Annotated in this window: 45 protein-coding genes, 3 tRNA genes and 1 pseudogene (2 of these 49 cut by a window edge); 21 read left to right on the forward strand and 28 right to left on the reverse strand. The window is 73.1% G+C overall.

Annotation, left to right across the window (positions count from 1 at the left end):
* The 3 genes from IE308_RS22005 to IE308_RS22015 form a co-directional block, all read left to right on the forward strand.
* A protein-coding gene (locus tag IE308_RS22005) for an NAD(P)/FAD-dependent oxidoreductase (RefSeq protein ID WP_110628014.1) crosses the window boundary here: on the forward strand, positions 1 to 1,212 show its 3' portion. It extends 54 nt beyond the left edge of the window; the window shows 1,212 of its 1,266 coding nt (coding positions 55-1,266); its start codon lies beyond the left edge, outside the window; its stop codon occupies positions 1,210 to 1,212.
* A 54-nt stretch (positions 1,213 to 1,266) separates the two neighbouring features.
* Positions 1,267 to 3,177 (forward strand): DNA primase, encoded by a 1,911-nt coding sequence (gene dnaG, locus IE308_RS22010; RefSeq protein WP_190219244.1) that lies wholly within the window; start codon positions 1,267 to 1,269, stop codon positions 3,175 to 3,177.
* Positions 3,178 to 3,290: 113 nt separating this feature from the next.
* Complete coding sequence (locus tag IE308_RS22015; protein WP_190219245.1) at positions 3,291 to 4,580, forward strand: RNA polymerase sigma factor; 1,290 nt, start codon at positions 3,291 to 3,293, stop codon at positions 4,578 to 4,580.
* Positions 4,581 to 4,619: 39 nt separating this feature from the next.
* On the opposite strand, the gene IE308_RS22020 is transcribed toward IE308_RS22015, so the two are convergent.
* The 4 genes from IE308_RS22020 to IE308_RS22035 all read right to left on the reverse strand — a co-directional run bounded on the left by IE308_RS22020 (position 4,620) and on the right by IE308_RS22035 (position 10,248).
* The gene (locus IE308_RS22020; protein ID WP_190219246.1) at positions 4,620 to 6,548 is read right to left on the reverse strand and encodes an ABC transporter ATP-binding protein; all 1,929 of its coding nucleotides are present in this window, start codon (positions 6,546 to 6,548) and stop codon (positions 4,620 to 4,622) included.
* Positions 6,548 to 8,281: an ABC transporter ATP-binding protein gene (locus IE308_RS22025; RefSeq protein ID WP_190219247.1), complete on the reverse strand. Its 1,734-nt coding sequence runs from the start codon at positions 8,279 to 8,281 to the stop codon at positions 6,548 to 6,550. The genes IE308_RS22020 and IE308_RS22025 overlap by 1 nt, the downstream gene beginning before the upstream one ends.
* 155 nt (positions 8,282 to 8,436) lie before the next feature.
* The gene (locus tag IE308_RS22030) at positions 8,437 to 9,876 is read right to left on the reverse strand and encodes an FGGY family carbohydrate kinase (protein WP_110628009.1); all 1,440 of its coding nucleotides are present in this window, start codon (positions 9,874 to 9,876) and stop codon (positions 8,437 to 8,439) included.
* Positions 9,877 to 9,939: 63 nt separating this feature from the next.
* Entirely contained in the window at positions 9,940 to 10,248 is a 309-nt protein-coding gene (locus IE308_RS22035; protein WP_110628008.1) for a YtxH domain-containing protein, read from the reverse strand.
* Positions 10,249 to 10,406: 158 nt separating this feature from the next.
* Here IE308_RS22035 and IE308_RS22040 point away from each other — a divergent pair.
* The 3 genes from IE308_RS22040 to IE308_RS22050 all read left to right on the forward strand — a co-directional run bounded on the left by IE308_RS22040 (position 10,407) and on the right by IE308_RS22050 (position 10,809).
* Positions 10,407 to 10,479 (forward strand) — tRNA-Asn (locus IE308_RS22040).
* Between the two features lie 5 nt (positions 10,480 to 10,484).
* Positions 10,485 to 10,557, forward strand: a tRNA-Asn gene (locus IE308_RS22045).
* Positions 10,558 to 10,735: 178 nt separating this feature from the next.
* Positions 10,736 to 10,809: transfer RNA gene (locus tag IE308_RS22050), tRNA-Ile, on the forward strand.
* A gap of 87 nt (positions 10,810 to 10,896) precedes the next feature.
* Here the strand turns inward: IE308_RS22050 and IE308_RS22055 are convergent.
* Positions 10,897 to 11,532: an ANTAR domain-containing protein gene (locus IE308_RS22055; protein WP_229909010.1), complete on the reverse strand. Its 636-nt coding sequence runs from the start codon at positions 11,530 to 11,532 to the stop codon at positions 10,897 to 10,899.
* 277 nt (positions 11,533 to 11,809) lie between these two features.
* On the opposite strand from IE308_RS22055, the gene IE308_RS22060 reads away from it, so the two are divergent.
* Positions 11,810 to 12,154 carry an STAS domain-containing protein gene (locus tag IE308_RS22060; RefSeq protein ID WP_110628006.1) on the forward strand — a complete coding sequence of 115 codons (345 nt, stop codon included), beginning with the start codon at positions 11,810 to 11,812 and terminating at the stop codon, positions 12,152 to 12,154.
* Positions 12,151 to 13,083 carry an anti-sigma factor RsbA family regulatory protein gene (locus tag IE308_RS22065; RefSeq protein ID WP_190219249.1) on the forward strand — a complete coding sequence of 311 codons (933 nt, stop codon included), beginning with the start codon at positions 12,151 to 12,153 and terminating at the stop codon, positions 13,081 to 13,083. Before IE308_RS22060 ends, IE308_RS22065 begins: the two co-directional genes overlap by 4 nt.
* A 54-nt stretch (positions 13,084 to 13,137) precedes the next feature.
* Here IE308_RS22065 and IE308_RS22070 read toward each other — a convergent pair whose 3' ends face one another.
* The 5 genes from IE308_RS22070 to IE308_RS22090 form a co-directional block, all read right to left on the reverse strand.
* Entirely contained in the window at positions 13,138 to 14,175 is a 1,038-nt protein-coding gene (locus tag IE308_RS22070; RefSeq protein WP_110628004.1) for a rod shape-determining protein, read from the reverse strand.
* A gap of 215 nt (positions 14,176 to 14,390) precedes the next feature.
* Complete coding sequence (locus tag IE308_RS22075; RefSeq protein ID WP_190219250.1) at positions 14,391 to 18,710, reverse strand: SAV_2336 N-terminal domain-related protein; 4,320 nt, start codon at positions 18,708 to 18,710, stop codon at positions 14,391 to 14,393.
* On the reverse strand, positions 18,700 to 19,728 hold the full coding sequence (locus IE308_RS22080) for an AAA family ATPase (RefSeq protein ID WP_110628003.1): 1,029 nt from the start codon (positions 19,726 to 19,728) through the stop codon (positions 18,700 to 18,702). Before IE308_RS22080 ends, IE308_RS22075 begins: the two co-directional genes overlap by 11 nt.
* A gap of 33 nt (positions 19,729 to 19,761) precedes the next feature.
* Complete coding sequence (locus IE308_RS22085) at positions 19,762 to 21,525, reverse strand: VMAP-C domain-containing protein (RefSeq protein WP_190219251.1); 1,764 nt, start codon at positions 21,523 to 21,525, stop codon at positions 19,762 to 19,764.
* Positions 21,522 to 21,860 (reverse strand): CU044_2847 family protein, encoded by a 339-nt coding sequence (locus IE308_RS22090; RefSeq protein WP_110628001.1) that lies wholly within the window; start codon positions 21,858 to 21,860, stop codon positions 21,522 to 21,524. The genes IE308_RS22085 and IE308_RS22090 overlap by 4 nt, the downstream gene beginning before the upstream one ends.
* A 244-nt stretch (positions 21,861 to 22,104) precedes the next feature.
* Between IE308_RS22090 and IE308_RS22095 the strand changes: the two genes are divergently transcribed.
* On the forward strand, positions 22,105 to 25,719 hold the full coding sequence (locus IE308_RS22095) for a S8 family serine peptidase (protein ID WP_190219252.1): 3,615 nt from the start codon (positions 22,105 to 22,107) through the stop codon (positions 25,717 to 25,719).
* Positions 25,720 to 25,978: 259 nt separating this feature from the next.
* Here IE308_RS22095 and IE308_RS22100 read toward each other — a convergent pair whose 3' ends face one another.
* The 5 genes and pseudogenes from IE308_RS22100 to IE308_RS22115 form a co-directional block, all read right to left on the reverse strand.
* Positions 25,979 to 27,334, reverse strand: a complete 1,356-nt coding sequence (locus IE308_RS22100) for a carboxyl transferase domain-containing protein (protein WP_190219253.1) — start codon at positions 27,332 to 27,334, stop codon at positions 25,979 to 25,981.
* Positions 27,327 to 28,775: an acyl-CoA synthetase gene (locus tag IE308_RS22105; RefSeq protein ID WP_190219254.1), complete on the reverse strand. Its 1,449-nt coding sequence runs from the start codon at positions 28,773 to 28,775 to the stop codon at positions 27,327 to 27,329. Before IE308_RS22105 ends, IE308_RS22100 begins: the two co-directional genes overlap by 8 nt.
* Before the next feature lie 42 nt (positions 28,776 to 28,817).
* On the reverse strand, positions 28,818 to 29,300 hold the full coding sequence (locus tag IE308_RS37480; protein WP_373314566.1) for a S1 RNA-binding domain-containing protein: 483 nt from the start codon (positions 29,298 to 29,300) through the stop codon (positions 28,818 to 28,820).
* Between the two features lie 6 nt (positions 29,301 to 29,306).
* Positions 29,307 to 29,906: pseudogene (locus IE308_RS37485) on the reverse strand (O-methyltransferase); the annotation flags it as partial.
* A 28-nt stretch (positions 29,907 to 29,934) separates the two neighbouring features.
* The gene (locus IE308_RS22115) at positions 29,935 to 31,026 is read right to left on the reverse strand and encodes a MerR family transcriptional regulator (RefSeq protein WP_229908990.1); all 1,092 of its coding nucleotides are present in this window, start codon (positions 31,024 to 31,026) and stop codon (positions 29,935 to 29,937) included.
* A 137-nt stretch (positions 31,027 to 31,163) separates the two neighbouring features.
* Here IE308_RS22115 and IE308_RS22120 point away from each other — a divergent pair, with 137 nt between their 5' ends.
* The gene (locus IE308_RS22120) at positions 31,164 to 32,036 is read left to right on the forward strand and encodes an ATP-grasp domain-containing protein (RefSeq protein WP_190219256.1); all 873 of its coding nucleotides are present in this window, start codon (positions 31,164 to 31,166) and stop codon (positions 32,034 to 32,036) included.
* Between the two features lie 28 nt (positions 32,037 to 32,064).
* Here the strand turns inward: IE308_RS22120 and IE308_RS22125 are convergent, their stop codons facing one another.
* Entirely contained in the window at positions 32,065 to 32,484 is a 420-nt protein-coding gene (locus IE308_RS22125) for a hypothetical protein (RefSeq protein WP_110627995.1), read from the reverse strand.
* A gap of 124 nt (positions 32,485 to 32,608) precedes the next feature.
* Entirely contained in the window at positions 32,609 to 33,196 is a 588-nt protein-coding gene (locus tag IE308_RS22130; protein ID WP_190219257.1) for a hypothetical protein, read from the reverse strand.
* A 150-nt stretch (positions 33,197 to 33,346) separates the two neighbouring features.
* On the opposite strand from IE308_RS22130, the gene IE308_RS22135 reads away from it, so the two are divergent.
* Positions 33,347 to 34,120 carry an IclR family transcriptional regulator gene (locus tag IE308_RS22135; RefSeq protein WP_190219258.1) on the forward strand — a complete coding sequence of 258 codons (774 nt, stop codon included), beginning with the start codon at positions 33,347 to 33,349 and terminating at the stop codon, positions 34,118 to 34,120.
* Positions 34,117 to 34,968, forward strand: a complete 852-nt coding sequence (locus IE308_RS22140) for an SMP-30/gluconolactonase/LRE family protein (RefSeq protein ID WP_190219259.1) — start codon at positions 34,117 to 34,119, stop codon at positions 34,966 to 34,968. Before IE308_RS22135 ends, IE308_RS22140 begins: the two co-directional genes overlap by 4 nt.
* Here the strand turns inward: IE308_RS22140 and IE308_RS22145 are convergent.
* From IE308_RS22145 to IE308_RS22165, 5 genes are all read right to left on the reverse strand, one after another.
* The gene (locus IE308_RS22145) at positions 34,958 to 36,370 is read right to left on the reverse strand and encodes an FAD-dependent oxidoreductase (RefSeq protein ID WP_190219260.1); all 1,413 of its coding nucleotides are present in this window, start codon (positions 36,368 to 36,370) and stop codon (positions 34,958 to 34,960) included. The two genes, IE308_RS22140 and IE308_RS22145, sit on opposite strands and share 11 nt — an antisense overlap.
* A 62-nt stretch (positions 36,371 to 36,432) precedes the next feature.
* Positions 36,433 to 37,593 (reverse strand): MAB_1171c family putative transporter, encoded by a 1,161-nt coding sequence (locus IE308_RS22150; protein WP_190219261.1) that lies wholly within the window; start codon positions 37,591 to 37,593, stop codon positions 36,433 to 36,435.
* Entirely contained in the window at positions 37,590 to 38,966 is a 1,377-nt protein-coding gene (locus IE308_RS22155; RefSeq protein WP_229908991.1) for an MAB_1171c family putative transporter, read from the reverse strand. Before IE308_RS22155 ends, IE308_RS22150 begins: the two co-directional genes overlap by 4 nt.
* A complete protein-coding gene (locus tag IE308_RS22160; RefSeq protein WP_110627991.1) occupies positions 38,963 to 39,475 on the reverse strand; it encodes a toxin in 513 nt (170 codons plus the stop codon). Before IE308_RS22160 ends, IE308_RS22155 begins: the two co-directional genes overlap by 4 nt.
* 72 nt (positions 39,476 to 39,547) lie before the next feature.
* Positions 39,548 to 40,843: an MAB_1171c family putative transporter gene (locus IE308_RS22165; protein WP_229908992.1), complete on the reverse strand. Its 1,296-nt coding sequence runs from the start codon at positions 40,841 to 40,843 to the stop codon at positions 39,548 to 39,550.
* A gap of 247 nt (positions 40,844 to 41,090) precedes the next feature.
* On the opposite strand from IE308_RS22165, the gene IE308_RS22170 reads away from it, so the two are divergent.
* From IE308_RS22170 to IE308_RS22195, 6 genes are all read left to right on the forward strand, one after another.
* The gene (locus IE308_RS22170) at positions 41,091 to 42,440 is read left to right on the forward strand and encodes an extracellular solute-binding protein (protein ID WP_190219262.1); all 1,350 of its coding nucleotides are present in this window, start codon (positions 41,091 to 41,093) and stop codon (positions 42,438 to 42,440) included.
* Positions 42,437 to 43,375 carry a carbohydrate ABC transporter permease gene (locus tag IE308_RS22175; protein WP_190219263.1) on the forward strand — a complete coding sequence of 313 codons (939 nt, stop codon included), beginning with the start codon at positions 42,437 to 42,439 and terminating at the stop codon, positions 43,373 to 43,375. The genes IE308_RS22170 and IE308_RS22175 overlap by 4 nt, the downstream gene beginning before the upstream one ends.
* Complete coding sequence (locus IE308_RS22180; protein ID WP_190219264.1) at positions 43,372 to 44,235, forward strand: carbohydrate ABC transporter permease; 864 nt, start codon at positions 43,372 to 43,374, stop codon at positions 44,233 to 44,235. The genes IE308_RS22175 and IE308_RS22180 overlap by 4 nt, the downstream gene beginning before the upstream one ends.
* Positions 44,236 to 44,237: 2 nt before the next feature.
* Complete coding sequence (locus IE308_RS22185; RefSeq protein ID WP_190219265.1) at positions 44,238 to 45,200, forward strand: arabinan endo-1,5-alpha-L-arabinosidase; 963 nt, start codon at positions 44,238 to 44,240, stop codon at positions 45,198 to 45,200.
* Positions 45,201 to 45,307: 107 nt separating this feature from the next.
* The gene (gene arfA, locus IE308_RS22190; RefSeq protein WP_190219266.1) at positions 45,308 to 46,813 is read left to right on the forward strand and encodes an arabinosylfuranosidase ArfA; all 1,506 of its coding nucleotides are present in this window, start codon (positions 45,308 to 45,310) and stop codon (positions 46,811 to 46,813) included.
* A 25-nt stretch (positions 46,814 to 46,838) separates the two neighbouring features.
* Complete coding sequence (locus tag IE308_RS22195; protein ID WP_190219267.1) at positions 46,839 to 47,300, forward strand: RrF2 family transcriptional regulator; 462 nt, start codon at positions 46,839 to 46,841, stop codon at positions 47,298 to 47,300.
* Between the two features lie 13 nt (positions 47,301 to 47,313).
* On the opposite strand, the gene IE308_RS22200 is transcribed toward IE308_RS22195, so the two are convergent.
* Entirely contained in the window at positions 47,314 to 47,973 is a 660-nt protein-coding gene (locus tag IE308_RS22200; protein ID WP_190219268.1) for a hypothetical protein, read from the reverse strand.
* 199 nt (positions 47,974 to 48,172) lie between these two features.
* Here IE308_RS22200 and IE308_RS22205 point away from each other — a divergent pair, with 199 nt between their 5' ends.
* The 3 genes from IE308_RS22205 (at position 48,173) to IE308_RS22215 (ending at position 51,351) form a co-directional block, all read left to right on the forward strand.
* On the forward strand, positions 48,173 to 48,832 hold the full coding sequence (locus tag IE308_RS22205) for a DUF4360 domain-containing protein (protein WP_190219269.1): 660 nt from the start codon (positions 48,173 to 48,175) through the stop codon (positions 48,830 to 48,832).
* 952 nt (positions 48,833 to 49,784) lie between these two features.
* Complete coding sequence (locus tag IE308_RS22210; protein WP_190219270.1) at positions 49,785 to 50,753, forward strand: arabinan endo-1,5-alpha-L-arabinosidase; 969 nt, start codon at positions 49,785 to 49,787, stop codon at positions 50,751 to 50,753.
* A gap of 37 nt (positions 50,754 to 50,790) precedes the next feature.
* Positions 50,791 to 51,351, forward strand: a complete 561-nt coding sequence (locus IE308_RS22215; RefSeq protein WP_190219271.1) for a hypothetical protein — start codon at positions 50,791 to 50,793, stop codon at positions 51,349 to 51,351.
* Between the two features lie 33 nt (positions 51,352 to 51,384).
* On the opposite strand, the gene IE308_RS22220 is transcribed toward IE308_RS22215, so the two are convergent.
* The 5 genes from IE308_RS22220 to chvE all read right to left on the reverse strand — a co-directional run.
* Positions 51,385 to 52,947 carry a pyridoxal phosphate-dependent aminotransferase gene (locus IE308_RS22220; RefSeq protein WP_190219272.1) on the reverse strand — a complete coding sequence of 521 codons (1,563 nt, stop codon included), beginning with the start codon at positions 52,945 to 52,947 and terminating at the stop codon, positions 51,385 to 51,387.
* A 110-nt stretch (positions 52,948 to 53,057) separates the two neighbouring features.
* Positions 53,058 to 54,221 (reverse strand): aldose epimerase family protein, encoded by a 1,164-nt coding sequence (locus IE308_RS22225; protein ID WP_190219273.1) that lies wholly within the window; start codon positions 54,219 to 54,221, stop codon positions 53,058 to 53,060.
* 54 nt (positions 54,222 to 54,275) lie between these two features.
* Positions 54,276 to 55,523 carry a multiple monosaccharide ABC transporter permease gene (mmsB, locus tag IE308_RS22230; protein WP_110627978.1) on the reverse strand — a complete coding sequence of 416 codons (1,248 nt, stop codon included), beginning with the start codon at positions 55,521 to 55,523 and terminating at the stop codon, positions 54,276 to 54,278.
* Positions 55,520 to 57,070: a multiple monosaccharide ABC transporter ATP-binding protein gene (gene mmsA, locus IE308_RS22235; RefSeq protein WP_190219274.1), complete on the reverse strand. Its 1,551-nt coding sequence runs from the start codon at positions 57,068 to 57,070 to the stop codon at positions 55,520 to 55,522. Before mmsA ends, mmsB begins: the two co-directional genes overlap by 4 nt.
* A 32-nt stretch (positions 57,071 to 57,102) precedes the next feature.
* Positions 57,103 to 57,671, reverse strand: partial view of a multiple monosaccharide ABC transporter substrate-binding protein gene (gene chvE / locus IE308_RS22240; protein WP_110627976.1) — the 3' portion only. The gene runs 538 nt beyond the window's last position; only the last 569 of its 1,107 coding nucleotides appear in the window; its start codon lies off the right edge, out of view — the gene reads right to left on this strand; the stop codon is at positions 57,103 to 57,105.

Consider the following 57,671-nt stretch of genomic DNA (forward strand, 5'->3'; position numbering starts at 1 on the left):
AAGGCGGCCGAGACGCTCCGGAGCGAGGGCTTCACCGGCCGCGTGATACTGATCTGCGACGAACGCGACCACCCCTACGAGCGCCCGCCGCTGTCCAAGGGCTACCTGCTGGGCAAGGAGGAACGCGACAGCGTCTTCGTGCACGAGCCCGCCTGGTACGCGCAGAACGACATCGAGCTGCACCTCGGCCAGACCGTCGACGCCATCGACCGCGCGGCGAAGACGGTCCGCTTCGGCGAGGACGGCACCGTCGTGCGCTACGACAAGCTGCTGCTCGCGACCGGCGCCGAACCGCGCCGGCTGGACATCCCGGGCACCGACCTGGCAGGCGTGCACCATCTGCGCCGCCTCTCCCACGCCGAACGCCTCAAGCACGTGCTCGCCGCGCTCGGCCGGGACAACGGCCACATCGTGATCGCGGGCGGCGGCTGGATCGGCCTGGAGGTCGCGGCGGCGGCCCGCGAGTACGGCGCCGAGGTCACCGTCGTCGAGCCGTCCCCGACCCCGCTGCACGGCGTCCTCGGCCCCGAGCTGGGCGCGCTCTTCGCCGAGCTGCACCGCGAGCACGGCGTGCGCTTCCACTTCGGCGCACGGCTCACCGAGATCGTCGGCCAGGACGGCATGGTGCTCGCCGCCCGCACCGACGACGGCGAGGAACACCCCGCGCACGACGTCCTCGCCGCGATCGGCGCGGCTCCGCGCACCGCGCTCGCGGAGGCAGCGGGGCTGGAGATCGCCGACCGGGCGTACGGCGGGGGCGTCCGCGTCGACGAACGGCTGCGCACCTCCGACCCCGACATCTTCGCCGCGGGTGACGTGGCGTCCTTCCCGCACGCCCTGTTCGACACCCGGGTGCGGGTGGAGCACTGGGCGAACGCGCTGAACGGCGGCCCGGCGGCGGCCCGCGCGATGCTCGGCCAGGACGTCACCTACGACCGGGTGCCCTACTTCTTCTCCGACCAGTACGACCTGGGCATGGAGTACAGCGGCTGGGCGCCGCCGGGGACGTACGACCAGGTGGTGATCCGCGGGGACGCGGGCAAGCGGGAGTTCATCGCGTTCTGGATGAAGGGCAACCGCGTCCTGGCCGGGATGAACGTGAACGTGTGGGACGTCACAGACCCGATCCAGCGGCTGATCCGCACCAAGGCGGAGGTGGACACCGAGGCCCTCGCCGACCCGCACGTGCCGCTGGACACCCTGGGCGGGTAGCCGCCGGCCTCCGCCGGGCCGGGGAGTGTCGGTGCGTCCCCGTAGAATCTCCACGTGGCAGGACGGATCAACGACGAGGACGTGAAGGCGGTACGGGACGCGGTCCCGATCGACGCCGTGGTGTCCGAGTACCTCCAGCTGCGCAACGCCGGCGGAGGCAACCTCAAGGGTCTCTGCCCGTTCCACGACGAGAAGTCGCCGTCCTTCCAGGTCAGCCCGAGCAAGGGACTCTTCCACTGCTTCGGCTGCCAGGAGGGCGGCGACACCATCACGTTCGTGATGAAGATCGACCACCTCTCCTTCTCCGAGGCGGTCGAACGCCTGGCCGCCCAGGCCGGCATCACCCTGCGCTACGAGGAGGGCGGCTACAACCCCGCCCACCAGCGCGGCGAGCGGATCCGCCTGGTAGAGGCCCACAAGATCGCCGCCGAGTGGTACGCGGAACAGCTCGCCACCAGCGCCGAGGCCGAGACCGGCCGCGTCTTCCTCGCCGAGCGCGGCTTCGACCAGTCCGCCGCCGTCCACTTCGGCGTCGGCTACAGCCCCCAGGGTTGGGACCACCTCGTGCGCCACCTGCGCGGCAAGGGCTTCAGCGACAAGGAGCTGATCCTCTCCGGTCTCGCCCAGGAGGGCCGCCGCGGCCCCATCGACCGCTTCCGCGGCCGCCTCATGTGGCCCATCCGCGACATCGGCGGCGACGTCGTCGGCTTCGGCGCCCGCAAGCTGTACGAGGCGGACAACGGCCCGAAGTACCTCAACACCCCCGACACGGCGATCTACAAGAAGTCGCAGGTCCTGTACGGCATCGACCTCGCCAAGCAGCACATCGCCAAGTCCAGCCGGGCCGTCGTCGTCGAGGGCTACACCGACGTCATGGCCTGCCACCTGGCCGGCGTCACCACCGCCATCGCCACCTGCGGCACCGCCTTCGGCGGCGACCACATCAAGATCCTGCGCCGGCTGCTGATGGACAACGGCTCCGCGCGCGTGATCTTCACCTTCGACGGCGACGCCGCCGGCCAGAAGGCCGCCCTGCGCGCCTTCGAGGACGACCAGAAGTTCGCCGCCGAGACGTACATCGCGATCGCACCCGACGGCATGGACCCGTGCGAGCTGCGCCTCGCCAAGGGCGACGAGGCCGTCGCCGACCTGGTCGAGCCGCGCACCCCGCTCTTCGAGTTCGCCCTGCGCCAGATCGTCTCCCGCTACGACCTCGACACGCCCGCCGGCCGGGCCGCCGCGCTCGACGAGGCAGCGCCGATCGTCGCGCGCATCAAGAACAGCGGCGCCCAGCACGAGGTCGCCGTCGAGCTGGCCGGCATGCTCGGCATCCTCGACACCCAGTTCGTCGTCAAGCGGGTGGCCCAGCTGGCCCGTTGGGCCCGCGAACGCGGCAACGGCGGCCGCGGACCGCAGGCCGACCGCCGGCCCCCGGAGCAGCAGTGGGCGCAGCCGGCGGCCCCCGCCGGGCCCCGCGGCCCCGCGCTGACCCTGCGCAACCCGGTCTACGCCACCGAGCGCGAGCTGCTCAAGCTCGCCCTCCAGCGCCCCGAGCTGGTCTCCCCGGCCTTCGACGCGTACGGCGTCGACGAGTTCACCGCCCCGCCCTACGCGGCCGTCCGCCAGGCCATCCTGGCCGCGGGCGGCGCCGAGTGGGGCGCGCGGGACCCGCAGGAGTACCTGGTCCGCGTCCGCGAGGCCGCCCCCGACGACACCGTCCGCGCGATGGTGACGGAGCTGGCGGTCGAGGCGATCCTGCGCAAGACGGTCGACGAGCAGTACGCGGGCGTGCAGCTGGTGACGGTCCGGCGGCGCGCGGTCGCCCGCCGCCTCGCCGACCTGCAGAGCCTGCTGACCCGGATCGGCAGCAGCGATCCCGCCCAGTCCGCGGCGGTGCAGAACGAGATGATGGTCCTCACCAGGTACGACCGCGCGCTGCAGGACGAGGGCCCGTCCGCGCTGTAGACGCGTCCTCGGGCGTCTCGCCGATCAGTCCTAGCTCCCCGTCACGTCCCGATCGCAAAAAGTCATCGCACGCCCCTCGTGGCGACGATGTGTCTTCCCCCACACTGGGTGCGGTGCCTGAGTCCCCGGAGCGCGGCCGATCCGTCCCCCACGGGTCGCACACCCCCGCGGTTCCGACCGACGCGTACGGGACGGACAGCGGCCTGGCCGCCGACTCCGCCCCCGAAGTACCGCTGCCGTACGCCTCAGCAGCGATCATCCTGGAGGTCGCCCCCGTGCAGACCCAGACCCTCACCCAGACCGACAGCAGCACCGCCGGCACGGAAGCGGACGCCGAGACCGACGTCCTCGTCGCGGTCCCGCCGCAGAACCATGTCGTGCACCACCCCGGGACGACGCCCGAGCCGGAGCCCGCCGAACCGCCCGCGGAGGAGCTGGTGGTCGTGGAGGAGGACCCCGAGCCGCCTCCCGCGCGCGTCGCCGAGACCGCCGGGCCGTCCTCGGACCTGTTCCGCCAGTACCTGCGGGAGATCGGCCGCATCCCGCTGCTCACCGCCGCAGAGGAGGTCGAACTCGCCCGCCGCGTCGAGGCCGGCCTGTTCGCCGAGGAGAAGCTGCGGATCGCCCCCGACCTGGACAGCCGGCTCGCCCTCGACCTGGACCGGCTCGTCGTCATGGGCCGCATGGCCAAGCGCCGCCTCATCGAGGCCAACCTGCGCCTGGTCGTCTCCGTCGCCAAGCGGTACGTCGGACGCGGCCTGACCATGCTGGACCTCGTCCAGGAGGGCAACCTCGGGCTGATCCGGGCCGTGGAGAAGTTCGACTACGCCCGCGGCTACAAGTTCTCCACCTACGCCACTTGGTGGATCCGCCAGGCCATGTCCCGGGCCCTCGCCGACCAGGCCCGCACCATCCGCGTGCCCGTGCACGTCGTCGAACTCATCAACCGGGTCGTCCGCGTCCAGCGCCGCATGCTCCAGGAACGCGGCTACGAGCCCACCCCCGAAGAGGTCGCCGCCCAGCTCGACCTGCCGCCCGAGCGGGTCGGCGAGGTGCTGCGCCTTGCCCAGGAACCGGTCTCGCTGCACGCGCCGGTGGGGGAGGAGGACGACGTCGCCCTCGGCGACCTCATCGAGGACGGCGACGCCGCCTCCCCGGTCGAGTCGGCGGCGTTCCTGCTGCTCAAGGAGCACCTGGAGGCCGTGCTCTCCACGCTCGGCGAGCGTGAGCGCAAGGTGGTCCAGCTGCGGTACGGGCTGGTCGACGGCCGCCCGCGCACCCTGGAGGAGATAGGGCGCATCTTCGGTGTCACCCGGGAGCGGATACGGCAGATCGAGTCCAAGACCCTGAACAAGCTCCGCGACCACGCGTACGCCGACCAGCTGCGGGGCTACCTGGACTGACGACAGGGCCGCTCACCGGCGGCGAGCGGCCCCACCGGGTCAGTCGACCTCGGCCACCGCCTGCGCGAACTGCGCCTTGTACAGCCGCGCGTACGCCCCGTCCGCCGCCAGCAGGTCCGCGTGCGCGCCCTGTTCGACGATCGAGCCGTTCTCCATGACGAGGATGGTGTCCGCGTCGCGGATGGTGGACAGCCGGTGCGCGATGACGAACGACGTGCGCCCGTGGGCGAGTTTCGCCATCGCCTTCTGGATCAGCACCTCGGTACGGGTGTCGACGGAGCTGGTCGCCTCGTCGAGCACCAGGATCACCGGGTCGGACAGGAACGCCCGCGCGATGGTGATGAGCTGCTTCTCACCGGCCGACACGCCCGAGCCCTCGTCGTCGATGACGGTGTCGTAGCCGTCGGGCAGGGTGCGGATGAACCGGTCGGCGTGGGCCGCCCGCGCCGCCTCCTCGATCTCCCCGCGGGTGACCTCGCGCGAGGCGCCGTAGGCGATGTTCTCCGCGATGGTGCCGCCGAACAGCCAGGTGTCCTGGAGCACCATGCCGATCCCGGCGCGCAAGTCGTCCCGGCTCATCCTCGCGACGTCGACGCCGTCGAGGGTGATGCGGCCGCCGGACACCTCGTAGAACCGCATCAGCAGGTTGACCAGCGTGGTCTTGCCGGCGCCGGTCGGGCCGACGATCGCGACCGTGTGGCCCGGCTCCACCTTCAGCGACAGGTCCTCGATGAGCGGCTTGTCGGGGTCGTAGCGGAACTGCACGTGCTCCAGCTCCACCCGCCCGCGCAGCTCCTTCGGCTTCTCCACGGGCACCGGGTCCGCCTCCTGCTCCTCCGCGTCCAGGAGTTCGAAGACCCGCTCGGCCGAGGCGACGCCCGACTGCACCAGGTTCGCCATCGAGGCGACCTGCGTCAGCGGCATCGAGAACTGCCGCGAGTACTGGATGAAGGCCTGCACGTCACCGATGGACAGCGCACCGGAGGCGACCCGCAGGCCGCCGACCACCGCGACCAGCACGTAGTTGATGTTCGACACGAACATCATCAGCGGCTGCATGATGCCGCTGTTGAACTGCGCCTTGAACCCGGCCTCGTACAGCGCCTCGTTCTGCTCGGCGAACTGCTGCGCCGACTCCTCCTGCCGGCCGAACACCTTCACCAGGGTGTGCCCGGTGTACATCTCCTCGATGTGCGCGTTCAGCGTGCCCGTGGAGCGCCACTGCTGCACGAAGTGCGGCTGCGACCGCTTGCCGACGCGCGTGGCGACCACGAACGACAGCGGCACGGTCACCAGCGCCACCAGCGCGAGGATCCAGGAGACGTAGAACATCATCGCGAGCACGCCGATGATGGTCAGCACCGAGTTGATGAGCTGGCCCATCGACTGCTGGAGGGTCTGCCCGATGTTGTCGATGTCGTTCGTCGCCCGCGACAGCACCTCACCGCGCTGCCGCTGGTCGAAGTACGACAGCGGAAGCCGCGACAGCTTCGTCTGCACGTCCTCGCGCATCCGGAACATCGTGCGGTTGACGGCCCGGTTGACCAGCCGCGTCGCCACCGCCATCAGCAGACCGGCGATCAGGAAGGTGCCGAGCGCCAGCAGCAGCACGTTCCCCACGGCCGTGAAGTCGATGCCCTTGCCCGGGGTGAAGTCGGTGCCGCGCAGCATGTCGGCGATGTCGCCGTCGCCGCGCTCCCGCATCGAGGCAAGCACCTCGTCCTTGGTGGCGCCGTCGGGCATCTGCCGCCCGATGATGCCCGCGAAGACCAGGTCGGTGGCCTTGCCGAGGATCTTCGGGCCGACCACGTTCAGTCCGACGCTGACGACCACACAGGCCAGCAGCGTGTAGAGGGTCACCCGCTCGGGTTTGAACCGGGCGACGAGCCGTTTGCCCGAGTTCTTGAAGTCCATCGAGCGGTTGTCGGGGCCGCCCCCGGCCATCATCCGCCCCATCGGCCCCGCCATCAGGCAGCCTCCGCTTCCGTGAGCTGGGAGAGCACGATCTCCCGGTAGGTCTCGTTGTCGGCCATCAGCTCGTGGTGCCGGCCCGTGCCGACGACGCGGCCCTCGTCGAGGACGACGATGCGGTCGGCGTCGCGGATGGTCGCCACGCGCTGGGCGACGATCACCACGGTCGCCTCGGCGGTCTCCTCGGCGAGCGCCGCACGCAGCGCCGCGTCGGTGGCGTAGTCCAGCGCGGAGAACGAGTCGTCGAAGAGGTAGATCTCCGGGCGCTGCACCAGCGTGCGGGCGATGGCGAGCCGCTGCCGCTGACCGCCGGAGACATTGGTGCCGCCCTGCGCGACGGGCGCGTCCAGGCCGCCCTCCAGCCGCTCGACGAAGCCCTTGGCCTGCGCCACCTCCAGCGCGTGCCACAGCTCCTCGTCCGTCGCGTCCGGGTTGCCGTACCGCAGGTTGGTCGCGACCGTCCCCGCGAACAGGTACGGCTTCTGCGGCACCAGCCCGACCGCCTTCGCCAGCAGCTTCGGGTCGAGGTCGGCGACGGCCACCCCGTCCACTAGCACCTCGCCCTCGGTCGCGTCGAACAGCCGGGGCACCAGCCCCAGCAGCGTCGACTTGCCGCTGCCGGTGGAGCCGATGACGGCGGTCACCTCGCCCGGCCGGGCGACCAGGTCGACGGCCTTCAGCACCGGTTCCTCGGCGCCCGGGTAGCGGAAGCCCGCGCCCCGCAGCTCCAGATGGCCGTGCCGGCGCAGCTCGGTCACCGGCGCGACGGGCGGCACGACGCTCGACTCCGTCGACAGCACCTCCTGGATCCGCTCGGCGCACACCTCCGCACGCGGCACCATCATGAACATGAAGGTGGCCATCATCACGGACATGACGATCTGCATCAGATAGGCGAGGAACGCCGTCAGGTCGCCGATCGCCATCTCACCGCTGTCGATGCGGTGCGCGCCGAACCACACCACGGCGATCGACGACAGGTTCACCACCGTCATCACCACGGGGAACATCAGCGCCAGCAAATTGCCGGTGCCCAGCGCCATCTCGGTCAGGTCGGTGTTGGACTTGCGGAAGCGCTGCTCCTCGTACTCGTCCCGCACGAACGCGCGGATGACACGGTTGCCGGTGATCTGCTCGCGCAGCACCCGGTTCACCGTGTCCAGGCGCACCTGCATGGCCCGGAACAGCGGCCGCAGCCGCCGCACGATCAGCGTCACGCAGATGCCGAGCACCGGCACGACGGCCACCAGCACGCCGGACAGCGGCACGTCCAGACCGAGCGCCAGCACGATGCCGCCGACACACATGATGGGCGCCGACACCATCAGCGTGAACGTCATCAGGGCCAGCATCTGGACCTGCTGCACGTCGTTCGTGGTGCGGGTGATCAGCGAGGGCGCGCCGAACTGACCCACCTCGCGCGCGGAGAAGGACTGCACCCGGTCGAAGACCGCGCCGCGGATGTCCCGGCCGAGCGCGGACGCCGTGCGGGCGCCGTAGTAGACGGCGCCGATGTTGCACACGACCTGCGCCAGCGAGATGCCGATCATCAGGGCGCCGAAGGACAGGATGTAGCCGGTGTCGCCGGTGACGACACCGTTGTCGATGATGTCCGCGTTCAGCGTGGGCAGGTAGAGGGTGGCGCAGGTCTGCAGGAACTGCAGCGCCACCAGCAGGGTGATGGGTTTCTTGTAGGGCCGGAGATAGGCCCGCAGAAGTCGTATGAGCACGCTCGGTCTCTCGGGAGTCGGCGGGTGGGACTCGGTCGATGGGGGCTGGGTCGGTTGCCCTTGGCCCCTATCGTCGGATACTCCACCCGCGTTACCTCAAGCGATTAAGCCGAGAGCAGTGCGCGGTACGACCGTATGAGTGCGCTTTGGGTGCGTTACGACCGGAATGCTCCCGGGTGGGTCTGCTCCCGCACCGACACGTACTGCTGGCGCACGGCCTGTCCCACCGCCAGCTCCTCGCCGGGCTCCAGCACCTGCGCCGCCGCGCCCTGCCACGGCGGCGGGGTCCGCGGGTCGAGGGTGCCCTGCGACACGCCGAGCGCCCACGCCGCCTGCCGGGCCGCGCCGATCGCCGCGTAGTCCGCGGGCTGCGGTACGACGACCTGCGCGCCGAACAGCGACGGCGCCGCCGCCTGCACCGCGGGCAGCTCGGCCGCCGCGCCCAGCAGGAAGATCCGCCGCACCTCCACGCCCCGCCCGCGCAGCACGTCCAGCGCGTCGCCGAGCCCGCACAGCATGCCCTCGAACGCGGCCCGCGCCAGATGCTCCGGCTTCATCGACTCCCTGCGCAGCCCGGCCAGCGTGCCCGCGGTGTGCGGCAGGTTCGGCGTGCGCTCACCCTCCAGGTAGGGCAGCAGCACCAGCCCGTGCGCCCCCGGCGTCGACTTCATCGCCAGATCCGACAGGCTCTCCAGATCCGGCAGCCCGAGCAGCTCGGCGGTGCCGCGCAGGGCGCGTACGGCGTTCAGGGTGGTGACGACCGGCAGGTGCATGCCGGTCGCGTCGGCCAGGGACGTGATCATCCCGGTGTTGTCCAGCAGCGGCTCGGGATGCACGGCCATCACGGAACCCGACGCGCCGAGCGACACGACGGCGTCCCCGACACCGATCCCCAGCCCGAACGCGGCGGCCATGGTCTCGCCCGTACCGGCGGAGATCAGCAGCCCCTCCGGCGTCGTACCGGCCGCGTCGGACGGCCCGATCACCTCGGGCAGCATCGCGTGGTGGCCGAGGGCCAGCTCGACCAGGTCGGGCCGGTAGCCGCCGGTCGCCGCCGACCAGTACCCGGTGCCGGAGGCCCCGCCCCGGTCGGTGGTCCGGCGCGCCGGGCGGCCGAGGAGCTGCCACACCAGCCAGTCGTGCGCCTGGAGCAGCACGGCCGTGCGCGCGGCGTTCTCCGGCTCGGCCCGGGCCAGCCAGCGCAGCTTCGTCACCGGCTGCCCGGCCTGTGGCACGCATCCCACGGCCTGCGCCCACGCCTCACGCCCGCCGAGTGCGTCCACCAGGTCGGCCGCCGCGACCTGCGCCCGCTTGTCGCCCCCGGTCATCGCCGGGCGCACGGTGGCGCCCTGCGCGTCCAGCGGCACGAGCGCGTTCTGCTGCGCGGACACGCCGATCGCCTGCACGCCCTCCAGCAGCCCGCCGCCGGCGGCCTCCCCGAGGGAGAGCAGCCAGGCCTGCGGATCGACGTCGCTGGGCCGGCCCTCCACCGGGTGCGGGGCGTAGCCCTGCCGTAGTACGGCACCGGTGTCCGTGTCGCAGACCACGATGCGTGTGAAGTCCGGTGAGCTGTCCAAGCCGGCGACTATCCCCATGCCTACAGATTCTGCCGTAGCGCCGCGCTTGCTCGGGCCGGGGGAGAGCGTAGAGGGCGTGCCCTACGTGTTGCTGGTGCCCCAGTCGTCGCTGCTGCCGCCGTTGTGGGTGGCGCGCTCGCGCAGGGTGCGGACGCGGCTGGCGACCGAGTCGGGCATGCGGTCGCCGACCTTCTCGCTGACCGCGTGGTACGCCTTGCCGGCGAACTGGCGGCCCTGCTGGGCGGCGGACTCGGCGGTGTTGCGGACAGCGGGGTTCTGCGCGACCTGGCGAGCGGACTTCAACAGCTGCTCGTACCGCTCGCGCCCGGCCTTCGTGCCGAGCACGTAACCCAGGGCGAGTCCGGCGATGAACGTGAGCCGGTAGCGCATGGCGGCCACCCTTTCCTAGCGTCGGTCTGCGGTGCGGCTTCGGTGCCGGGAGTACCGATTGGCGGAGCACCCCCCAGCTTGCGCTAATGTATGTGTCGCAGCGAGCGGGCGCCCCCTGGTGACTACCCGGGGAGGCACGTTCGATGCGAACGAGGCATTCCTCCGTAGCTCAATTGGCAGAGCAGCCGGCTGTTAACCGGCAGGTTACTGGTTCGAGTCCAGTCGGGGGAGCTCGGTCCTCCGTAGCTCAATTGGCAGAGCAGCCGGCTGTTAACCGGCAGGTTACTGGTTCGAGTCCAGTCGGGGGAGCACGGTGAACGAGGACCCCTTGGGGGTCCTTTTTCATGCCTGCGGGAACCGCCCGCGCGGCGGTGCTGTCCTCAAGGTCATGAAGGGCCGCACGAAGTCGAGCGTACGAGGCAGGAGATCGTATGACCGGCTATGCTGCGGCACACGGTGTGCACACGTGTACGCGACACGCCGCTATGGGGCGGTAGCTCAGCCGGTTAGAGCAGCGGACTCATAATCCGTCGGCCGTGGGTTCGAGTCCCACCCGCCCCACGACAGCGCTTTCGCTGCAGGAACGTTTTCACCTGCGCCGACACAAAGGCCCCCCGGTGTCCGGGGGGCCTTTGTCGTGAGAACGGGTCAGCCGGTGTGGCGGGACAGCGCCGTGCGCAGGGCCGTGCGGACCGGCTCCGGCGGGGGCGGCCCGTCGGGCTGGGCACCCTCGGTGAGCGCCGCGGCGACGAGGCGCAGCTTGGTGTTGGACAGCTGGGAGGCCTCCCGCAGGATCGCCCACGCCTCCTCCGAGGAGCAGCCGTGCGTGGCCATCAGGATGCCGCGCGCCTGGTCGATCACCGGGCGGGACGCGATCGCGTGCCGCAGCTGGTCGATCTCCTCCTGGAGCACCCGCAGCCGCTCCGCCCGCTCCAGCGACACCGGCGAGGCCTGCGGGGCGGGCTCCGCGACGCCGGCGTCGCCCCGGCCCGCCAGTTCCAGGATGCGGCGCGGCTGGTCGTTCCAGTTCCCGGTCTCCACCGCCACCCCGTGCCGGCGGGCGTGGTCGTACAGGACGTCCAGGAACTGCAACCCCGCGGTGTCCATGAACGTCACACCGGACATGTCCAGTTCGATACGGCGGGTCCCGGCCGGCAACGCGGCCAGCGTCTCGGCCAGCGGCCCGGTACAGCCGTACACCAGTTCCCCGCGTGGTCTGAGCCGCGCGCTGCCCGGTGCCGTAGGGCCTCCCTCGATCACCACCGTGCTCAGCCGTCCGGCCAGCGGTGGCACGGCCGCCGGCGCACCGGCCCGTTCCTCGGTCCCGCATCGGCGTTGTCCGACTGTCCTCACCTCGGTCCTCACGGCGTTGCGTGCCCCCTGCGTGTCACGACTCGGCGTCTTTCCTACCGGCGCGCGGGGCGGGGCGTCCGCCTCGCTGCTGGGAGTGCGCCTGCCCGCCGAACGGCGGCGTACACGTGGCGGGGTGTCAGCGGGTCCCAGGAGGGTAGGGGGACCGGCACGGGGGAGCAGTCGGGAGACAGGTGTGGACGGGGGCGACATGGAACGGGGTACGGAGACGGCAGCCGCGCTGACCGTGTGCCCGCTGCCCGGCGCGCCGGGCCTGAAAGCCACCGGCGAGGTCAGCCTCGGCACGTACGGCGTGTGGGAAGCGGCCCTGGACCGGGCGGTCCGCGAGGGCGCGGACGTATGCTGCGGTGGGTACGTCCTCGAACTGTCGGCGCTCACCTTCGTGGACGTCGGCGGGGCGGGTGCGCTGGCGGCCGCCGCTCGTCGGATGCCCGCCGGACGGCGTATCGTGCTCCACCGGCCGCCCCCCGCCCTGTGCAGGGTGCTGGAGATGTTCTGGCCCGACCATCCGGCGATCGAGGTGTCGAAGTCATGAGTGCCGCCGACCCCTTCGTGCATCCTGCCCTGTTCTACCGGGGCGAGTCCGAGTACCTGGCCGGCACCCTCTCCTTCGTACGTGCCGGGCTGGCCGCCGGTGAGCCCGTCGCCGTCGCCGTGCCCGGGGAGAACCTGGACCTGATCCGGGACGGGCTCGGTGACGAGGCCGCGGCCGTGCGGCTGCTGGACATGCGGGAGGCCGGGCGCAACCCCGGCCGCATCATCCCCGGCGTGCTGCGCGCCTTCGCCGACGCCCAGCCGGCCGACCGCCGGGTGCGCATCATCGGCGAGCCGATCTGGGCCGGGCGCAGCAGCACCGAGTACCCGGCCTGCGCCCAGCACGAGGCGCTGATCAACGCCGCGTTCCGGGGGCGTCCGGTGACCATCCTGTGCCCGTACGACGTGGACCGGCTGGACGAGCGGGTCCTCGCCGACGCGCACGCCACCCACCCCACCGTCATCCCCACCGGCTCCACCGAGGCGCTGGACAGCCCCGCGTACGCCCCGGACGAGGTCGTCGCCCGGTACAACGTGCCGTTGCCGGCCGCCCCGTCCGGCGTGCCGCCGTTCGCCTTCACCGCCGACGCGCTGTCCCCGGCCCGGCACCACGCCGTCGCCGAGGGCCAACGGCTCGGGCTGACCGGGGTCCGGCTGGACGACCTGGCGCTCGTCACCGCCGAGCTGACCACCAACAGCGTGGTGCACGGCGGGGGCTCGGGCACCCTGCGGGTGTGGGCCGAGGGCGGGTACGTGGTGTGCGAGGTCCGCGACTCGGGCCGGCTCACCGACCCGCTGGCCGGCCGCCGGCCCGTCCCGCGCGACCGGCGCGGCGGGCGCGGCCTGCTGCTGGTGAACCTCGTCTCCGACCTGGTCCGGATGCACACCGGCGACGAGGGCACGGCGGTCCGGGCCTACCTCTCCGCCTGACGCGGGCTCAGCCCCGGGCGGTGTCTCGCCGGTCGTGCCGGGGAGGCGGACGGGTCAGCCGGCCAGCGGGTCCAGGGTCAGCGGCTCGATCCGGCCCTCCAGCATGTAGCCGAGGCCCTGGACGGCGCACACGTCGGGGCGTTCCGCGATGTGCACCGGCATGCCGGTGGCCTGCCGCAGCATCTGGTCGAAGCCGGGCAGCAGCGCGCTGCCGCCGACCATCATGATGCCGCGGTCGGCGAGGTCGGCCACGAGGTCGGGCGGGCAGTCCCGCAGCACCTTGCCGATGCCGTCGAGGACGGCCGTCAGCGGGGTCTGGATGGCGTCGCGCACGGCCGCGGTGTCGATCTCCACGGAGCGGGCGAGGCCGGTCGCGACGTCCCGGCCGTGGATCTCCGTGGAGGCCGGGCCGTGCGGGGTGAGCCCGTTGCCGGACAGGGCGATCTGCAGCGGCCGTACCGACTGGCTGGGCAGCATCAGCTCGTGCTCGTGCCGCAGGTGCTGCACGATCGCGTGGTCGACGGCCTCGCCGCCCACCGGGATCCGCTCGGCGGTGACGATGGAGCCGAGGGAGAGCACCGCCACCTGGGTCGCGGCCGCCCCGCACACCATGATCATGGTGGCCTCGGGGCGCTCCACCGGCAGCCCGCAGCCGACGGCGGCGGCGATCAGCGTGTCGACCAGCTCCACGCGCCGCGCGCCGAGTCCGACGAGCGTCTCGATCGCGGCGCGCTGGGCGAGCGGGTCGGCGTCGTGCGGGGTGCAGGCGGCGGCCCGCAGGAACGGCTTGCGGCGCAGCTGGCGGCGGATCTTGTCGCCGATCAGGTGCCGCAGCATGCGCTGGGCCATCTCGATGTCGACGACGGTGCCGCCGGAGACGGGCCGGACGACGCGGATGTAGTGCGGGGTGCGGCCGGTCATCTTCTCGGCGAACTCGCCGACCGCGATGAGTGCGCCGGTGCGGGTGTTGACGGCGGCGGCGGACGGCTGGTCCACGACGAGCCCCGCCCCCTTGACGTAGACCCGCGTCCGCGCCGCCCCCAGGTCGACGGCGAAGTGGCAGCGGCGCAGCTGCTCCAGACTGGCGGTCATGGCAGGTCCTCCCGAGAGCGCAGACCGTGGCGGCGCCGCCGGTGTGGCGGGCCTGGCGGGTGGGCGGGCCGCCGGGTGGCGGCCTTTCTCGCATCGTGCGGGGGCCGCGGGGGCGCCGCCTGCTGGAGAGGGCCGGGCGGGGCGCCGCCGAATGGGGGTTTCGGGTGCTATGTCCGAAGTAGAGTTCAGGTAAGTGGTGCCAGGGTGACGGCGGGTCAGAGTGTGCGTACGGCGTCCAGCAGCGGCCGCAGCGAGGAGACGGTCAGATCGCACCCCGCCTCCCTGAGGCTCCGCTCCACCGCCGGATTGCGGGCCAGGCCCACACAGCGCAGGCCGAGCCGCTGGGCCGCCGCGACCTCCGCAGGCGAGGAGCTGACGAGCAGTCCGTTCGGCCCCGGACCGGTGGAGGCGTGGCCGATGGCGCCGGCCAGGCAGTGCGGGTCGGGCATGAGGCGCGTCAGGTCCTGATCCCGGCCGTGCACACCGGCGAGCGGCAGCCCGTACGGGTCGACATACCGGAGAACCGCCAGTTCGCACACGTCCGACACCACCGCGACCCGGCGCCCCGCCTCGTGCAGGGCCCGCACCAGCGCCACCGAGTTGTGGGTCGTCGGCGCGTCCGGCACGGCCCGCAGCTCGATCTCGTCCAGCCGCTGCCGCAGCAACGGCCCCAGCCGGTCCTGGGCGAACGCCCGCAGCACGTCCAGCGGGTGCACGAACGCCTCCCGCCCCGGCCCGGCCGGCAGCGGGCTGCCGCCGTCGGTGCGGTGCTCGGTGACGACCGACATCAGCTCCAGCACCGCCTCGCGCGCCGTCTGCGCCGAGTACAACCGGGCGATCGGCCCGTCGAAGCCGACCAGCACCGTCTCGGCACCGGCGAGCAGGTCCGGCAGCGCGGGCGTGGCCGGCGCGGACGGCTCCGGCAGCGGCAGCGGGCTGCCCTCCGGCGCGAGGATCACCGCGTACGACACCGACAGGCCCGGCACCGGCCAGCGGCCCACGCCCGTGTTCACCGCGCGCTGCGCCGCACCGGCCCGGCGCAGCGGATGGCGGCGGGTGATGCGGGAGGCCGACTCCAGCAGGTGGTCCAGGAGCGGCTGCGCCACCCGCTCGGTCTCCGACCGCACGAACGCCACCGCGTCCTCCACGTGCCAGAACAGCTCCACCGCGCCGGCGAAGGCGCCCTTGCCGGAGCTGGGCAGCGACACGCGGTAGCTGCTGTGCTGCGGGGTGAGGTCCACCTCGTAGTACGTCCGTGCGCCCGGCGGCTGTCCGTCGTACGGGTCGGCCGGGTTGAGCAGGGTCAGCGGGCCGTCGGGCCGGGTGTGCACGATCGCCGTCCGGCCGGGCGCGGGGACGCCGAGCCGGCGGAGGTCCTGCGTGATGAACGGGCCGCGCACCAGGTCCCGTTGCCCGCCGTCCTCCGTCAGCGGGCAGGACCAGGCGACGGGCGGTGTGTCGGGGCCGCCGTCGAGCAGCGGCTGGAAGCGGTGCGGGCCCTGCGCGGCGGAGCTGGCGGTGAACTGCTCGTAGAGGGTGGGGGAGACGGTGACGACGAGGGAGACGCGCAGCAGGCTCTCCGCCAGCCGGTCCCGGTCGGACGGCGGGTCGTCGTCCGACCAGAGCAGCACCCTGAGCCGCGGCTGCCCGGCCAGACCGGAGAGCACCTCGGGCAGGCCGCGCAGGATCGCCACCAGCACGGGCAGCAGGTACGTGCCGGGAGCGGTACGGACCTCGTAGCCGTCGTCGCGGACCCGCACGTCGTACTGGTCGGGGGTGAGGGCGCCGCGGGAGAGCATCTCGTGGACGGCGTACTCCAGGGTGATGCGGGCCTCCGGGTGGCCGGAGAGGTTCCCGTCGGCCAGGAAGGTGATCGTCGGCCGGGCCGGCGGTGGCGGAACCTCCAGGTCCAGGTGGTCGCGCAGGGCCCGCAGCCGGGTGCGGGCGGCGGCCGCGGCCGGTCCGGGGACGCCCTCCAAGGGGTCGCCGTAGAAGAGGGCACGTGCCTCGCCCAGGCGCTCGCTGTCCCGGATGGCCTCCTCAAGGAGACGGAGGTCGACATGGGCGTCGGGGACGTGCAGGGCCCAGCCGTCCGCGAGGTCGACCAGGGAGCCGTCGGCCACCACGCGGCGCAGCTCCAGCACCAGATCCGTGAGGTGCGGGAGCAGTTCGTCCGCCGGGGGCGGTTCCTCCCACAGCCCCTCGGCCAGCTCGGCCCGGGTGACCCGGCGGCCCTGCGCGTGCAGCAGCATGGACAGCAGGGCCAGGGCGCGCGGCGAGGGCGGCTCCAGCACCCGGTCACCGGCGCTGATCCGCGGCGGCCCGAGCAGGGTGAAGCTGCGCTCGGGTCCCCCGAAGGCGGTGTTGTCCTGGCCGACGGCCAGGCGGGCCGCCCGGGCCAGGTCGCCGGCGTGGATCAGCTCCAGGAGGCGCCGGTGGTCAGGCGGTACGACGACGTTGAGGGCCAGCTCCTTCAGCAGCGTGAGGAAGTCCTGCTCGTCCGACCGCGCGTCCTTGCCCCGGGCCTCCTCGCCGAGCGCGAACCGGCCGATCCGCACGGTGCCGTCGAATTCCAGCAGGAGGCCCGTGGGACCCCGCTGCCCGCGCACCAGCCCGCGGGCGTGCAGGGCGCGCAGGCCGCTCCAGCCCTGACCGACCAGGCGGGCGAAGGCCCGGAAGGACAGCCGGGGTATCGGGCCCGGGCACAGCTCGGCCAGGGTCACCCCGTCGACGAACTCCGTGACCAGGTAGGGGAGCCGGTCCTCCACGCCGTGGTCCAGCACCCGCACCACATGCGGATGGTCGATCCCGGACAGGGTCCGCGCCTGGTCGGCGAAGAGGGACGTGTCCCGCTGCTCGGGATACCGGTGGACCACGACCCGCCGCTCGGTCGTGACGTCCACCGCCTCCCACAACCGCAGCCCCGGCCCGCGCTGCCCCACCAGCCGGTACCGCCCGCCCACCAGCTGCCCGGCGGGATCGGCGCCGCCCAGCCGGCGTACCGTCTCCTCGCTGACCGTCGCGAACGCCGTGCCCCCCGGCCCGTCGCCCGGGCCGGCCGTCGCCTCGAACTCCCCGGCCGCCAGGCCCGCCCGCTCGTCGATCAGGCCGCCCACCTCGGCGAGGAACTCGCGGGTGCGGCCGCGGGCCGAACGCGGCAGGCTGCGCAGCAGCAGGTCGCGCACGCCGGGCCGGAAGTCGTAGGAGCCCGGCGGGCCCGGTACGGCCGTCAGCATGCCGCTGAGGATCACCTCCGCCAGATGCTGCGGCCGCGGCGCCCGCTCCACCGTGCGCTGCACCAGCCGCATCACCGGCAGCGACGGCACCCCCAGCGCCAGGTGCCCGGCGAGCCGGAACGCCTCCGGGGAGGCCGTCGCCCGGAACCGCAGCACCAGATCCTCCGCGCCGGACGCGGCGGGGTCGGGCGCCGGGTCGTCCGGGGGCCCGGGCACCGGCGGAAGCCAGGCCACCGCCGCGGGCGTACGCCCGCCGCCGACCGCGGCCACCAGCCGCGCCCAGTGGGCCAGCCAGGGCGCACCCGGCTCCAGCACCGGCAGGGGCAGCGCACCGGGCGGCGCGGGCGCGGCGTCGGGGTCGTACGGGGTGAAGGTCAGCGCGGCCGAGGGTGCCGCCGAGGCGGGGGACGTGAGCAGTCCGGGGCCGGCGGGCAGGGCGGTGCCGGCCCACAGGTGTTCGGGCAGCGGCTGTACGACGGCCACCGGCATCCGGGCCGACCAGTGCCGCAGGGTGCCGTACCAGCGCTCGCCCGCCGGGCCGGGCCGCCACTGCGGGCCCGTGCAGTCGCTGACGACCAGGGTGACGGTACGGCCGTCGCCGGGGTCGGGGACGTGCCGGGCGCGCCCGTCGGGGCCGGCCGGGTGGAGGGTGACCGTGCGGAACAGGCCCGACTGGGAGAGCAGGGCGTGCAGTTCGCGGACGAGCGGGCGCCAGACCGGCATGGTCGGGCCGGTGTCGTGCACCAGGTTCAGCCGCAGCCAGCGGTCGGGGGCGGGGCGCAGCACCGGCACCCACACCTCCGGGTCGGCGCCGAGGCGGGCGATGCGCTCGGCGGTGGCCCGCTCGTCCAGCACCCGGGTATGCGGCGACGGCACCCGGCGGCCCAGCGGGCGCAGCGCGCGCTGGAGCGCGAGCGGGCGGTGCAGCATGGGCGGTGCGGGCGCGAGCAGCGGACGGCCACCGCCGGGCGCCGCGCGGTCCGACGGGCGGGGCGCGGGCAGGCGCAGGGGGATCCGGTCGGTGTGGGCGGCGCCGGGGGACTGGGCCGGCAGGGGCGCTGGCGGGGCCTGCCCGGTGTGCGGGGACGGCGGCGGTACGGGCGGGCGCGCGGGGGCCGGCCCGGCGGTGCGCGCACCGGCGTCCGGGGTGTCCGCGGCACCCTCCTCCGACGCCAACTGCCCCGCCAGCCACAGCACCTCCGCCAGCTCCCGGGGCGTCGGCACGGCGTCCGCGGCGGCCGTCAGCAGGGCGGACAGCCGGTCCAGCGGAGCCGCTCCGGGGCCGCTGTCAGAAGCCATCGCCGTCCGCCGCCGCGCTCAGGTACGGCATCAGCTGTTCGGCCAGCTCGTCGCGCGAGGCCGGGTCCAGGCCCGCGACGCCGGTGAGGTACAGGGCGTTCAGCAGCTGGTCGGTGGCGAGTTCGCCGGACGAGGCGCGGGCCAGGAAGCGGGCGATCAGCGGTTCCGCCCCCTCGGCCGCCGGGCCCAGGTGGGCGCGGACGATGTCGGTGAGCTGGTCCCGCTCCGGTCGCCGCAGCCGCAGCCGGACGCAGCGGCGCAGGAAGGCGGGCGGGAACTCGCGCTCGCCGTTGCTGGTCAGCACGACGAACGGGAAGGCCCGGCAGCGCACCCGGCCCCGGGTCACGGTCACCGGCGTGTCCGTGCCGTCGGCGAGGACCTCCGCCGTGTCGGCCGAGCGGCGGGCGGCGCGGACCAGCTCGGGGATCTCGTACTGGCCCTCCTCCAGCACGTTCAGCAGGTCGTTCGGCAGGTCCAGGTCGCTCTTGTCGATCTCGTCGACGAGCAGGACCCGCGGCCGGGCGTAGGGGAGCAGGGCGGTGCCGAGCGGGCCGAGCCGCAGGTGGTCCTCGACGTCGGTGCGGGTGCCGGACACCTCCTCGCCGGGCCGGGCGGCGGCCTGGCGGGCCGCGTACAGCCGGGACAGCGGGTCGTACTGGTACAGGCCGTCGGCGAGGGTGCTGCGGCTGGTGATGTTCCAGCGCAGCACCGGGCCGAGCCGCAGCTCACGGGCGACCGCGTAGGCGAGGGAGGACTTGCCGGTGCCGGGCGGCCCGGTGACCAGCAGGGGGCGGCGCAGCACCAGTGCCGCGTTGACGAGCCGGACGCTCTCCGGGGTCGCCACGTACGTCCTCGCCCGGTGCACCCGGTCGGGGGAGACGGCCGCCTCGTCGTCGCCGTCGTGCGGCGCGGGCAGCACGGGGCCGCCGTCGAAGGCCCGCCAGGGCGGGGGCGGGGGCAGCTCGTCGATGCCGTCGTGCGGCGCGCTGTTGCCGGTGTACACGGACCAGTGCGGCATGGGGTGGTTCAACTCTCCGTTCTACGGCGCCGGTCAGCCCACCGGCGACCGGGCGGGGGCGGCGCCGCCGTGCGGGTCGGCGAAGATCCGGGGGTCGTCCCAGACCAGCTGGATGTCCCGCGCCCAGTGGCCGTCCTCCGTGTCGGCCTCCTCGCGTAAGTCGAGGATCCGGCGCGGGAGTTCGGCGGGCGGTACGGCGCCGAGGGCGGCGTCCAGCTCGTCGAGGAACGCCTTGCCCGAGCAGCCCTCCCCGCCCGCGCACCCCTCCGCCTCGCCCGCGCCGACGCAGCCGCGCCGCGACCACACGACGACGGGGGCGGGCGCGGTCAGCGAGGTGTCGAAGTGCGGCCGGGTGCGGGCGGCGCCGGGCGCGGCGGCGAAGGCGGCGAGGCAGGCGTCGGGCCGGCGCAGCCGCATCCGCAGCCGCCCGGGCTCCTCCGCGCCCCCGCACTCCACCCGGTGGGCGCGCGCCGCGGGCCAGGCGTCGAGCCGCATCCAGGCCCGGGTGAGCAGATGCCGGGTGCTGGCCTTGCGGCGGCTGTGGTCGGTGACGACGAGCGGGTGCACACAGCCGAGCGGGGTGGCGTCGTCCGCGGCCTTCTCCCACCGGTCGACCGGCCAGTCCAGCCAGTCGCGGGGCAGCGAGAACGCGATCAGTTCGTCGGCGCCGGGCGTGAGGTACCGGAACGCGGCCTCGATGCCCTCCTGCACCTGCGTCCGCAGCCGGGACTGCGGCACGGTGTCCGAGGCGACCGGATGGCGGCGGCCCCCGCTGTACGCGGACACCTCCACGCGGACCATGCCGTCCCCGGCGCCGCTGTGTCCCAGCTCGACCAGGATCGGCGCCCACTCCGGCGGGGCCGCACCGGTGACGGCCGGGACGTGCAGCAGTTCCTCCAGGCGGTCGGCGAACCGGGCCACCGTGCGGGCGGCGCCGGGCCCGTCCAGCTCGCACAGCACGAACAGCGCCGCCGACAGCAGCGAGTCGAAGCCCTCGTCGGGCGGCGGCGGGTCGAACGGGTCGGCCGCGGCCGTGTACAGCCGTACCGGATCGCAGTCGAGGCCGGCCCGGGCCGCCTTCTCCACCAGGGCGCGCAGCCGCGTCCGGTCGGCGGTGGTGTGGTCGGCCGTCGGCACCAGGCTCTCCAGGGCGGGCCAGTACCGGGCCATGACGTGGGTGGGCATCATCCGCCCGTTGCGCACGCCGCGGGTCCCGGACGCCGTGACCATGCCGACGACCTCGCCGGTGTCGGCGAGGGTGACCGCGGCCCCCGAGAAGCCGGGCGCGAGCGGCTGTCCGTCGAGCTGCCAGGCCTCCAGCTGGAGCCACTCCCGCTTGATCAGCTGGGGTGCGGTGATCCGGTACTCGGCGAGGGTGCCCTCGTCGTAGCCGTCCGGGTAGCCGTACACCACCAGTTTGCGCGGCGGTGTGCCGTACGCGGCGGCGGCCGGGGCGAGCGCGGCGGGCGCGAGCGGGACCGGCTCGGCCAGCCGCAGCACGGCGAGGTCGCCCAGGTCGGTGGCGCCGCCCGCCCAGCCGCCGTGCGCGACGACCCGGGCCGGCACGGTGGGGCAGCCGACGCCCTCGGTGAAGGTCACGGTCGGCGCGTCCCGGCCGAGCGCGACATGGGCGCAGGTCAGCACGGTGTCGGGGGTGACCAGGAAGCCCGCGCCGGCGATCCGGCCGCCGCACTCGATCCGCGCGTGCCACTCGGCACCGGCCGGTGGGGCGAACGGGCCGCCGGTCGGGGTGCCGGTCGGCGGGATGTGCGGGACGCCGGTCGGGGCGCCGGTCATGAGGCGGCGCCGGCCTCCCCGGCCGGCGGGGACCAGGTCAGCTTCACCACCAGATGTCCCTCCGCGGTGCCCTTGGCTATGATCGCGCCGGTCTCCGCGGACAGCTTCACCCCGAACTCGATCTCCACGCCGTCCGGCCGCAGCGTGCCGTCCCGGAAGACGCGCAGCGCGGACTCGGCCGCCGCCCGCACCCCCTCCAGGGCGCCCTCGAAGGTGCGCGCCGCCTGGACCGTGCCGTCGCCGCGGGCCACCAGCCGGGAGCCGCCGGCCTCCGCGGCCGCCTCGACCGCGACCACCGTGCCGTCGTCGGTCTTGAACTCCACCAGGTCTTCCACATCGCCCCCGTTGCCTCTCGCCCTGTGCATCTCCATTGTTACGGAAGGTACTTGGTGTTGTCGCGCGGCTAACCGGTCGGCGCGGCTGACCGGTCGGCGCGGCTGACCGGTCGGCGATGCCGAGCGGCCGGACCGGCGGGCGGTGGCGGGAACCCGCCAGGGCACGTTTCCGCCTCCTCCCGCCAACTCCCTTGCCCCGCAGGTCCCCTGAGACTCTTCGGACACGCGACGAAGAGAGGCCTGTATGCGCAGTGCACTTGTCAGACGCGGGGCGACCCTCCTGTCGGCCGGGCTCGTGCTCGCCCTGCTGCCGACGGGTACCGCGGTCGCCGACACCGCCCGGCCCGCCGAGCGCACCGCCGCCGCGAGCCGTACCGTCACCCTCGTCACCGGCGACAAGGTGACCGTCACCGACCTCGGCGGCGGCAGGCGGACCGTCTCCGTGGAGCGTCCCCGGGGCGCCACGGGGGCCGTGCGGACCCGGGTGGCGGACGGCGAGATCACCGTCGTACCGGACGAGGCCCTGCCGTATCTGCGGGCCGGGCGGCTCGACCGGCGGCTGTTCGACGTCAGCGGACTGATCCGGCAGGGCCTGACCGACGACCGCACCGCTGAGCTGCCGCTGATCGTCACCTACGGCAAGGGCGCGCGGGCGGCCGTCCCGGGCGGCGCCGAGCGGACGCGGGCGTTGCCGAGCGTGCGGGGCGCGGCCGTCGAGGCGGACAAGGGGCGCGGCTTCTGGCGGGCGGTGACCCGGCAGGCGGGCGTGGCGAAGGTGTGGCTGGACGCGCGGGTCACGGCCGACATGGCCGAAAGCAACGCCCAGATCGGCACCGGGGCGGCCTGGGACGCCGGGCTCACCGGCAAGGGCGTCACCGTCGCCGTCCTCGACACCGGCGTGGACCTGACCCATCCCGACCTCGCGGGCCGCGTCACCGCGACGCGCAGCTTCGTCGAGGGGCAGGAGGTCGCCGACCGCAACGGCCACGGCACGCACGTCACCTCCACGGTCGGCGGCAGCGGCGCCGCCTCCGACGGCGCCGAGCGGGGTGTGGCGCCGGGGGCGACGCTCGCCGTCGGCAAGGTGCTCTCCGACCAGGGTTCCGGCAGCGAGTCGCAGATCATCGCCGGCATGGAGTGGGCGGCCCGTGAGGTGCGCGCGCGGGTGATCTCGATGAGCCTCGGCTCGACGGAGCCCAGCGACGGCACCGATCCCATGGCGATGGCCGTGAACACCCTGTCCGCGGAGACGGGCGCCCTCTTCGTCGTCGCGGCCGGGAACACCGGCACCCCGTCCTCCATCGGCTCGCCCGGTGCCGCCGACGCCGCGCTCACCGTCGGCGCGGTCGACTCCGCCGACCGGGCGGCCTGGTTCACCAGCGCGGGCCCCCGCTCCGGCGACAACGCCCTCAAGCCCGACCTCGCCGCCCCCGGCGTCGGCATCCTCGCCGCCCGCTCAGGGCTCACCCCGGGCAGCGGCCCGTACACGTCCATGGACGGTACGTCGATGGCGACCCCGCACGTCGCGGGCGTGGCCGCGCTGCTCGCCGAGGAGCACCCCGACTGGACCGGCGCCCGGCTGAAGGACGCGCTGATGTCCACCTCGAAGCAACTCGACGCCTCCGCCTACCAGTTGGGCGCGGGACGGGTCAGTGTGCCGGACGCGGTCGGCGCGGCGGTCACCGCCACCGGCAGCGCGGACCTCGGCTTCTTCAGCTGGCCGTACAACGCGAACAAGCCCGTCACGCGCACCCTCACCTACACCAACTCCTCCGACGCCCCGGTCGAGTTGAAGCTGTCCGTCACCGGTCTGCCCGACGGCGTCGCCACCCTCGCCGACACCGCGCTGACCGTGCCCGCGCACGGCACCGCCGCCACCACCGTCACCGGCGACGGCACCCGGGCCCCCGTCGGCGAGAGCAGCGGGCGGATCCTCGCCGCCGACGCGCACGGCACCGTCCTCGCGCACACCGCGGTCGGGCTGGTGAAGGAGGAGGAGCGCTACACCCTCACCGTCCACGTCGCCGACCGCGACGGCACGCCCACCGCCGCCGACCTCGCCGTCCAGCGGCTCACCGAGGGCGTCGACCCCTTCCCCGCGCACGTCGGCGACTCCGGCACCCTCAAGCTGCGCCTCGCGCCCGGCACCTACAGCCTCACCTCCTTCCTCGACGTCCGCGGCAGCCACGGCGCCGACTCCCTCGGCCTCGGCTTCCTCGCCGCGCCCGAGGTCACCCTCGACCGGGACCGCGAGGTCACCCTCGACGGGCGGCGGCTGCGGGAGATCCGGGCCGCGGTCGACCGGCGCACCGAGACCCGGCAGCTGCTGATGGAGTACGACCGCACCGCGAACGGCTCCGACCTGTTCGACGCCGTGCAGGTACCGCTCGCGTACGACAGCGTCTTCGCCGCGCCCACCGACCAGGTCACCCAGGGCACCTTCGAGTACCGCACCGTGTGGCGGCTGGGCAAGCCGCTGCTGCAGGTCGGGGGCATCACCGAGGCAGTCGCGCAGAGCGGCGGCACGCTCACCGACGGACGGCTGCGGCTGCCGCTCGTCGACGCCGGGGACGGCGACTTCCCCGCGGACGCGCGCGGGAAGGCCGCCCTGGTCCGGCTCGCCGACGGCGCCGACCCGGTGGCCCTCGCGCAGGCCGCACAGGACGCGGGCGTGCGGGCGCTGTTCGTCACCGACGACCGGCCCGGACGGCTCACCGCCTGGTGGGGCGCCGACGACGGCACCGACCGACCGTTCCCCGTCGCCACAGTGAACAGCGCCGACGCCGGGCGGCTGCGCGCGGCCGGCCGGGTGGACGCGACCGTCACCGTGAACACGCCGTACGTGTACGACCTCGCCGAGGGCCACCCGGGCCGCATCCCGGACACCGACCTCACCTACGCGCCGGACGAGGGCCGACTCGCCGCCCTAGACGTGAAGTTCCACGCCGCCCGGCCCGTGCAGGGCGGTGAGTTCCGCTACTCGATCACCGGCACCTTCCCCATCGGCCTCGGCTTCAGCGAGCGCGTCGCCTACCCCGCCGAGCGCACCGACTACGTCTCCACCGGCCCCGGCCAGCTGTGGCACGAGTCGGTGACCGCCGCCGACGGCGCGCTGGAGGAGCGCAGCGGGCTCGTCGCCTACCGCGGCGGCACCCGTTCCGGGCTGAACTGGTTCCGGCCGGTGTGGCACCCGTGGCTCGGCACCGGCCTCGGCTGGGGCCAGCAGCGCACCGGGAACCAGCTCCGGTTCAACACGCCGGGCTGGGGCGACTCCGGGCCCGACCACACCGGCTTCGGCGACGTGTGGAGCGAGGAGAGCGGCCTGCGCCAGACCACCTCGGTGTACCTCGACGGGGAGCAGGCCGACCGGCGTACCGGCTCCGCCGCGTACGTGTGGGACGCGCCCGCCGACGAGCACACCTACACCCTCGTCACCGAGACCGCTCTGGACGCCGCCCGCTGGGGCCGCGCCACCGAGGGCCGCTCGGAGTGGACGTTCCGCTCCGCAGCCACGCCCGAGGACCGCGCCACGGTCCTGCCGCTGATCAACCTCGCCTACGACATCGGCACCGGCCTCACCGGGACGGTCCGCGCCGGCCACCGCCTGACGGTCGGCCTGCGCGCCTCCTACGTGGCGGGCGCCGCGGACACCGGGACGCTCGGCGGCGGGCGCCTGGAGGTGTCGTACGACGACGGGAAGACCTGGCGGGACGTGCCCCTGACCGGTACCGGCGCCTCCTGGCGGGGCGCGCTCACCGTGCCGCGCGACGCCGCCTCGGTCTCACTGCGGGCCTACGCCCGTGACGACCACGGCGGCCGGGTACAGCAGGAGATCCTGCGCGCGGCGGGTGTGAAGTAGCCGCCCGCGGATACACGAACGGCGGCGCCGCCTCCCTGGGACGGGGAGACGGCGCCGCTGTGTGCTGCTTCGGGCCTCGGTCCTCAGACCAGTCGGCCGATGAAGTGGACCAGGCCGGCGAGGACGTCGGTGAGCAGGTTCATGATCGTGCAACTCCTTGCAGTGGTACGTCGATGTGGGACCTGTGCGTCGGCTACGGTCTGCAGCCCGTCGCTCGCACACCGTAAGTATTCGTCAGTCCCAGGCGTCGCAGTAGCCCTCAGGGGTGACGATCACCTGTTCCGGGGAACATCTGATCCCCTGTTCGGATCACGCCGAGTTCCGCCAAGTCCTGCGGCCTGAGCCGGAGTTGGTCCGCCGTCTCCGCCACCCGCTCCGGCGGCCGCTTCAGGATCGCGGCGGCCAGTTCGGGTGCGATCACCGAGAAGTAGCTGTCCGGCGTGGCCCAGGTGCGGCCGGGCGCGGCGAGCGCCAGCGCGCCGCCGGAGCCGCCCTCGCCGATCAGCAGCGAGGTCACCGGCGTCCGCGCGGCCGCCACCGCCCCGAACAGGTCGGCGATCGCCGCGCCCGCCCCCTGCCGCTCGGCCTCCGCGTCGTTGGCCGCGCCCGGGGTGTCCACCAGCGTCAGCACCGGGATGCCGAGCCGGTCCGCCAGCCGCAGCAGCCGGGCGGCGGTCCGGTACCCGGCGGGCCGGGTCGCCGTGCCCGCCTGCGCGGCGTACGCGATCGTCCGCCCGTCCCGCTCCCCGAACCCGCACAGCATCCCCGGGTCCGTCCCGCCGCACCGGTCCCCGCTGATCGCGGCCCGCTCGGAGAAGTAGGCGTCCAAGTAGGCCCCGGCGCGGGGCCGTTCGGGCGCCCGGGCCCGGCGTACGGCGTCCCGCCCGGAGGCCGGCAGGTCCCGCGTGCCGAGCGGTTCCGGCACCGGCGCGGGCTCCCGCGACGGCCGCGTGAGCAGCCGCAGCCACCGGCCCAGCACCGCCCGCAGCTCCCCGGCCGGTACGACGGCGTCGGCGGCGCCCGCCGCGACCTGCGCCTCCGCCGTGTACGCGGCCGGGTCGGCGTCCGCCGGCCGCACCCGCGAGCCGGCGAAGCCGACCTGTGCGCCGGGCAGCGCGAGCACCACGTCGGCGCCCGCGCCGAGGGTGGCCCAGCCGCCGCCGGTCGTCGGGTCCCGCAGGACCGCGATCTGCGGCAGGCCCGCCTCCCGGGTGAGCGCCGCCTGCCGTGCCACCCGCTGGAGCTGGGTCAGCGCGAGCATGCCCTCCTGCATCCGGCTGCCGCCGGTCGCCACCAGCACCGCGACCGGCAGCCGGTGTTCCCGGGCGTGCGTGTGGGCCGCCTCCAGCCGGTCGCCGGTGCGTTCGCCGAGGGAGCCGCCGAGGAAGCCGAACTCGAAGGAGACCAGCACCGCGCGCGTGCCGTCGACGCTGCCCGTGCCGCAGACGACGGACTCCGACTCGCCGGTGCGCTCGGCGGCCCGGGCGCGAGCGGCGTCGTAACCGTCCCAGCCGAGCGGCCCGTCAGGGCCGGAATCCCCTGCCGGGTAGGGCAGTTCGGTGAAGTCGTCGGTGACGAGGGCGAGCGCGGCACGGGCGGACAGCCGCTCAGCCATGGGTCAGCGCCCGCTTCATGATCTTGCCCATGTCGTTGCGGGGCAGCGCGTCCAGGTAGCGGACGGTCCGGGGCCGCTTGTGCGGGGCGAGCCGGGCGGCGACATGGTCCGCCAACTCCTCCGCGCCGGGCGGGGCCTGTGGATCCACGGGCACGATCCAGGCGACGATCCGCTCACCCAGGTCCGCGTCCGGCTCCCCGGTGACCGCGGCCTCGCGCACCCCCGGATGCTCCAGCAGCGCGTTCTCGATCTCACCCGCGCCGATCTTGAACCCGCCGCTCTTGATCAGGTCGGTGGCCTTGCGCCCCACGATCCGCACATACCCGTCGGGCTCCCGCACCGCCATGTCCCCGGTGCGGAACCAGCCGTCCGCGGTGAACGCGGCGGCCGTCGCGTCGGGCCGGTTCAGGTACTCGGTGAACAGGTTCGGCCCGCGCACCTGGATTTCCCCGACGGTCTCCCCGTCGTACGCCGCGACGAGCGACCCGTCCTCCTCCACGAGCCGCAGCTCCACCCCCGGCAGCGGCACACCCACCGTCCCCGCCCGGGGCTCCCCGTCGGCGCGGACGCTGGTGTTCATCAGCGTCTCCGTCATGCCGTACCGCTCGATCACCCGCCGCCCGGTCGCCGCCGCGATCCGCTCGTGGTCGTGCACGGGCAGCGCCGCCGACCCGGACACCAGCAGCCGCGCCCCGGCGAGCGCCTTGGACAGCTCCGGGTCGCCGGGCAGTGCCTCGGCGAGCCGGTGGTACATGGTCGGCACGCCGAACAGCATGGTCGCGCCGCCGCCCAGCTCCCGGGCGACGCCCTCGGCGGTGAACCGGCCGAGGTGCCGCACCGAGCCCCCGCGCCGCAGCGGGCCCAGCACGCCCAGCACCAGCCCGTGCACATGGAACAGCGGCAGCCCGTGCACCAGCACGTCCGCGCCGGTCCACTGCCAGGCGTCGGCCAGCGCGTCCAGGGTCGCGGCGATCGCGCGGCGCGGGATCACGGCACCCTTGGGCGGGCCGGTCGTACCGGAGGTGTACACGACCAGCGCCGGGTCGCCGTCACCGGCGTCCCCGTCGTCGGGGCGGGGGCCGGCGGCGTCCACGTCGACATCGACGCGGGGCAGATCCCGCAGCGGCTCGGGCAGTTCGTCGCCGGGCGCGGCGAGCACCAGCGCCGGGGCGCTGTCGCGCAGGATGTGCGCCAGCTCCGCCGCGCCCGACTTCGGGTTGAGCGGTACGGCGGCCACCCCGGCCAGCAGGACGCCCACCACGCCGACGGCCGTCTCCAGCGAGGGCGTCGCCCACACGGCGACCCGGGCCCGCCCGCGCACCCGCTCGGCCACGGCCCCGGCCGCCGCCGCGAGCCGCGCGTACGACAGGGACCGGTCGCCGAACCGCAGGGCGACCTGGTCGCCGGGATCGTGGGTGAGGGAAGGGAAGAGGGACGACACGCGAGGACTCCTCGGGGACGACGGCAAGGACCAGGATCCGTCCTACCCCACGGCCAGCGCGATCCGTCGGCGCCGGAGGTTGATGCCGGTCACGTCGACGGTCAGCTCGTCGCCCACCGCGCAGGCCCGGTCGAGGAGTTCCCGCGGCACCAGCCCCTCCACGCCGTCGGCCACCTGCACGAACACCCCGATCGGGGCGACCTTGGTGACCCGCCCGCGGACCGTGCGCCCCAGGTTCTCGCGGGCGAACGCGAGCCACGGGTCCGGCTCCAGGGCCTTCAGCGACAGCCGCACCTGCCCACGCTCGACGTCGAAGGCCAGCACCTCGGCGGTGACCTCCTGCCCGACGCGGACCACCTCCTCCACGGCGTCGAAGCGGTGCCAGTCCAGCTCGGGGACGGCGGCGAACCCCTGGAGGGCGCCGGGCAGCTCCACGAACACCCCGAAGGGCGCGACGTGCGTCACGACCCCGCGCACCACGTCCCCGTGCTCCAGCCCCCGCCACTCGGTCTCGGTCCCGCGCATCCGGCACCGGCTGCCCACGAGCGCGGCGAGGTCGTCCGCCAGGCGGATCTCCGTCATGTCCAGCGCCCGGTGCTCCAGCCAGTACAGCCGGGCCGTGTCGACCTTCCCCTCGTGCAGCGGCGGCCACCCGGCCGACGGCGTGAAGTCGTCGAGGACCACCGTGCCGCCGGGGGCGAGGAGGCCGCTGACCTCGGCGGCCGGGTCGTGCGCGGTCTTGCCCTGCCCGCCGCCGTCCAGCACGAGCAGGTCGTACGGCCCGTCCTCGTGGATCCGCGTCCAGTCGCCGGTGAGCACGGTCACCCGGGGGTCCCCGGCGAACACCTCGGCCGCGACGCGCGCCCGCTCCGGGTCCCGTTCCGCGCTGACCAGCCGGACGTCCGCGCCCGCGCCGGAGGCGAGCCAGGCGAGACCGACGCCGTATCCGGTGCCGGTCTCGCCGATCACCGTCCGGGCGCCGCCCGCGAGGGCCTGGAGCAGCCGCCCGTGCTCGGGGCGGCAGGAGTACGGGAAGCCGTGCGCGCGGGCGGCGGCGACGGCCCGGGCGACGAGCGGGGGCAGGTGAGCGGGGTCGAGACGGGCGTGGGCATCGGTACCGGCGACAGACATGGGACCGATCCTGCCCCGGCCGCGCCCCTCACGCGGCGGCCTCCGCCACATCGGCGACGACACAGCTGATGTTGTCCGGCCCGCCGGCCGCGTGAGCGGCGGCGATCAGCTCCCGTACGGCGGTGCCCGGGTCGGCCGCGTCGGCGAGGAGGCCGTGCAGCCGGTCCTCGGCGACGACGCCGTACAGCCCGTCGGAGCACAGCAGGTAGCGGTCACCGGGACGCGCGTCGTGCAGCCGCAGGTCCGGGACGGCCGGGGGTTCCGCCCCGATGGCCCTGACCAGCAGGGAGCGCTGCGGGTGGCTGGCCGCCTCCGCCTCGGTCAGCCGCCCCTCGTCGACCATCGACTGCACCATCGTGTGGTCGTGGGTGATGCGGAACAGCTCCCCGTCGCGCAGCAGGTACGCCCGCGAGTCGCCGATGTGCACCAGCGCGAGCTGCCCGCCGCCGGTCCACAGCAGCGCGGTGAGCGTCGTGCCCGCCTCCTCGGGCCCGGTGGCGTCCCGCACGGCCTCCATCGCCCCGTGCAGGGCGTCCTCCAGCAGGTTCAGGACGCCGCCCGCGGGCGGCTCCGCGGCGTCCAGGAAGCGCAGCGCCTCCACGGCGGCGCTGCTCGCGGACCCGCCCGCCGGCCCGAACCCGTCGGCGACGGCGAGCAGCCGCGGCCCCGCGTGGGCGGTGTCCTGGTTGGCGGGCCGGACCAGGCCCCGGTCGGAGTGGGCGGAGCAGCGGAGTTCCAGCATGGTGGTGGTGTCCTTCCCCGGTACGGCGGCCGCCGGGTCGAGTTGCCCGACGAGGAACGCGGCGAGGTCGCGCCGTACGGCCGTCTCCGCCTCGACCCGCGCCCAGTAGGCGCGGATCTCCGCGGCGGCGGCGCCGGGCGGCAGCCGGACGACCTGGCGGATGCCGGCCAGCGGCATCCCCAGCCGCCGCAGCCAGGCCACCAGCCGGGCCTGCTCCAACTGGCCCGCGGCGTAGTAGCGGTAGCCGGTGTCCGGGTCCACGCGCGCGGGCCGCAGCAGCTCCAGCTCGTCGTAGAGCCTGAGCGCCTTCGGCGAGAGCCGGCAGGCGCGGGCGAAGGCGCCGATGGTGAGCATGCCGGGCTGTTGCGTGGAGTCCATGACCACCTCGACCTCGTGCCGCTGTTCCGCCACCGATGCTGGGGCTTCCCCTTCGGTGAAGGTCAAGCGGCCTGTCCCGGTTCCCGCGGGGCCGGTTAGCCTGCGGAGCGACCGCAGCCGTCCGAGGAGGACCGATCGTGCCCCGCATAGCCCTCGCCACGTACGACCCCGGAGCCGAGCCGAGCAAGGACCGCGACCTGCCGGTCCTGGTGGAGGCGCTGCGGGCGGCCGGCGCGGACGCCGTGGCGGCGCCCTGGGACGACCCCTCTCTCGACTGGACCGGCTTCGACCTGGTGGTGATCCGCTCGACCTGGGACTACAGCTGGAGGGCGGCGGAGTTCCTGGCGTGGGCCCACAAGGTGGGCACGGCGACGCGGCTGGCCAACCCGCCGGAGGTGATCCGCTGGAACACGGACAAGCGCTACCTCGGCGACCTGGCGGCGGCGGACGTCCCGGTCGTGCCGACGAGGTACGTGGCCCCGGGTGAGTCTCCCGCCCTCCCCACCGAGGGCGAGTACGTCGTGAAGCCCACGTCGGGCGCGGGCGCCCGCTATGCCGCCCGCTACACGCCGGACGGGCGGGAGACGGCGCGGCGGCACGTGGCCCGCCTCCACGAGGAGGGCCTGACGGCGATGATCCAGCCGTACCTCACGGCGATCGACACCACGGGCGAGCGCGCCCTGCAGTTCTTCGGCGGCCGGCTCCTGCACGCCAGCCGCAAGCGGGCGGTGCTGTCCCGGGAGACGGCCTACGACGCGCAGAAGGTCGCGCATCCCGGGCTGGAGGTGTGGCAACCGACAGCCGCCGAACTGGCCGTGGCCGAAAGGGCGCTGGCGGCCGTCCCCGGCGACCCGGCGCTGCTGTACGCGCGGGTGGACCTGGCGGACACGGAGGACGGCCGACCGTGCGTGATGGAACTGGAACTGGTCGAACCGAACCTGTTCCTGTTCCTGCACCCGGGGTCGGTGCCCCGGGTGGTGGAGGCGCTGCTGGAGGCGGCCCGGCCATAGCCGGACGGCCTGCCGGCAGGCGTACGGCCTAGTAGTACGTGTTGTCGTCCCACTTGGACTCGTCGCAGCCCAGGGCCGAGTCGCCCTCGAAGACGCAGACCTGGATGCGCAGGGCCCGGATGCCGCGGGTGTCCTGGAGGTCGGTCACCCACTCGCCCGTCGTGCCGGCGCCGGTGGTGACCTTGCGCCAGGCGTAACTCGTCACCACACGGTCAGGGGTGACGGACTGGACGCGGAGACGGACGTGGTGGCCGTCGGGGGCGCGGTCGAGGAGCTTGAGGTAGATGCGGTTGGCGGTGGTCTTGCTGGAGTAGTAGAAGTCGGCGCTGCCGTACGCGCCGCTGATCTGCTCGGAGACGCCGCCGGCCGACGCCGGGCCGGCGGAGAAGGCGAGGACGCCGACGGCGGCCGCGCCCACGGCGAGGACGCGGGCGAGCTTCTTCTTCAAGGTTCCCCCTGTGATCGGGATCCTGGTCGGGATCCGTACTGGTGGTCGACGAGCATCCTATGCCGACGGTGATCATGCTCAGGCCCGTCAACAGGTGGGCGCGGCACGCAGGTTCGGGCGTCGGTCAGCCGGCGACCGCCGTGCGCTGGAGCAGGCCCCAGGTGAACTCGGCGACCACCTCGTGCCGTACGCCCCGCGCGTCGGGGGCGGTGAAGGCGAGGCCCCAGCGGGTGGGTGCGGTGCCCTCCAGGGGGCGGGCCGGGGCGAAGGCGCGGGCCGCCTCGTCGACCGTGCAGGACCAGGGGGTCAGGTCGTCGAGGGTGCGGAGGGCGGGGGAGGGCGCCCCGGGGGCCCGGACCAGCCACTCGTTCCACACCGCGCCCCGCGGGCCGAGCGTCACCTCGAAGCGCAGGTCGGGCCAGAGGGGGAGCGGCCACCGCCACACCGCGCACTCCAGATCGCCGATCGCGCGCTTGCCCTCCGACTCCGGCGGCCCGAGCACCGACCGGTAGCGGCTCGCGGACGACCGTGCCCGCGGCGAGCGGACCATCGCCTGCCACCGCTTGTTGGCCTCCCGCATCTCCGTCAGGGACGCGCCCAGCTCCCGCCGGGCGTCCGCGACCAGGTCGGGACAGTGGTCGGCCATCCGGCGCAGCAGCACCAGCTGGAAGTCGGCGACGGTGAAGGGCGGCCGGGGGGCGGTGGGCGGCATGACCCCATCGTGGCGTACGACGGCGGCGTACGAGCCGCCCGCGGCCATTGCCCGGCGTGCCCGCGATGGCTAGCCTGTGTTCGTCATGCCGATCGCCTGTTGAAATCTCGAACGCAGGCGCCTCACACCACACAAGGGAGGGGGCCGGTCGTGGGACGACTCGTACCTGCCGTGACCCGGGCTCTCGACATTCTCGAGCTCTTCCTCGACGGGGACGGCACACTCTCCGCCCCCGACATCGTGCGCAAGCTCCAGCTGCCGCGCACCACCGTGCACGAGCTGGTCACCACGCTCGCCGCCCGCCAGTACATCGTCCCCGTGCCCGGCCAGCCCGGACGCTACCGGCTGGGCGTCCGCCCGTACCAGCTCGGCGCCCGTTACGCCGAGCAGCTCGACCTCGCCGCCGAGGGCCAGCAGGTCGCCCGCACGGTTGCCGAGACCTGCGACGAGACGGTCCACGTGGCCATCCTCGAAGGCACCGACGTCATCTACATCGCCAAGGTCGACTCCACGCACGCCGTCCGCATGGTGTCGGCCGCCGGCCGCCGCCTGCCCGCCCACTGCACCTCCGTCGGCAAGATGCTGCTCGCCTCCCTCCCCGAGCCGGAGCTCACCGCGCGCATCCCCGACGACGCCGAGCTGGCCGCGATGACCCCCAACAGCATCACCGAACCGGCCGCGCTGCGCGAGGCCCTCGCCGAGATCCGCACCCGCGGGATCGCCGTGGAGAGCCGCGAGTCCAACCCGGACGTCAGCTGCGTCGCCGCCCCGGTCCGCGACCGCACCGGCCAGGTCGTGGCCGCCCTGTCCATCTCCGTGCCGATGATCCGCTGGAGCGACGAGCGCCGCGCCGAGCTGGAGCAGCTCGCCGCGAAGGGCGCGGCCGACCTCTCCGAGCGCCTGGGCCACCGGAGCGTGGCATGACGGCGTACGAGGTCGCGGTACGGGCCGAGGCGACGCTCGGCGAGGGCCCCACCTGGGACCCGGCCACGGGCCGCCTGCTGTGGATCGACATCCTCTCCTCCCGCGTCCACACCTACGACCCCTCCTCCGGGCGGCGCACGGTCCGCACCACGGAGCAGCACGTCGGCGCGGTCAAGCCGCGGGCCGGCGGGGGGCTGGTGCTGAACCTGCGGGACGGGGTCGGCCTCCTCGACCCCGACGGCGCCTTCCGCTGGCTGCACCACGAGCCGGTGCCCGGCCGCCGCGCCAACGACGCCGCCGTCGCGCCCGACGGCTCGCTGTGGGCGGGCACGATGCGCTACGACGAGGCGCCCGGCGGCGGCACGCTGTCCCGGGTGGCCGGGGACGGGTCCGCGGAGGTGGTCCTCCCCTCCGTGACGGTCAGCAACGGCACGGGCTGGAGCCCCGACGGGCGGCTCATGTACTACATCGACACGCCGACCCGCCGGATCGACGTCTTCGACTGGTCCCCGGACGACGGCCGCGTGACCGGCCGCCGGCCGCTCGCGGAGATCGAGGAGGGCGCCGGCTTCCCCGACGGGCTCACCGTGGACGCGGACGGCTGCGTGTGGGTGGCGCTGTGGGACGGCGGCGCGGTACGCCGCTACACCCCCACCGGCCACCTGGACCGCACGATCACGCTGCCCACCCCGCGCGTCACGGCCTGCGCGTTCGGCGGCCCCGACCTGACCGACCTGTACATCACCACGGCCCGCGTCGGCCTCACGGTCCCCTCCCCGCTGTCGGGCTCCCTGCTGAGGGTGCCGGGCGCCGGTAAGGGGCTGCCGCACCCCGCGTTCAAGGGCTAGTGCGGTCCAGCTCCGCGAGGATCTTGCGCTCGGCCGGCGTCAGCGGCGGCCCCGCCAGCGGGGGCAGCAGCGGCCCGGCCAGCGCGGCCAGCACCGCGTCGGGCCGCAGCAGCCGGCCCGGTCCCCTCCGCATGCTCGTCACGTCCCACAACGCCCGCGCGGCGCCGGGCGACGAGGCGGCCGCGCCCGTCAGCCGGCGCGAATAGCCGGTGACGAGCCGGTCCGCGAGGCCGGGCCGGCCGCCGCGCACCTCCGGGAACCACACGTCCTGCCCGACCGCCGACGCCCACGCCGCCTCCACCACCCGGCCCGCCCGGCGCTGCACGCGCCGCGCCAGACCGGGCGCCGCCGGCCCCCCGCGCTCCAGCTCCCGCCTCAGCCCCGCGGCCCCGATCGCGGCCACCGCCATGCCCTGCCCGTACGCCGGGTTGAAGGTGGCCACCGCGTCCCCGAGGACGACCAGCCCCTCCGGCCACGCGCGCACCCGCTCCAGATAGCGGCGCGTGTTCTTCGTACTGCGGCTGACGTGCACGTCACCCAGCGGCTCCGCCCCGGAGACGAGCCGCCCGACGATCGGGTGCGGCAGGTCGAGCATGTACCGCAGGAAACCCTCCGCGTCCGCCGGGGGTTCCCCGCCGCGGGTCCCCGCCAGGCTCACCATCCAGCGCCCGCCCTCGATGGGCAGGACCATCCCGCTGCGCCCGGGACGGCCCCCGTACGGGTCGGCCTGCAGCACGGTCAGCGGGAAGTCCTCGGCACCGTCGGGCGTCCGGTACAGACGCGTGGCGTTGACGAGGCCGACGTCGATGCTCCGCTCCCGGATGCCGTGCACGCCGAGGCTCTCCAGCCACGTCACGATGCGCGAGCCCCGCCCGGCGGCGTCCACGACCAGGTCGGCGGCGAGTTCCGTCGCCGGGGCGGCGTCGTCCGCGCCGAGGACGGCCCGTACGCCGGTCACGCGGCTGCCGGAGGCGGCGAGTTCCACGGCCCGTCCCCGCTCGATCCGCACGCCGGGGCAGTGCTCCAGCACCAGGGCGCGCACCACCCAGTCCAGCAGCGCCCGGCTGCACGTCACCATGCGGGGCCCGCCGTCGCGCCAGCGGCGCAGCCACCCCTCCGTGGTGTACGCCAGCATGCCCGAGCCGAGCGCCACCTCGTGCGCGCCGGCGGCCAGCAGCGCCTCGCGCACCCCCCCGCCCGGTATCAGCTCCTCCATGGCGTCCAGGCCGCCGGGCATCAGCAGGTGGGCGTGCCGGCCCTGGGGCAGCCCCCTGCGGTGCTCCGGCCCCCCGGGCAGGTCGTCCCGCTCCACCACGAGCACCTCGTCCACGGCGGCCGACAACGCCGCCGCGGCGAGCATCCCGGCGAGGCCGGCTCCGACGACGACAGCTCTGTACGGCATGGGACTCCTTCAGTTCGGCGGACGCGGGCGCGTGGGGGCAAGTGCCGTGGGGGAGGTGGCACTTACCGTACTCGCAGGTCCGGCCGCGTCCAGGGGCAGCGCGGCAGCGCACGCGCCAGCTCCACCAGCCCGCTGGTGCCGGGGACCTCCGTCGCGTGCAGCCGGTACGGGCTCGGCGCGTCCAGCGGCTGCTCGTGCGCGGTGGCCCTGCGGGTGGCGGCGGCCAGCATCGCGGCCTCCGCGTCGATCCGGGCCTGGTGCGGAGAACGCCCGGCGCGCAACGCCTCGTCGAGGGCCCGCGTGCGGACGTCCTCGTCGAAGTACGGCGCCAGCGCGAGCAGCGCGTCGTGGATGGACACCTCCCGCCAGCGCAGCCGCTCCTGCGGCAGCCACCACCAGGCCGTCCTCGGCTGCGGCGCGGTGGAGGCGAAACGCACCGCGGACCACAGCGGCCCCAGCTCCCGGTGGTCGCCGAGACTCCGCCACTGCGCCACCGCCGCCGGCAGCAGCCTCGGCAGCACGAACCCGGCCGAGCAGATCAGCGCGGCGAGGGACGCCATCGGCGGGGCCACGGACGTGGACAGGAAGTCCAGGTCGTGCCCGGTCCAACGGGCCACGACCGCCGCGTACTTCGCCGCCTGGAAGCCCAGCAGATCCAGCAGCGCACCGGCCAGGATCAGCCGCAGCCCGGTCCGCAGCAGCCCGGTGACCGCGCGCCCCCACTTCACGCACACCGCGCACATCGCGAGCATGGCCGCGCTGTGCCCCAGCAGGTAGAGCAGGATCATCTCCCGCAGACCGGGCGTGGTCGCGTAGTAGGTGTCGAGGTCGGTGAGCCGCTCGGTGCGGGCGTCGCCGAGGGCGAACAGCACGACGATCGCCACGATCACCGCCCCGTAGGCGGCGACGCAGCGCAGCACCAGCCGGCGCACCTGTTCCCGGGGGCCGCCACGCCAGTTGACCAGCAGGATGAGCAGCGAGCAGCTGTACGCCGAGAGCATGCCGTACGTCAGCGGCGCACCGAAGTTGGGGATGCCCGTCAGGTCGTTGACCGTGGACAGCGTCAGCGGGGCCGCGCACACGAAGACGAGGGCGCCGAGGACGATCGCCGCGCAGGTGGAGACGGTCAGCGGGTCGCGCTGGGCGGTGCCCGGCCGCCGCCGGAAGAGCAGGACGGAGGAGAACCCGAAGACACAGGCCGCGAGATAGACCACGACGCTCATACCGGACGCACCTCGTTCACGCCGTTCACCCCGTTCGCCGCGTCGGCCCCGCGCAGCCGCCGGCGCAGGTCGGCGACGAGCGCGGACCCCCGCAGCGCGTCCGCGACGGCCACCAGGTCCACCGGGCCGGCCCCCGGGACACCGGACAGCCGCGGGAGCAGGCCGGCCTCGCGGGACGCCTCCGCGCCGACGGCTCCGAGAGCACCGGTCGTGGCGGCCGTTCCGCTGGTGCCGAGGACACCGGTGACGCCGACGCCAGCGGCCGCATCCGCGCCCTGCGCGCCGACCGGACCCGAGGACCCGGTACGCGCCGGCGCCGGCCACGCGGGGCCCCGTTCGCCGTCCCGGCGTTCGCCGTCGCGCAGGGCCGCCTCCGTGATGACCGCCGCCCAGGCCGTGGCCTCGGCCCGGGCCGGGTCGGCGGTCGCGCGCAGGGCGGCCTCGTGGGTCTCGGCGTACAGCAGCGGGTCCCAGGTGCCGTCCAGGTAGCCGAGCGCGTTCTGCACGCTGGTCTGGCGCCACATCAGCCGGGCGTGCGGGACGGACCAGCGCGGCCGGGGCAGCCGCAGGGCGTGCCGGGTCAGGACGCCGTCCAGTTCACGCTCCAGCGGCGCGAGACGCGCGTACGCCCGCCGGGCCCGGTGCCGCTCCGCGAGCCGCGGGCCGGTCAGCGGGACGAGGATGCCGACCGAGGTGAGCAGCGCGCCCAGCCCGGCCGCCGCCGGGGAGACGTTCGTGTCCAGCGCCGCCCAGTCCCGCCCGGACCAGCGGGCGGACACCGCGACGAGCTTGGCCGCGCTGAAGCCCGCGTTGCACAGCGTGCCCACGCCCAGCACGAGCAGGCCCGCGCGCAGCCATCCGGTCACCTGCCTCGCCCAGCCGAGCGCGGAGACCATCGTGACCGTGGCGGCGGTGAGGTGCGCGACCAGGTACAGCACGATCATCTCGGCGATGAACGGCGTCCTCGCGTAGTAGGTGTCCAGGTCGGTACGGCGCTCCACGGGCGCGTCGCCCAGCGTGAACGCCACCGCGATGCCGAGGATCACGCCCGCGTACGCGACGATCCAGCGGCGCGCGACCCGCCGTACCCCGGCCCCGCCCCGCCAGCGCACGATGAGCACCTGGGAGGCGGCGCCGTAGGCGGTGATCGCCGCGTAGGTGAGCGGCGCGGCGAGGTTCGGCACGCCGCTGAGCCGGTTCACCGCGCCGATGGTGGGCGGCGCGCCGAGGAAGAAGCACAGGCCGGCGAGGCACAGCACCGCGCAGATGGCCCGCAGGTACGGGTCGTGCCGGTGCCGGACCAGGTCCGGTGCCTTGACGGCCAGGCCGAGCCACAGCACGCCGCAGCTGACGTAGTTGGTCAGGCCGTTCATCGTCGTGTCCCCCGGTAGTTGAGCGCGGCCCCGATCCGCCCGGCGAGGTCCTGGGGGCCGTCGGTGCCGGCGGCGAACACCGAGTCGGGGGACGCCTCCAGCCAGGCCCGCAGCCGGCGGCCCATCAGCATGCCGAAACGGTCCGCCTCCTGTTCCTCGTCGAGGGTGAAGTCGGTGCGGGCGGCGACCGGGCGGGGCACGGCCGCGGCGGCCGGCGGCGACGGGGCGGGCTCCTCGTCGGCCCGGCGGTTCATGTGCCACACCTCGTGACAGAAGATCACGATCTGGTGCCACACCGCCGCCCGCCGGTCGACGACCACGATGTCCTGCCCCTCGCGCGCGAGCCACAGCCCGCTCGCCGTGTGCGGGGGGAAGACCTCGCGCTGGACGGTGACCTCGTGGCCGCGCCAGGCGGTCACGGAGTCGACGAGTGCGGCGAACAGCGTCTCCGGGTCCGTCGGGAGAGGTACTCGTATGGGGTCGATGAGGGCGTCGGCGAGCCGACGCATCTCCTTGCTCGTACGCCACGTACGCACTGTTCTCGGCACCGTCCTGATGTGCTCGTGGGGGGCATCTGTGCACTATCCCAAGGACCGGGGGGCCGCACTAGGCCCCTTGTGACGGGCCGGCCCCTGGCCGGGCGCCGGATCGAGGTCGGTGCCGCGGGCCATGGCGCGGGTGCGCACCTCCTGGAGGACGTCGGGGCGGCGCAGTGCCCGGGAGACCGCGCCGATCTCCCGGAGCAACCCGGCGGGGTCGACGCCCGTGCCGCCGGCGGCGGGGGCCGGTCCGTCGGGCCGTCCGCGGCGGCCGCCGGCGGCGTCCAGCAGGGTCACCGCCGCCGCGAGCGCCCGGGCCCGCTCCGGCGGGTGGCCGAGGGCGAGCGCGGCGTCCAGGGCCGCGCAGCGCAGGTCCTCGTCGAGGTCGCGGGCGAGCGGCAGCAGCACGTCGCGGATGAACGTCTCGCGCCGTACGAGCCGCAGCTCGGGCGCGGCCCGCAGTTCGAACGGCACCCCGGAACCGTGCACGGACCGCAGCAGCAGGTAGAGCGGGCGCAGTTCGCGGTGGGCGTGCCGGACCCGCCACCGTTCCCGCAGGTACTGCCCGAGGTGCGGCAGGATGAAGCCGACCGCGAGCAGCACGGCGGACAGCCCGGCGACCGGCGGTGCCGCGTCGGTGCTCAGCCGGTCGAGGTCGTGGCCGGTCCACCGGGCGCCCACGGCGGTCAGCTTGGCGGCGTCGAAGACGAGGTTGAGCGCGTAGCCGCCGGCGAGGAAGACCAGCCCCCAGCGCAGCCAGCCGTCGAGGCCGTCGGTGCGCACCCAGTTCCAGGTGAGCCGGTAGGTGAACAGCACGGCCACGCAGTGCGCGAGCAGGTAGAGCACGATCAGCTCGCGCATGAACGGCGTCGTGGCGTAGTAGGTGTCCAGGTCCCGCAGCCGCTCCACGGGCGCGTCGGCGAGCGCGAACAGCACCCACAGCGCGACGATGACGGCCGCGTAGGCGGTGACGACCAGGCGCCGGGCGCGGCGGGTGGCCGCCGAGTGCCCGGCCGGGCCGTTGCGCCAGGCGATGGTGAGCAGCAGGCAGGACGCGCAGAACGCGGTGAGCAGCGAGTACACCAGCGGGGCGGCGAAGTTGGGGATGCCGGTGACCCGGTTGGCCCAGGCGATCGTGGACGGCGCGACGCACACGAACACCGCGCACGCCAGCAGGAGCAGTCCGCCGACGGCCCGCAGCAGCGGGTCCTTCCACAGGCGCAGGATGGTGGGCAGTTTGACGGCGAGTGCGCAGCCCAGGACGAGCGTCGGGACCCACCAGAACGAGGTGTAGAAGTCGGTGACGAACGCCGACGGAGTGAGCGCCAGCCCTGCCAACCCGCCTCCTTCCTCCGCCGCGAGGTGCTCCGAGCGTACGGGGCCGAACGTGTCCGCGTCACTTTTCGGATCCGGCCCGCAAGTTCGTGCACGACCCATTGACGGGCACGCGCGGGCACCTTACGGTCCCGTTCGAAGTTACGAGCGCCATCCGAAATATCGAACGTCCATGTCCGAGTCGAACGTCCATGTCCGAGTCATACGTGGGCCGCAGATCCAGCACCGTTTCGAACAGTAAGGGCAGGCAATGGGACGACCTGGCCTGAATCGCAGGCACCTTCTGGCCACGGCGGGCGGCCTGGCCGTCGCGGGCAGCTTCGGCTTCGCCGCCCTCGGCACGGGCGCCGACGCCCTCGCCTCCTCCGCACGCACCCGCGTCCGCTACTGGAACCTCTTCAGCGGCGGCGACGGCGCCAACATGATCGCGATGCTGGACGCCTTCCGTAAGGAGACCCCCGGCATCGACGTGAAGGACTCCACCCTCCAGTGGGGCAACCCCTTCTACACCAAGCTGGCGATGGCCGCCGCCGGCAACCGCGCCCCCGAACTCGGCGTCATGCACCTCGGCCGGGTCGCGGGCTTCTCCCCGGGGCGGCTCCTCGACCCCTGGGACATGGACCTCCTCGCCAAGTACGGCGTACGGCAGGAGGACTACCACCCCGCGCTGTGGAACCGCGGCGTCATCGACGGCAAGCTCTACGCCCTGCCGCTCGACATCCACGTCCAGCTCTGCTTCTACCGCAAGGACGTGCTCCGCAAGGCCGGCCTGCTCGGCGACGACGGCCGGATGATCCCCGTCACCTCCACCACCGAGTGGTTCGACGTCCTGAAGAAGGCCCGGCAGGCCCAGAAGAAGGGCCTGCAGACGATCGGCCTGTGGACCAACGACCAGAACTTCCAGTGGTGGTTCTTCGTCGCCTTCTACACCCAGCTCGGCGGCACGTGGTTCGACGACGCCAACACAGACGTCACCTTCGACGCCGACAAGGCCACCCAGGTCCTGGAGTTCCTCCGGCGGCACGTCACCGACGGCTACGTCATCCCCGGCGCGCCCACCGGCGAACAGTTCATCAACGGCGCCCCCTTCACCTGGGAGGGCAACTGGTCCGTGCCGGTCTTCTCCGGCGCGAAGCTCGACTACGGCGCCACCCCGCTGCCGCCCGTCTTCGGCAGGCAGGCCACCCACGCCGAGTCCCACTCCTTCGTCCTGCCTCACCAGGCCGGCCGCGGCGGAGCGCCCAACGAGGCCGCCCACCGCCTCGCCGCCTACATCGTCCGCCACGCCCAGCAGTGGGCGGCCGGCGGCCACATCCCGGCGTACACCCCGACCCTGTCCACCGACGCGTACAAGAAGCTCACCCCGCAGAACGAGTACGTCCAGGCCATGGACCACCAGGCCACCGAACCCAAGGTGTGGTTCGCGGGCTCCACCGGCATCCTCGCCCAGGACCTCGGCCCGATCGTCGTCTCCTCGACCATGGGCTCCGCCAGGCCGGACGCCGCCGCACGGCGCATGAAGGACCGGCTCGCCACACTCCTCGCCTCGAAGAACCCGATGGACGGCCAGACCGCCGCGCAGGGAGGTGCGGTCGCATGACGACCAGCGCTCAGACCGTCATCGCCCCGGCCCGGGCCCGCACCGCCACGGCCACCGCGACCGTCCGCCGAAAGGAGGGCTTCCAGCACGGCGGCTGGTTCGTCGCCCCCTTCGTCGCCCTGTTCGCCCTCTTCGTGATCTGGCCGCTGCTGCGCGGCATCTGGCTCAGCTTCACCGACGCCAACATCTCCGGCGAGGGCGCGAGCTTCATCGGCCTCGACAACTACCGCGAGGCTCTCGACGACCCGATGATGTGGGACTCGCTGGGCCACAGCGCGTACTTCACCCTCCTCGTCGTGCCCTGCATCACCGTCCTCGCCTTCCTGCTCGCGATGCTCGCCCACCACATCGAACGCGGGAAATGGATCTGGCGGCTGTGCTTCTTCGCCCCGTTCCTGCTGCCGTCCACCGTCGCCGCCAACATGTGGCAGTGGCTGTTCACCCAGGGCATCGGCCTGTTCAACGAGACCCTCGGCATCGACACACCTTGGCTGACCGACAAGTCGTACGCCATGCTCGCCGTCGTCATCGAGACCCTGTGGTGGACGGTCGGCTTCAGCTTCCTGCTCTACCTGGCCGCCCTCCAGGGCATCCCCGCCCATCTGTACGAGGCGGCCAAGCTGGACGGCGCCAATGCCTGGCACCGCATGGTCCACATCACCCTGCCGATGCTGCGCACCATCACCGGCCTGGTCGTCGCGCTCCAGGTCCTCGCCTCGCTGCAACTGTTCGACCAGGCCGTCGTGATGATGGACTTCGGCCCCGGACCGGAGCTGAGCACCCGCTCCTTCGTTCAATACACCCTCGAACAGGGCTTCACCAGCTACCGCGTGGGCTACGCCTCCGCCGTCTCCATCATCTTCTTCGTGATCATCGCAGTCGTCGCCCTGGCGCGGATGTGGCTGCTGCGCACCCGTGAGGAGGCCACCCGATGAGCAGCACCCAGATCCGGCTCACCACCCGGACCCGCAGGCCCTGGACGCCCAGCCAGATCGTCCTGACCGCGCTCGGCGCCGTCGTCTCCGCCGTCTTCGTCGCGCCCGTCGCCGCCGCCCTGTTCACCTCGTTCAAGTCCGAGGCCGAGGCGGCCGAGATCCCGCCGCACTGGCTGCCCCAGGACTGGACGGGCCAGGCGTGGCAGGCCCTCTTCGAGACGGGCAACATCACCGACTGGTTCGTGAACTCGCTCGTCGTCTCGGTCTGCGTGACCACCGTCGTGCTGCTGGTCAGCGCCCTCGCCGGATACGGCTTCGCCCGCACCGAGTTCCGCGGCAAGTCCGTCCTCATGGGCGTCGTCATGTCCGGCCTGATGATCTCCCCGGCCGTCCTCGGCGTCCCGCTGTTCACCACCGTGCAGCAGATGGGGATGGTCGACACCTACTGGGGCATGATCCTGCCGCAGTGCGCGCCCGCCGCGATGGTCTACATCCTCTACAAGTTCTTCCAGGGCATCCCCCGCGAACTCGAAGAGGCCGCCTTCATCGACGGCGCCGGCCGCTGGCGGGTCTTCTTCACGATCATCCTGCCGCTGTCCCGGCCCTCCCTCGCCGCGGTCGGCATCTTCACCTTCATCGCCAGCTGGAACAACTTCCTCTGGCCGTACATGGTGACCAACAACCCCGACCTGATGACCATGCCGAACGGCATCGCGACCGTCATGAACTCCTACGGCATCCAGTGGGCCCAGCTCATGGCCGGCGGTCTGATGGCCGGACTGCCGCTGATCATCGTCTTCGTCTTCTTCCAGCGCCAGATCGTGGCGGGTGTCGCACACACCGGATTGGCAGGCCAGTGACCATGCGCACCACCCTCACGGCCGCGGCCACGGCCACCCTCATCGCCCTCACGCCCCACGCAGCCCAGGCGGCCGAGAGCTACCCCGACCCCCGCCCGATCACCGGCCAGGAGATCATCCACGACCCGACGGTGATCCGCCTCAAGTCCGGCGGCTACGCGGCCTACTCCACCGGCGGCGTCATCGGCGCCCGCCTGTCCACGGACGGCAGCCACTGGTCCGACGCCGGCAACGCCTTCGCCGAGCCCCCGGCCTGGTGGTACGAGTACAACGACACCGGCGACCCCTGGGCGCCGGACATCTCCTATCGCGACGGCGCGTACTGGCTGTACTACGGGGTTTCGTCATGGGGCACCAACCACTCGGCGATCGGCGTGGCCACCTCGCGGACCGGCCTGCCGGGCACCTGGACCGACCACGGCAAGGTCTTCACCTCCGAACGCACCGACCCCTGGAACGCCATCGACCCGGCCGTCGTCACGTCCCAGGGCCGGCTCTGGATGACCTTCGGCTCCTACTGGACCGGTATCCGCATGGTCGAGCTGGACCCGGAGACGGGCAAGGCCCTGCCGAACGCGACCGTCCACCACCTGGCGACCCGTCCCGACGCCCCGTACGCGATCGAAGGCCCGTACATCGTCAAGCACGGCCGCTACTACTACCTCTTCGCCTCCTACGACGCCTGCTGCTCGGGTGCCGACTCCACCTACAAGATCAAGGTGGGCCGCTCCACCTCCGTGACGGGCCCCTACACCGACAGCACGGGCAAGCCCCTCCTGGAGGGCGGCGGCGACCTCCTCCTCGCCGGCCACGGCCGCTACGTCGGCACCGGCGGCGAGTCGGTCTTCCGCGACCGGGGCCAGGACTGGCTGGCGTACCACTACTACGACGCGGACGACAACGGCACCCCGAAGCTGGGACTGAACAGGCTGAGCTGGAAAACGGGCTGGCCGGAACCGACCTAGGGGCGCGGGGCTGCATTGAATATGCGGCTCCGCCGCGTGAGCGCGACCAGACACGAACCACCCGCACATGCCGACGATTCACAAGCCACCCACCTCGAAAGGCGAACATGCGCACCGCCCGCTTCACCCTGGACCCCGCCTTCACCGTCGCCCAGGTCAACCCCCGCCTCTTCGGCTCCTTCGTCGAACACCTCGGCCGCTGCGTCTACACAGGCATCTTCGAACCCGGCCACCCCACCGCCGACGAGGCGGGCCTGCGCCAGGACGTCCTCGACCTGGTGCGCGAACTCGGCGTCACCGCCATCCGCTACCCCGGCGGCAACTTCGTCTCCGGCTACAAGTGGGAGGACTCCGTCGGCCCGGTCGAGGAGCGCCCCCGCCGCCTCGACCTGGCCTGGCGCTCCACGGAGACGAACCGTTTCGGCCTCTCGGAGTACATCGCCTTCCTGAAGAAGGTCGGCCCCCAGGCCGAGCCGATGATGGCGGTCAACCTCGGCACCCGCGGTGTCGCCGAGGCCCTGGAACTCCAGGAGTACGCCAACCACCCCTCCGGCACGGCCCTCTCGGACCTCCGCGTCGCCCACGGCGACAAGGACCCCTTCGGCATCCGCCTGTGGTGCCTCGGCAACGAGATGGACGGCCCCTGGCAGACCGGCCACAAGACGGCGGAGGAGTACGGCCGCATCGCCGCCGAGACGGCCCGCGCGATGCGCCAGATCGACCCCGGCGTCGAGCTGGTCGCCTGCGGCAGCTCCGGCCAGTCGATGCCGACCTTCGCCGAATGGGAGGCGACGGTCCTCGCCGAGACGTACGACCTGGTCGACTACATCTCCCTGCACGCCTACTACGAGCCCCTCGACGGCGACGTCGACTCCTTCCTCGCCTCCGCCGTGGACATGGAGTCGTTCATCGAGAACGTCGTCGCCACCTGCGACCACGTCGGGGCCCGTCTGAAGTCGAAGAAGAAGATCAACCTCTCCTTCGACGAGTGGAACGTCTGGTACCTCTCCCGCACCGAGGCCGAGGTCAGCGCCCTCGACTGGCCGGAGGCCCCGCGCCTGCTGGAGGACAACTACAGCGTCACCGACGCCGTGGTCTTCGGCTCGCTCCTCATCGCGCTGCTCCGGCACGCCGACCGCGTCACCGTGGCCTGCCTGGCCCAGCTGGTGAACGTCATCGCCCCGATCATGACCGAGCCGGGCGGCCCGGCCTGGCGGCAGACGACGTTCTTCCCCTTCGCGCAGGCCAGCCGGTACGGCCGCGGCGAGGTGCTGGACGTGCGGGTGGACTCGCCGACGTACGAGACGAAGAAGTACGGCGAGGCCGACCTGCTGCACGCCACCGCGGTCCGCGCCGAGGACGGCACGGTCACCGTCTTCGCGGTGAACCGCGGCCGCGCCGAGGCGCTGCCCCTGGAGGTGGCCCTCAACGGCCTCGGCCTCACCCGGGTCGTCGAGCACAGCGCCCTGGCCGACGCCGACCCGGACGCCCGGAACACCCTCGCCGAGCCCGAGCGGGTCGTCCCGCACGCGGTCGAGGGCACGAAGGTCACGGACGGCCGGCTCACCGCCGTACTGGAGCCGCTGTCCTGGAACGTGATCCGGCTGGCCTGACCCGGGGCTCCTCCACAATGGGCGCATGAGGATCTCGGCACGGGCGGACTACGCGGTACGGGCGGTACTGGAACTGGCCGTACGGCAGGGCGGCGGCGACCCCGTGAAGGCGGAGGCGATCGCCGCCGCCCAGGGCATCCCGCACAAGTTCCTCGAAGGGATCCTCGGCGACCTGCGCCGCGGCGGCATCGTGGACAGCCGCCGCGGCGGGGGCGGCGGCTACCGCCTCGCCCGTGACGCGTCCGCGATCACCGTCGCGGACGTCATCCGGGCGGTCGACGGCCCGATCGTCTCGGTCCGCGGCGAACGCCCGACGGCCCTGACGTACCAGGGCACGGCCGAACCCCTCCTGCCGCTGTGGATCGCCCTGCGCGCGAACGTCCGCAGGATCCTGGAGGGCGTCACCGTCGCCGACATCGCCGCGGACGCCCTCCCGGAACCGGTACGCCGCCTGGCGGCGGAACCGACGGCGTGGGAGAACCCGTAGCGACGCGGGCCGGTCAGCCGCGTCCGGCGCGCCTCAGCTCCCGCTCGACGGCCTGCACGCCTTCCCCGAGCGTCACCTTCTCCAGGCTGTCGTCCTCGTGCCGCCCGAACCGCTCGCCCTCGGCGAAGTCGTCGGTGGTGACCGTCTGCCCGCACCACTCGCCCTGCCCGACGACATGCCCGTCGAAGGGTACGACCCCGCCCTCGCCGATCCCCCGCCACGCGCCCCCGTCCCGGCGCAGGGCGAGGACGTACACGTGCCCGACCTCGATGCGCGGGGCGTCGCCGGTGACCTGAGGGACGAGCGCGCCGCCGGAACGCGGCTCCTTCCAGCCGGGAGCCGCCACGTCGACGGAGTCGCCGACGGCCGGATGACCGCGCAGCCGGGACTCGAAGAGCACGGACTCGCGCACGAGCGTCACGGTCCGCCGCACGTCGTACCGGTACGCCCCCACGGCCAGCTTCTCCCGCCCGCTCTCCCGCTCCCGCACGGCCCGCCCCACGACCACCACGTCGGCGTTCTCCACCCAGTCCCGGGCGCTCTCGGACGGCCACCGGTTGGCGGGCAGCCCGCACCCGTTGACGGTGTCGAGCCCGGACCACCCGACGACGACACCGGCGACCACGCCGGCGGCGGCGAGGGCGGCGAGGAGGATGCGCTGTCTGCTGACCATCGGATGATCTTGCTGCCCGGGCCCGTCGCACCTCCGTGGCGGAAGCCACACGTCCGGTCACAGGCCTGTCACAGCAGCGGGGAGTCGTGAGTGAACGACGGCAAGTGAATGGCCGGAGCGCGACCTTCACAGAAAGCGCACACCGCCCGCACAGTCCCATCGAACGCTTCAACACCCCCCACCGAACGGACGGTTGACCATGCCTGCCGGCCTTCTCCTGAGCGGAGCGCTCGCCGCGCTGCTCACCACCGCACTGCCGTCGTCCTCGCCGGTCTTCACCGACCCGCCCCCCGACAAGATCGTCATCAAGGTCGCCACGGTGAACGGCTCCGGCTGTCCCCAGGGCACGACGGCGGTGGCGGTCTCCGAGGACAACACCGCCTTCACCGTGACCTACAGCGACTACCTCGCCCAGGCGGGCGGGAACTCCGACCCCACGGCCTTCCGCAAGAACTGCCAGCTCAGCCTGGTCGTCCACGTCCCCGGCGGCTTCACGTACGCCATCGCCAGCGCGGACTACCGCGGCTTCGCGTCCCTGCAGCAGGGCGCGACGGCGGCGCAGAGGGCCTCCTACTACTTCCAGGGCTCCTCCCAGACCGCCTACCGCAACCACCCCCTCTCCGGCCCCTACAACGACAACTGGCAGGCCACGGACGAGACGGACTGGGCCCAACTGGTCTGGGCCCCCTGCGGAGTCCAGCGCAACTTCAACATCAACACGGAGCTGAGAGTCAACGCGGGCACGTCGGCCCCCGGCAAGGTCAGCTTCATGACGATGGACTCGACGGACGGCGACATCAGCACGGTGTACCACCTGGCATGGAAGGAGTGCGCACCGAAGGGAACGTCGGCTGGCTGAGTTGCCGTGGGGCCGCTCGCTTCTGGGCGATTGTCGTGCTGGAGCAGGGTGAGTCAAGGGCGCTCCACTCCGCTTGCGCTGCGTTCCGCGTCGCCTGACGGCGATCGGCCTGCCGGCCGCCCCTTGACACACCCCGCTCCAGCACGGGGGAGAAGCGAGCGAGCGGCCGGAGGGGAGCGGGGGGCCCGACCCCTTCGGGCCCTTGGCGGCGTTGACCTGTGGCTGTGGGCTGGGGGACGCGGTCGCGCCTCGCCTGCACGCCGGGACGGCTTGGCGGCTGACGGCCGGTGGTGGGTGGTGGGCCACCTTCGGGAGGGCTGATTGGCGGGAACCTTGCATGCGTGGGCCCTTGGGTCCGGGTGCGGGGCGGCGCACATGGAAGCTTCGTGCCGATAGCCGCCGATGGGCCCACCGGCCGTCAGCCGCCAAGCCTTCCCGGCGTGCTTGTGAGGTGCGGGCGCGCACACCTGCCACCGGCCGTCAGCCGCTAAGCCTTCCCGGCGTGCTGGCGAGGCGCGAGCGCGCATCCCTTACCGGCGGTGACTAGGCAGTGCCGGTAAGGGTGGGCTTGGCTCGGCCACCCGCTTTCCGGGCCGTCCGCTCGCTTCTTCCCCGTGCTGGAGCGGGCCGAGTCAAGGGTGGCCCGGAGGGCCATCGCCGCAGGCGACGCGGAGCGCCCTTTACTCGGGTCGCGGAAGCACGACACTGGCCGAGAAGCGGGCGGCCCGCGAACGCCGTGACACATGGGCGCGTTCCCGGGAGGGACTTCGGGCTGCGGCTGCTGGGAGGTCGTGGACCGCGTGCCGGGGCCCGGTAAGGCCGTCCGGGCCCAACTTCTGTTCGTGCGTGAACCATTGACGCGCAAGGGGTTCGATTCTACGGTCCCGTCCGATGACGCGACCGCTGTTCGATACCGCGAACAGAATCATCCCCACTGAAGGAGCGTCCCCCCATGAGCCGCACCGCCCTCAACAGGTCCCTGCTCGCCCTCCCCGCCGCAGTCCTCCTCGCCCTCGTGCCGACGACCGCCTCGGCCTACCCGAACCCCGGCACCGTCACCGGTGCCACCACCATCCACGACCCGTCCATGGTCCGTACCTCCAGCGGCCGTTACCTGCTGTACGGCACCGGCGGCGGGCTCTCCTACCGCACCTCCACCGACCGGATCGCCTTCAGCTCCGGCGCCGACGCGTTCTCGACCAGGCCCGGCTGGTGGGCGTCGTACAACACCGAGGCCTGGGCGCCGGACATCTCGTACCACGGCGGCAAGTACCTGATGTACTACGCCGTCTCCAAGTTCGGGTACAACACCTCGGCGATCGGGCTGGCCGGGTCCACCACCGGGCTGCCGGGCTCGTGGACGGACTACGGCATCGTCTACACCTCCACCACCTCCAGCGACTACAACGCCATCGACCCGAACCTCTTCGTCGACGACGACGGCAAGTGGTGGCTGTCCTTCGGCAGTTGGTGGACCGGCATCAAGATGATCCGCATCGATCCGGCCACCGGGAAGCAGTACGCCGGCAACACCACCCGGTACTCCCTCGCCTCCCGGCCCACCGGCACCAAGGCCGTCGAGGCGCCCTTCATCGTCAAGCGCAACGGCTACTACTACCTCTTCGCCTCGTACGACACCTGCTGCGCCGGCACCAGCTCCACCTACAAGGTCAAGGTCGGCCGCGCCACCAGCGTCACCGGGCCGTACTACGACAAGAACGGCGTCGCCCTGATGAACAACGGGGGGACCGCGGTGCTGGAGTCCCACGGCAGTGTCATCGGGCCCGGCGGGCAGTCGATCATGAAGGACGGCGACGGGGACCTGATCGTCTACCACTACTACGACGGCAACGACAACGGCACCCCTAAGCTCGGCATCAACCTGCTCAACTGGAGCAGCGGCTGGCCCGTCGCCTACTGAGGTGAAGAGGGCAAGGGGTGAGTGGAGGGCGGAGGGCGTGGAGGCGCTGGTCGAGTGGGCGCGGGACGCCCTGCGCGGTGGTACGGACGAGGTCGGTGTGTGCGTCGACCTGACCCGGCAGACCGGTGACGTCCGTACCGCCGCCCTCGCCACCTGTCTCGCCCTCGGCCTCGCGCGCGAGGAGGCGGAGCGGCGGCTGGACGCCGACGAGGCCGCGCTGCTCGTCGCGGAGTGCGTTCCCGGCGACGAGGAGGGCGTCGTCCTCCTTCTGCAGGCCGGGGGCCTCTTCGTCGTCGACCGGCGGCTCGGCCCGCGCGAGGAGCGGGTCCGGGAGCTGCTGGGCGCGGCGATCGCGGCCTACGGCAGGGGCGTGCCGAGCGGGTTCGCGGTCAGCCTCTCCCGGTGGCTGCGCGGCGGACAGCTCAGCCGGGCCTACCTCCAGCTCGCCTCCGACCGGCGGCGGGTCAGAGCCGACGGCGACCCGGCCGCGTACTGGGCGGCGCTCGTCGAGGCCGGGGAACTGCTGCCGGACGGCGACGGCATCGAGCCGGCCCGCGCCCACTGCCGGCGGATGGCCGCACAGCACGCGGCGCGCTGACCGCCTGGCCGGCCGACCGCACGCCCCGCCCTCTCAGCCCGCCTGGTCCATCCCCGCCGCGTTCGGCCAGGAGCCCGGGGTCGGCCAGCCCGTGGCCGGAGCCGGGGTGAGTCCGTTGGTGCCCCTCACCTGCGCGGCCGTCAGGCCTCCGCGGGCCGGTACACCCGGCGGCGTGAGACCGGCCGCGGCGGGCATCGGCTGAGGCGTCGGCGTCGGCGTCGGCATAGGCGTAGGCACGGGTACCGGCTGCGGTACCGGCGTAGGCATGGGTGTCGGCACCGGCGCGGGCGCCGGCACCGCCTGCGGCAACGGCTGCGACACCGCCGGCCCCGCCGACGCCGCCGGAGCCGACAGCGCCGCCGCTCCCGACACCGCCGCCAGCCCCGCCCCGTTCGTCGCGCTCACCAGCCGGTCCACCGCCGCCGTACCCGAGCTGTAGCTGGTCCCGTTGCCCAGCTCGGGTACGGCGGCTCCCCTCCTGGACGTCCCGTAGAGCACCTGTTCCAGGCCGGACACCAGGCGACGCACGTCCACCTGGGGGCGCACCACGAGCCGCAGGAAGCGACTGGACGAACCGATCTTGTTGCCGCACTCGCGGACCAGGATCCGGTGCTCGGTGAGCAGCCGGTCCCGCACCACGGTGCCCTCGGCGCCCACGGGCAGGCGCACGAAGAGGAAGTTGCCCTGGGAGGGGTAGACGGTCAGGCCGGGCAGCTCGGAGAGGCGGCTCGCCATCTCCAGGCGGTCCCGGCGCACCTGCGCGAGGCTCTGCGCGTACTCCGCGCCGTGCTCCTTCAGCATGAAGACGACGTACTCGGCGAAGGAGTTGAGGTTCCACTTGGGGAGCATGGAGCGGACGCGGCCGGCCAGCGCCGGGTTCGCCACCAGGTAGCCGAAGCGGATGCCGTGCAGGCCGAAGTTCTTGCCGAGGCTGCGCAGCACGATCACGTTGGGCCGCAGCATCGCCTCCTGCACCACCGACGGTTCCGCTTCCGCGTCGGCGAACTCCAGGAAGCTCTCGTCGATCACGACGAGGTCCCGGTCGGCCATCGCGTCCATGAACTGCACGACCGCGTGCTTGCGCAGATAGCCGCCGTCGGGGTTGTTGGGGTTGCAGATCACCACGGTCCGGGTGCCGCGCGTGCGGACGAAGTCGGCGTACTGCGCGAGGTCGAGGGCGAAGCCGCCGGCCTCCTGCAAGGGGAACATGTCGACCCGCTTGCCGGTCTCCATCGGCTGGTCGGTCCAGCGCCCGAAGGTGGGGACGGGCACGGCGAGGGACTCCCGGACCAGGAGGTGGTCGATCCAGGTGATCAGTTCCGTGGAGCCGTTGCCCATGGCCACGCACTGCGGGGGCAGCTGGAGCAGGCCGCACAGCTCGGCGGTGATGGTGTCGGCGCCGCTCGGGTAGTACGTGACGATGTCGCGCAGCCGCGCCGCCATCTCGTCGAACATCGCCGGGGTGGGGAAGTACGGGTTGCAGGGGATGCAGAAGTCGACCGGGCCGGAACCGTCGCCGCTCTCCCGGGTCAGCGCCGCCATCGACGGGCTGTGCGCAGCGGTGCCGCGGAAGAGCGAGGTGACGTTTCCGGCCAAGGCGACCTCCGTATGTGGGTGGCCCGTGCGGGGGAGCACGGGCCGCCCTTACATACGCCGGCCGGTGTGGCGGTGTTCAATCAACCGCGCCGACGGCCCCGTGAACACGCTCAGCTGCCGAACGTGTGCACCGTGCGCGTGCGGTACACCTGCCCCGGCCGCAGCACCGTCGACGGGAACGACGGGTGGTTCGGCGCGTCCGGGAAGTGCTGCGTCTCCAGGCAGAGCGCGTCGCCCTGCCGGTAGACCCGGCCGCTGGTGCCGGTCAGCGTGCCGTCGAGGAAGTTGCCCGAGTAGAACTGCAGGCCGGGCTCGTTCGTCGCGATCTTCAGGGAGCGGCCGGAGGACGGGTCGCGCAGGGTCGCCGCGTGCTCCGGCTTCGCGGTGATGCCCTTGTCCAGGACCCAGTTGTGGTCGAAGCCCTTGGCCATCACCTGCTGCTCGTGCCCGGCGCGGATGTCCCGGCCGATCGGCTTGGAGTGGCGGAAGTCGAAGGGCGTTCCGGCGACCTTCGCCAGTTCGCCGGTCGGGATGAGGCCGCTGTCGGTGGGGGTGTAGCGGGTGGCGGCGATCTGCAGCTCGTGGTCCTCGATGGTGCCGCTGCCCTCGCCGCCGAGGTTCCAGTAGACGTGGCTGGTGAGGTTGACGACGGTGGCCTTGTCGGTGGTGGCCTCGTAGTCGATGATCCAGTCGCCGTGCCGGGTGAGGGTGTACGTCACCTTCACCTTGAGCGTGCCCGGGTAGCCCATCTCACCGTCGACGCTGGTGTAGTGCAGGTGCAGGCCGACGCCGGAGCTGTCGGTGAAGGGCTCCACGTCCCACACCCGCTTGTCGAAGCCCTTCGCGCCGCCGTGCAGGCTGTTGTCGCCGTCGTTGACGGACAGCTGGTAGCTCTTGCCGTCCAGGGTGAACTGCCCCTTGCCGATGCGGTTGCCGTAGCGGCCGATCAGCGCGCCGAAGTACGGGCTGGACGCCACGTAGTCGTCGAGGTTGTCGAAGCCCGCCGACACGTTGGCGTACCGGCCGCGGCGGTCGGGGATCTCCAGGGACTGCACGATGCCGCCGTACGACAGCACCTTCAGCCGGGTGCCGCCGTTCTCCAGCGACCAGCGGTGCACCTTCGTCCCGTCGGCGAGCGTGCCGAAGAGTTCCTTCACCGGCTTCCTGCCCTTCGAGGACCCGGCCGGGGTCGCCTCGGCGGTGCCGCCGAGCGTCGTCGCGGCGAGGCCCGCCGCCGCGGCCGATGCGATGACCGTGCGTCTGTTCAGTTCCATGAGTGCGGCTCCTGAAAAGGGAGAGGGCCCCGCGTCCGCGGGGCCCTGGCTGACTTACGAACCGGACTTGCGCTTGTTCCACACGTCGAACCCGACCGCGGCCAGCAGGGCGAGGCCCTTGATGACCTGCTGCCAGTCGGTGCCGACGCTGAGGAGGTTCATGCCGTTGTTCAGCACGCCGAGGACGAGGCCGCCGATGATCGCGCCGAGGACGGTGCCGACACCGCCGCTCATGGACGCGCCACCGATGAACGACGAGGCGATCGCCTCGAGTTCGTAGTTGAGGCCGGCCTTCGGGGACGCCGCGTTCAGACGGGCGGCGATCGCCAGACCCGCCAGGGCCGCGAGCGCGCCCATGTTCAGGAAGACGAAGAAGGTGACCTTCTTGTCCTTCACGCCGGACAGCTTGGCCGCCGGCAGGTTGCCGCCGATCGCGTAGATGTGCCGGCCGAACACCGAGTTGCGCATGACGTAGCCGTAGCCGACCACCAGCGCGCCCAGGATCAGCAGGACGATCGGCGCTCCCTTGTAGCTGGCGAGCAGCATCGTGACCACGAGGATCGCGGCGACGATCGACACCAGCTTCAGCAGGAACAGGTTGAGCGGGACCACGTCCAGCGAGAACTCCCGCTGCCGCCTGCGGTCGCGGACCTCCTGGAAGACCGCGAAGACGATCAGGGCGAGGCCCAGCAGCAGGGTGAGGTTGTGGTAGTTGGTGTGCGGGCCGACCTCCGGCAGGAAGCCGTTGCCCATCTTCTGCAGGCCGTCCGGGAACGGGCCGAGGGTCTGGCCCTCCAGCAGGATCTCGGTGAACCCGCGGAAGATGAGCATGCCGGCGAGGGTGACGATGAACGACGGTATGCCGAGGTAGGCGATGAAGAACCCTTGCGCGGCGCCCGCCGCGGCACCGGCCAGCAGGCACAGGACGACGGCGACCGGCCAGGAGACGCCGTGTTCCACGGTCAGTACGGCCGCGAAGGCGCCGACGAACGCGGTCACCGATCCGACCGACAGGTCGATGTGCCCGGCGATGATCACCAGCATCATGCCGATCGCCAGGATCAGCACATAGCTGTTCTGCAGGACCAGGTTGGAGACGTTGCGCGGCAGCAGCAGGTCGCCGTCGGTCCACACCGCGAACACGGCGACGATCAGGCCGAGCGCCAGCAGCATGCCGTACTGCCGCATGTTGCGGCGCAGACCGCCGATCACCAGCTGGAGCAGGTTCTCACCCGCCGCGCCCCCGCTCCCGCCCGCGCCCGGCGGGGCGGCGGCCGGGCTCTTGGTCACTTCGGTGCTCATCGCGTTACCTCTTTGTCCTTCGTCATCTGGCGCATCAGCACTTCCTGCGTGGCCTCGGCCCGCGGGACCTCGCCCGTGAGCCGCCCGGCGGCCATGGTGTAGATGCGGTCGCACATGCCGAGCAGTTCGGGCAGCTCGGAGGAGATGAAGACGACCGCCTTGCCCTGCGCGGCGAGCTGGTCGATGACCGTGTAGATCTCGTACTTGGCGCCGACGTCGATACCGCGCGTGGGTTCGTCCAGGATCAGCACGTCGGGACCGGCGAAGATCCACTTGCTGAGGACGACCTTCTGCTGGTTGCCGCCGGACAGCTTGCCCACCGGTTCGAAGACGGTCGGCGCCTTGATGTTCATGGACTTGCGGTAGCCCTCGGCGACCTGCCGTTCCTCGTGCTCGTCGACGATCCCGCGTTTCGCCACCTTGCTCAGCGCGGTCAGCGAGATGTTGCGGTTGATGGTGTCGATGAGGTTGAGGCCGTAGTGCTTGCGGTCCTCGGTGACGTACGCGATGCCGTGCGCGACCGCCTCCGCGACGGTCCGGGTGCGGATCTCCTCGCCGTCCTTGAGGACCGTGCCGCCCGCGTACCGGCCGTAGGTGCGGCCGAAGACGCTCATCGCCAGCTCGGTGCGGCCGGCGCCCATCAGCCCGGCGATGCCGACGATCTCGCCGCGGCGCACCTCGATCGACACGTCGTCGACGACCTTGCGCTGCTGGTCGATCGGGTGGTGGACGGTCCAGTTGCGGATCTCCAGCGCCGGGGCGGCGCCTTCCTCCGGGTGGTGCGGGGTGCGGTCGGGGAAGCGGTTGTCGAGGTCGCGGCCGACCATGCCGCTGATGATGCGGTCCTCGGTGGTCTCCTCGGACTTCACGTCGAGCGTCTCGATGGACCGCCCGTCCCGGATGATCGTGACCGAGTCGGCGACCCTGCGGATCTCGTTCAGCTTGTGGGAGATGATGATCGAGGTGATGCCCTGGTCCTTCAACTGCAGGATCAGGTCGAGGAGTTTGCCGCTGTCCTCGTCGTTGAGCGCCGCGGTCGGCTCGTCGAGGATGAGCAGCTTCACCTTCTTCGACAGCGCCTTGGCGATCTCCACCAGCTGCTGCTTGCCGACGCCGATGTCGGCGACGCGGGTCTCGGGGTGCTCGTCGAGACCGACGCGGCGCAGCAGCTCGGTGGCGTGCCTGAGGGTGTCGTTCCAGTTGATGAAGCCGCGCGAGGCGTGCTCGTTGCCGAGGAAGATGTTCTCCGCGATCGACAGGAACGGCACGAGGGCCAGCTCCTGGTGGATGATCACGATGCCGTGTTCCTCGCTCGCGCGGATGTCCCTGAACCGGCAGACCTCTCCCTCGAAGAGGATCTCGCCCTCGTAGCTGCCGTGCGGATGGACGCCGGAGAGCACCTTCATCAAGGTCGACTTGCCGGCGCCGTTCTCCCCGCAGATGGCGTGGACCTCGCCCTGACGGACGGTCAGTGTGACGTCCGACAGCGCCTTGACACCGGGAAAGGTCTTGACGATCGAGCGCATTTCCAGGACGGGTCCCGCCATGGTCGTGCCTTCCAATCCTTGAGGGTGCCCGGTTACTTGAGCTGGTCCGCGGTGTAGTAGCCGCCGTCGACCAGGACCTTCTGGTAGTTGGTCTTGTCGACGCTGACCGGCTGGAGCAGGTAGGACGGGACGACCTTGGCGCCGTTGTCGTAGGACTTGGTGTCGTTGACCTCGGGCTTCTTGCCATTGAGGACGGCGTCGACCATGTTCGAGGCGACCTTGGCCAGCTGGCGGAGGTCCTTGTAGACGGTCTGCGTCTGCTGCCCGGCGATGATCGACTTCACCGAGGCCAGCTCGGCGTCCTGGCCGGTCAGCACGGGCAGCGCCTTGTTGCCGGAGCCGTAGCCGTCGGACTTCAGCGCCGAGAGGATGCCGATGGAGATGCCGTCGTACGGCGAGAGGACCGCGTCGACGTGCGCGCTCTTGTACGACTTGGTGAGGATGTCGTCCATGCGCCGCTGGGCGGTGGCGCCGTCCCAGCGCAGGGTGGTGACCTGGGTCAGCTCGGTCTGGCCGGAGCGGACGACGAGCTTCTTGCTGTCGATGTACGGCTTCAGGACGCTCATCGCGCCGTTGAAGAAGTACTTGGTGTTGTTGTCGT

The sequence above is a fragment of the Streptomyces griseosporeus genome (assembly GCF_014656055.1).
GTDB classification, from domain to species: domain Bacteria; phylum Actinomycetota; class Actinomycetes; order Streptomycetales; family Streptomycetaceae; genus Streptomyces; species Streptomyces griseosporeus.

Coding starts and splice junctions, on each gene's coding strand:
- IE308_RS22020 (WP_190219246.1), bottom strand. CDS start 6,548: ATGGCGGGGCCGATGGGGCGGATGATGGCCGGGGGCGGCCCCGACAAC.
- IE308_RS22030 (WP_110628009.1), bottom strand. CDS start 9,876: ATGGGGATAGTCGCCGGCTTGGACAGCTCACCGGACTTCACACGCATC.
- IE308_RS22035 (WP_110628008.1), bottom strand. CDS start 10,248: ATGCGCTACCGGCTCACGTTCATCGCCGGACTCGCCCTGGGTTACGTG.
- IE308_RS22060 (WP_110628006.1), top strand. CDS start 11,810: ATGGAACGGGGTACGGAGACGGCAGCCGCGCTGACCGTGTGCCCGCTG.
- IE308_RS22065 (WP_190219249.1), top strand. CDS start 12,151: ATGAGTGCCGCCGACCCCTTCGTGCATCCTGCCCTGTTCTACCGGGGC.
- IE308_RS22070 (WP_110628004.1), bottom strand. CDS start 14,175: ATGACCGCCAGTCTGGAGCAGCTGCGCCGCTGCCACTTCGCCGTCGAC.
- IE308_RS22075 (WP_190219250.1), bottom strand. CDS start 18,710: ATGGCTTCTGACAGCGGCCCCGGAGCGGCTCCGCTGGACCGGCTGTCC.
- IE308_RS22080 (WP_110628003.1), bottom strand. CDS start 19,728: ATGCCGCACTGGTCCGTGTACACCGGCAACAGCGCGCCGCACGACGGC.
- IE308_RS22085 (WP_190219251.1), bottom strand. CDS start 21,525: ATGACCGGCGCCCCGACCGGCGTCCCGCACATCCCGCCGACCGGCACC.
- IE308_RS22095 (WP_190219252.1), top strand. CDS start 22,105: ATGCGCAGTGCACTTGTCAGACGCGGGGCGACCCTCCTGTCGGCCGGG.
- IE308_RS22100 (WP_190219253.1), bottom strand. CDS start 27,334: ATGGCTGAGCGGCTGTCCGCCCGTGCCGCGCTCGCCCTCGTCACCGAC.
- IE308_RS37480 (WP_373314566.1), bottom strand. CDS start 29,300: ATGCGCGGGACCGAGACCGAGTGGCGGGGGCTGGAGCACGGGGACGTG.
- IE308_RS22115 (WP_229908990.1), bottom strand. CDS start 31,026: ATGGACTCCACGCAACAGCCCGGCATGCTCACCATCGGCGCCTTCGCC.
- IE308_RS22130 (WP_190219257.1), bottom strand. CDS start 33,196: ATGCCGCCCACCGCCCCCCGGCCGCCCTTCACCGTCGCCGACTTCCAG.
- IE308_RS22140 (WP_190219259.1), top strand. CDS start 34,117: ATGACGGCGTACGAGGTCGCGGTACGGGCCGAGGCGACGCTCGGCGAG.
- IE308_RS22145 (WP_190219260.1), bottom strand. CDS start 36,370: ATGCCGTACAGAGCTGTCGTCGTCGGAGCCGGCCTCGCCGGGATGCTC.
- IE308_RS22150 (WP_190219261.1), bottom strand. CDS start 37,593: ATGAGCGTCGTGGTCTATCTCGCGGCCTGTGTCTTCGGGTTCTCCTCC.
- IE308_RS22155 (WP_229908991.1), bottom strand. CDS start 38,966: ATGAACGGCCTGACCAACTACGTCAGCTGCGGCGTGCTGTGGCTCGGC.
- IE308_RS22160 (WP_110627991.1), bottom strand. CDS start 39,475: ATGCGTCGGCTCGCCGACGCCCTCATCGACCCCATACGAGTACCTCTC.
- IE308_RS22170 (WP_190219262.1), top strand. CDS start 41,091: ATGGGACGACCTGGCCTGAATCGCAGGCACCTTCTGGCCACGGCGGGC.
- IE308_RS22175 (WP_190219263.1), top strand. CDS start 42,437: ATGACGACCAGCGCTCAGACCGTCATCGCCCCGGCCCGGGCCCGCACC.
- IE308_RS22180 (WP_190219264.1), top strand. CDS start 43,372: ATGAGCAGCACCCAGATCCGGCTCACCACCCGGACCCGCAGGCCCTGG.
- IE308_RS22185 (WP_190219265.1), top strand. CDS start 44,238: ATGCGCACCACCCTCACGGCCGCGGCCACGGCCACCCTCATCGCCCTC.
- arfA (WP_190219266.1), top strand. CDS start 45,308: ATGCGCACCGCCCGCTTCACCCTGGACCCCGCCTTCACCGTCGCCCAG.
- IE308_RS22195 (WP_190219267.1), top strand. CDS start 46,839: ATGAGGATCTCGGCACGGGCGGACTACGCGGTACGGGCGGTACTGGAA.
- IE308_RS22200 (WP_190219268.1), bottom strand. CDS start 47,973: ATGGTCAGCAGACAGCGCATCCTCCTCGCCGCCCTCGCCGCCGCCGGC.
- IE308_RS22205 (WP_190219269.1), top strand. CDS start 48,173: ATGCCTGCCGGCCTTCTCCTGAGCGGAGCGCTCGCCGCGCTGCTCACC.
- IE308_RS22210 (WP_190219270.1), top strand. CDS start 49,785: ATGAGCCGCACCGCCCTCAACAGGTCCCTGCTCGCCCTCCCCGCCGCA.
- IE308_RS22225 (WP_190219273.1), bottom strand. CDS start 54,221: ATGGAACTGAACAGACGCACGGTCATCGCATCGGCCGCGGCGGCGGGC.
- mmsB (WP_110627978.1), bottom strand. CDS start 55,523: ATGAGCACCGAAGTGACCAAGAGCCCGGCCGCCGCCCCGCCGGGCGCG.
- mmsA (WP_190219274.1), bottom strand. CDS start 57,070: ATGGCGGGACCCGTCCTGGAAATGCGCTCGATCGTCAAGACCTTTCCC.